This window comes from Synergistaceae bacterium, assembly GCA_031267575.1.
Taxonomy (GTDB): Bacteria; Synergistota; Synergistia; order Synergistales; family Aminobacteriaceae; genus JAIRYN01.
This window is the reverse complement of the sequence record JAIRYN010000042.1, coordinates 1-57,671: the sequence shown is the minus strand read 5'-3', so window position 1 is coordinate 57,671 and position 57,671 is coordinate 1. Positions and strand designations below refer to the sequence as shown.

The window sequence follows — 57,671 nt, the reverse complement described above, 5'->3', positions numbered from 1 at the left end:
CTCCGTGACACCGTGGGTGGAAGTGTACTGAGACGGGTCCGTAATGACGATTCCATCCACCAAAAATTGCGTGCTGCCGAAAGGCACCTCCCGCGTCTCCAGGTCGTATACTCCCTCCGCCATGTTGATGGCCCCCACGTCCCGGATTTGGGTTTTCTCTTGCTCAGAGTATTCGATGCCATTCGTCAGGCTCTTCGTGCCGTTGATCGCGTAAAAGATGTTGGACTTCAAAATCTCCGCCTCTCCGGCCTTGGCGCTGACGGTGATGCGGTAGTTTCCCGATACGTTGGCCTCTGCCCCCGATAGCGTTAACGTGGACTGAACGAGCGACACGAGGGAGTCCGAACTGCTCCCTAGAAAATTAAGGGTACCATCCAGCAACTTCTTTTTATTGAACTGCGTCGTGTTCGCGACACGGTCTACCGCCTCTTTGAGTTGATCAATTTCCAGTTGGATGTAGGAACGGTCTTGTGCAGTCAGTGTGTCGTTGGAGGCTTGAACAGCCAGTTCGCGCATACGCTGGAGCATGGAGTGAATTTCTCCCAAGGCTCCCTCCGCCGTCTGGATCATGGAAATTCCATCCTGCGAGTTGCGAAGGGCCTGCGTCGTCCCGTAAATCTGCGCGCGCATCTTCTCGGAGATAGCAAGCCCAGCCGCGTCGTCAGACGCGCTGTTGATCCGCAGACCTGTGGAGAGCCGCTTGATGGCCTTTTGCATAGCTTCTGTGTTCGATGTCAGGGAATTATACGCTCCGAGGGCAGAAATATTGTGATTGATCATCATTGCCATTCACCGAAAAAACTAGCGAAAGGCCACAAAAAAAGAAAGAAAAGAAAGAAAATAAAGAAAGAAAAAAGAAAGGAAAGAATCTGCTCTGCTCTGCTCTGCTCTGCTCTGCTCTGCTCTGCTCTGCTCTGCTCTGCTCTGCTCTGCTCTGCTCTGCTCTGCTCTGCGGGATTGTATTCCACTTTCTCAAAAACACAAGCGTCAGATCCATGATATTTCACCCGATCCTTTTAGCGTATTCATACCTACTGATACTCTAGCAGATACGTTTCGCATAGTATTTTTCGGCTACGTAGTGCGGTCTAATTATATCGATAATACTGTGACGAAACAACATAGAATTAAAAATAAAGAAGAAATTAGAAGAATTAGAAGAATTGGTAGGCGTTTTGTTATTATCTCCGGCTATTCAGTGTATTGGTTATAGACGCGCTCGCAAAATCTTTTTGTAGGATATTATTGATCGACCATAACAATATCAACAAACTGGCCGCTTGCGAGTATATTGACAAATTTATCACAAAGTCGATCAATGTCAACAAAGTTTATGTTATCTCTGCGATATTATCGCCCTTTTGAGATATGATATCCGCGGTTGATCAACGGTTGACCAACTACAGAGCGAGGGCGGAAAGCAGAGGGTGGAAAGCAGAGGGTGGAAAGATGGGCGTTTCGACAAGAGCGATGGACGCGGACGACTGGCGGGCGGTGGCCGAGATTTACCGACAGGGCATACAAACAGGAAATGCCACTTTGGAGACGGAGGTTCCGACTTTCGAAAAGTGGGACGCGGCGCATAGGCAAAATTGTCGGATCGTTGCCGTTCTGAACGGCGTGGTCGTAGGGTGGGCCGCGTTGTCGCCCGTGAGTGGCCGTTGTGTTTACGCCGGCGTGGCAGAGATCAGTATCTACGTCTCGGAGAAACACCGCGGGCAACGCGTTGGGCAAACGTTGCTGAACGTTCTGATCGAGGAATCGGAGAACGAAGGATATTGGACGCTCCAATCCAGCATCGCCGAGGAAAATACCCCCAGTGTCGGTCTCCATCACAAATGCGGCTTTAGAACGGTGGGAGTTCGTGAACGTCTCGGACGCGACGCCCGTGGAAAGTGGCGTAATATTTTGCTATTGGAGCGCCGGAGCGACAAAGGGGGAGATGAGTGATCGGGTATTCCATGTTATATTCCATGTTAGTCTGGGTTAGGCTAGTTGGGCTGTTGATGTATTTTCCGATCAGTTGATTCGCCGCGGCATGGGCAGGTTCGCCAGGTCCTCAGCTGGGGAGATCCAAATGTCGAGAATGCGCCACTCCACGCCTATATATCGCAATGTAAACTCCACGTAGGCAACGTGATCGGAACGCCCAACCCCCACAAGGTCGACGACGCCTCTTATCTCATATATGCCGTCGCCGTCCACATCGACAGGTTGTAACACCGAATACCGGTCTTTCCAGACCGTCACAGGGCTTCGCAGGGTACCGAAATCCTTGATATAAATCAGCCTCGTCTCGTAGACCTCTTTTCTGGACGACAGGTCGATTAACGCTCTGTCGCCGGTTTCCCTCACGAAGATCTCGGCGCGAAAACCATCAGAAAATCTCCCCATAATCGTGGGAATGTTGGTGAGTTTGGAATCGAAAAGGATCTTGCCCTCTTTCCCTTGGAGTTCAATGATTAACAAGCGCCGCATCTCGTCGTTGACATCCTTGACGAACAAGAGAATCTCCGACTTGTAAGCGGATACGAAATTTTTCATCTCGAAAGTGGATTTAAACCCCTTGAGGTCCTCGGGGAGAGGGATCAAGAAAGGCTCCTCATCAGGCGCGGAAACCTCAAGCACAAGCGACCGATCGTAAAGCCCATCGTTTTTTCGGAGCGCTATTAATCGGACGCGGCAAATTTTGCCACCCGCTTCGATGTTGCCGCTTTCCTCTCTCAGGACGACGTAGTTGCCCTCCAATCCGTGGGACGCGCTATCGAAAAAGTTCGGGCTTGCTCGCAATACGGACCGCACAAGTCCATCAATGGGATTCTCTTTATCGAAGCTCCAGTCCTCATCGAAGCTCCAGTCCTTAGAGATGACCTCGAACGCTATGTCTTTGGAGCTTAACTTTGGTTCAAAATCTGTAGGCTCTGGGTCAAAGATCGAGTTTTCAGGAATCGCCTCGGAGGACAGGAGTAAAGAAAAGTCTTCAGCTGCCCTTGCTGTGCTTATAGCTTCGAATGGGACAAAAAACAACACCGCTTCACACACTAAAAAAGCAATCTTTTTTTTCGCCATGCGACACACCCCGAAAACAAAACGGCTGCCGAAAAAACGATATATATCCTCTTAATGTATCCTCTTACGGCAACCGATTTTCCAACCGATTTTCCAACTTTTCTCTGATCGTGAGCCTAATCTTATCGCTCTCCACAAGGGATTTGCATTCTTCGAAAGGTATGGGCCTGGGGTCTCGCCGGTCCAGTACCTCGTAAAGCATATGGCCTGTGGGAACCTGGATCGGCCCCATGATCTTGTGAAGCGGGGCGTGCCGCAATTCCTCGGCCAAGGTGGGAATGAGTTTATCGTAGAAAATCCAGCCCACGGCAATAGAACCTCGCAATCGAGCGAGGGATGTTCCGCGAAGACGTTCTTTGATGCTCGATGCCATTTTTTCCCGCTCTGGCGGGTAGGTGATCTGACGATAACGCACCGCTCCACTGTCGAAATACCTCTGGCGGTTGGCCTCATAAAAGGCGTAAAGAGCTGTCTCCGAGCAATCTATCTCATCGGTGACTTTTTTCTCCCATACTTCGGCCAACAGAGAACGAGTTCCCCATCGAACGGCAAGCTCCACGTCGGGAGAGGCGAGAAACCCGTCTCTCTCCGCCGCTTGAGCCATTGAGGCAACAAGCGCGGCTTGATCACGTAGCGTCTGTTTCTCGGAGGGATTCATATTCGACCAAGCCGCGAAAGCCACGTCTTTTCCTCCGAGTCCCAGAGCCAGAAAAGCCATCACATCCTCGTCCTCCAGATAAGGAGTCGTCCAAGGAATCTCCTCCGCCGCGGCCCAACTCGGTAAGAAACTCGCGACAAACGACCCTAGAGAAACACAAATAAAAGACACTACACCCCAAAAACGCACGGTGCGCAGGCTATTTCGTATATAGGGCAAAATCATCGGTGTCGAAGGCAATTTCATTGTCCGTAACCTTAATCGTAACGGTGTTGCCTTTGCCAATTCTACCGGCGAGCACGGAATCGGCCAGTTTGTCCTCGATCATGGATTGGATGGCCCGCCTCAAAGGCCGTGCCCCAAACTTGGGCTGGAAGCCCTTGTCCAAAATCATCGCTTTGGCCTCGTGTTCGATGTCGATGCCGATTCCCCGCTCTCCCAGACGCAACCGAACGTCCGAAAGCATGATCTCCACGATACGCATCAGGTGGTCGCGCGACAAGGGCCGGAACACCACCATTTCGTCGATACGGTTCAGAAATTCGGGCCTGAAAAGTTTCTGCGCCTCGTCCATAATGATTTTTTTCATCCGGTCCCAGTCCAAAACGTCCACTGACTCCACGCCGAAGCCCAAGGGGTTTCCTCGCGTGGCCTCCTTGGCTCCCACGTTGCTGGTCATGATCACCACAGTATTACGGAAGTCCACCTTACGCCCCTGCCCGTCTGTCAGATGCCCGTCCTCCAAAATTTGGAGCAGGATATTGTACACCTCATGGTGGGCTTTCTCGATTTCGTCAAAGAGAATGACGGAATAGGGACGTCTGCGGACCATTTCGGTCAGCTTTCCGCCGTTGTCGTGGCCGATGTAGCCGGGAGGGGCGCCCAACAGCTTGGATATCTCATGTTTTTCCATGAACTCGCTCATGTCCAGGCGGATCATGGCGTCCTCGCTGCCAAACAAGAAGCGGGCTAAACAACGGGCCAGTTCCGTTTTCCCCACACCGGTCGGTCCCGTGAAGAGGAAACTGCCTATGGGGCGTTTGGGGTCGCGGAGTCCGCTGCGCGCCCTGCGTATGGCGCGAGACACAGCGCTGATAGCCTCGTCCTGCCCCACCAGCCGGGTGGAGATCTCCTCTTCCATTCGGAGCAAGCGGGCGGATTCCTCCTCCGTCAGTTGAACGACGGGAACTCCCGTGAGTTCGGAAACCACCACCGCGATATCCTCCGCCGTCACCACCACCTTTTGGGTGCTCGAACTGTTGTGCCAAATGTTGCGCACGTTCTCCAGCTCGTCGGCCAGGGAGTGCTCTTCATCTCGGAGTTTCGCGGCCAGCTCGAAATTTTGGGCGTTCACAGCGCCCTCTTTTTCTCTACGCGTGAGATCCAACCGTCGTTCCAATTCCCGGACCGAGTCGGGCGGATCGAGAGTCCTCAACCGAGCCCTAGCCCCAGCCTCGTCGATCAGGTCAATGCCCTTGTCGGGAAGGAAACGATCTTTAACGTAGCGGGCGGAAAGTTGGGCCGCGGCTATCAAAGCCTCGTCTTCTATCGCGGCCTGGTGGTGTAGCTCGTAACGATCCCTTAGGCCCTCCAGAATACGCACGGAATCGGCGACGCTCGGCTCTTCCACCTTTACGGGCTGGAAGCGCCTTTCCAGCGCGGCGTCTCGTTCCACATACTTGCGGTATTCTTCTTGCGTTGTGGCGCCGATGAGCTGAAAGACACCTCTGGAAAGACTGGGCTTCAGGATATTGGCGGCATCCACCGTGCCCTCGGCGCTGCCGGCTCCCACAATAGTGTGCACCTCGTCCACGAAGAGAATGACCTCCTTGGAGTCGGTAAGTTCCTTAACGATCCTGCGTAACCGCTCCTCGAACTCGCCTCGGTACTTCGTGCCGGCCACCAGGTTGCCGGTGTTGAGCTGAATGACGCGCTTGTCGCGCAGGGGTTCCGGGACGTTGCCGTCGGCGATCTGCTGGGCCAGTCCCTCCACTACGGCGGTTTTGCCTACTCCGGGGTCGCCGATAAGGACGGGGTTACACTTGGTCCGGCGGCAAAGCACCTGCATCAACCGTTTGATCTCCTTGCTCCTTCCAATAACGGGGTCCAGTTCCCCGTCGCGCCCCTTCTGGGTCAGGTCTATTCCCAGTTGATCCAAGGTCGGGGTCTTTGTGCGGCCTTTTTTCTTCAGCCTCTCGGTAAACGGCTCCACCCCTTGCGGAGAGGCAACTGCGCCGTTCTCCGGCATGATCGCGAGGATCTGCTTCTGCACCGCCGAGGCATCGATCCCCATCGCCAGAAAATACTGAGAAACCATGCTGTTGGTGTCGGAGAGTATCCCTAGGAGAATGTGCTCGGTGCCCACGTAGTTGATGCCCATACCGCGGGCCTCGTGTATTGCCAGTTCCAAGGCCTTTTTCACGCGGGGGCTGAGGGGTAGGTCAATGGCCTTTAACGTAGGTTGGGATCTCCCCATAGCCTCTTCGATCTGTATTCGGATTTCGTCCAAATTCAGTCCCAAGACCACCAATGCCTGATATCCCAAACCACCGCCCTCGTAAATAATCCCTAGGAGAATGTGCTCCGGCTCTATAACATTGTGCCCCATCTTCAGAGCCTCGCGGTGAGCCAATTGGATAACTTTTTTCCCTCGTTCGGTAAAAAATTGCCACATGAGTCCATATACCTTTCTGTTTGCGAACTTGATTTGTTAAGTCAGCAGCAAACCTCGCAACGTCCGTTTCAACACGTCGGCCTGGAGAACGCTGCGCTTGTAAGGCGACAGATCGAACTCGGACCGTCCCAAACCGTCCACGTACCTCAACGCCACCTCAATTATCAGACGTTCCCGGACATTTATCAAGCCTCTCTCTTGAAGATTGGTCAGGAGTCTTTTACAATCTTGTTCGGAAAGAGCATCGCCCACGATCTCCTCCATGTGTCTTATCTTATCCTCCGGTTTCGAGTAGGAGACGCGCACGATACGGATGTAGCCGTGTTCCCCCCTTTGGCTTTCCACCAAATAGCCCCTTTCAGGAGTGAAACATTTGCGCAGAACATAGTTGATCTGGCTGGGGACGCATCCGAAAGACTCCGCCAGCTCCTTTCGCCGTAACGAGACGCTAGATTCCTCGCTTCCGTCACCGAAAAGTTTGTTGATATATTGTTCGATCACACGCGTCAAAGTCAAATTAGGCATTCCTCCAAAACCTCCCTGAAACTCGGCGCCCATCCTAAAGACAAACTCCAACGTTGACATACTCCCACGACTAAAGTTGTGGAATTCTAAGATCGACAAAGACAGCCGACTGAAACCGGTCTTACGTCTTTTCCTTTAAGAGTGGATGCCCCCACTCTGAGAATATTTACAGCCGCATCAATATCCCGATTGATATCCCGGTCGTGTTCCGCCCCGTATCTCGCGTTGATAAGCCATAAAAGGAGTTTAACATGAAAGTAGACATATGGCAAGAAACCAAATACAAAACAAACGCCGCTAACGACGGCGTTGCGATTCTCATCCAATTTTATCCAACTCTTATCCAATCTTACCCAATCTTATCCAACAGCTGAAGTCGTTGGCTTTCTCATCGCTTTATCGTAAGATAACGTTAAATTTAATATTGTTTTCATTTGTCTATTTTAACGTAAAGGTCAATATTCATCAATAATCAAATTTGCTTAAAGAAACCTGCAAAGACTTTCACAGCTAAAAGAAATTTAAGAAAATTAAAGCGCCTGAAAAGTTTAAAATTAATTAAGACCAAAGGCGTTTTCTTCTGGTTTAAAGAGGAAAACGCCTTTGGCAAGGGGAGAAGAACAGGCATTAGTAGCTTATTTAAGGCGATGAATCCATAATATGTGGATTATGTTGCTCATTATAAGAGAAACCTTCTTCCAGCCATTTCCAGCTATGAATACGTTTTCTCGCCTGAAGTTCATCGAATATAGCCGTTATTTGTAACATAGCAGACTCTTTCACTCTGGCGATAACCTCTACCTCCGAGCCGTAATTCCACCTTGGAACGCCGGTCAGTCCATAAACTTCTAATAAATACGTTATATCTTTTATTATAGCGTATGGGAGGCAAATCGCCAACTTTCGTGAGCGAACCCGTCTCACCCGCTCGGCCCGCTCTAACGCATTCGAAGCAGCCTGCCCATAAGCCTCGATTAATCCTCGAACACCCAGCTTGATCCCTCCGAAGTAACGCGTTACCACTATCAGCAAGTTGACCATGCCGCATCGCTCTATGGCCGAAAGAATTGGTTTTCCAGCAGTCCCCGCGGGTTCTCCGTCGTCGGAGAAATATTTTGTTTTGCCCCGGGAATCCAAGAGATACGCCCAACAATGATGCGCCGCGTTCTTGTGCTCGGTTTCCGTACACGTCAAGAACGTTCGAACATCCTCGACGCTTCTGCAAGGAAAAAGACGCCCGATAAAAAGAGATCTTTTGATCTTGACTTCCGCCGTCGTAACTCTTGCCGGTTCCCAAAAAACATCTCTGTCTTCTCTTTGCGCTTGAGGTTCCGTCGACAAAACTGATCCTACTGTTCCCAAGACTCTTTCAGTTTCTGATAGGTCCTGTTCAAAGCCTCCGGAACCACTCTTGTGTCCGCTGTTACCGCCATAAAGTTGTTGTCTCCATCCCATCGGGGAACCACGTGCAGGTGTAGGTGGCCCACCATTCCCGCGCCTGCCGTTTTTCCCAAATTCATTCCTATATTAAACCCCTCCGGAAGCATAACTCGCTTCAACACCTGAACGGCACGGGCAGTCAAACGGTTCATGTCGTCGTGTTCGTTGTCCATTAAAGATTCGTAAAGGTTCGTATGACGATAGGGCACCACCATCAAGTGCCCTGGGTTATAAGGATAGAGATTTAAAATGACAAAACACGCCGCGCCTCGATGGAGAATATAGCGCTCCTCGTCACGGTGCTCGGCTGGGAAATCACAAAAAATACACCCCTCATGCTTCGGCGCCATAATATAATCCATTCGCCAGGTCGCAAAAAGATGATTCATAAAGAAACCACCACCCACGTTGTTATATACTAAATAGAATAACACAAATATAGGCCATCGCGCTCTGGGAGGTGGCACGGTATCGCGGAACAGAATTTTACTGTTTTGAAACAAAGTTGGCTGAGAAACGCAAGAGGCACAGCATAGAGCTTCGAGCTGCTGACCGGTTTTTTCCCTCATTTTTTTTCCTTCATCTTTTTTCCTTGCTGTTGTAGAAAAAAGACTTTCTACTCCACAGATGTTGACTCCAAAATAAAAAACATGCTAAAAGCTATCTGACTAAAAGCTATCTGATTGGAAGCCGAAGGTTTTAGACCTGACCTTTAAAAATAAACTTTATTTTAATATTGACTTATTAAAGAAACTAAAATATAATTCCTCTCGTCTTTTGTGATTTTAAAATTTATCCTGTAAAAAAGAAGGAGAGCGAAGAGTCAGTCATGAAATGGGTAACGGAATGGTTAGGTAAAAGCGTATTAGTGGGGGTCATTTTTGGGGTAGCGGCAAGTTGCGCGTTTGCCGCCGAACCGATCAAGATTGGTTATCTCGCGACTTTGACGGGGGAGGGGGCAACCTGGGGGCAACATGAACGCGACGCCGCGACCCTGGCGGTCAAGGAACTCAACGAAAAGGGCGGGCTTTTGGGACAACCGGTAGCGCTGGTCTGTTATGACATCAAGGGCAAGCCTGAGGACGCGGTGAACGCCATTCGTAGGTTAATTTTCGACGATAAAGTCGTCGCCATCGGGGGTAGTAACTACAGCGGGATTCAACTTGCCGTGGCGCCCATCGCCGACAAGGAACAGATTCCTGTGATTTCCAGTTCCGCAACGAACCCTACAGTGACGGTGAACCCGGATACGGGGAAGGTACGACCTTATATGTTCCGCATCACCTACACCGACCCCTATCAGGGGATGATTATCGCCGATTATTTGATCAAGAAATGCGGCGCGAAAAAGCTAGCTATCATTGGGGATATCGGAGACGCCTACTCAGAGGGACTGACGGAGTTTGTCAAAGCCCGGGCGGACGAGTTGCAGGTGGAAAATAGGTTCTGGGCCTACAGAGGCGGAGACGTAGATTTCCGGGCGCAGTTGACTGAGGCCAAGGCATGGGGAGCGGAAGCAGTGGCTTTGACGATGCTCTACAAAGAGATGGGGCTCGTGATCAAGCAGGCCGCCGAGCTAGACTGGAAGCCTTTCTTTATGGGAGGAGACGGTTACAGCCCCAATATCTTTGAAATCGCGGGGAACGCTATGGAAGGGACCTTCTGGGTCTACCCAATGAGCGAAAACGATCCCAAACTCGCGGGGTTGATCGAGAAATTCGAAAAAGAATACAGAAGAAAACCCACGGAGATTCTGAATACAACTTTCGGATACGACATTCTGCAAATGATTTTCCACGCCATCGAGACGGCGGGTAAGGCCGAGGGCCCGGCTATCCGGGATGCTATCGAAAACACGCAGAACTTTGACGTAACTCACTTTTCTTGGACGGTGGACAAAGAGACCCACAATCCACTGAACAAGCCGGGCGCCATTCTTCAGGTCAAAGACGGCGTGTTGCTCTACCTTGAAACCTGGGATCCTCAGGCGGCATTTTAGGGAAGCGTAAAACAAACGAAAAAAAGGGGAGGCCGCTCGGCTAACGGACGGCCTCCTTCTCGTTTTCTTTTTAGTATTGGTACCTGTTATAGGGTACGGGCGCTCTTCCCCGACCGTAATTGTACTCGGATACGATTTCCTCGAATCTTCGAAGATAATCGGAGTCCGTCCTCGGATACCCATACCTTTGTGGAGGTGGCGAGTAAGCGCCATAGCCTCGCGGGTCCCTCGAAGGATAGCCACCGTCCCCATAAGCCCCATAAGCGTTGGGCGAATTTTGCTGGGGATATTCCCCTCGGGCATAGACGCTCAACGGGTCCTCTCGATAACCGCGCTGGGGATATTCCCTGGGATCTTGTCTAGGGTTCTGTGGATAAGTCGATTTTCCTGAAGGAGTCGGATATGTTGACCCCGAATACCCTCTCGGCGGGTTTTGCGGATTTTGTGGGTAAGCTCCCCCCACGTCCGAGTAACCTCTTGGGGGGTTTTGAGATGGGTAGAGCGGATTTTGCGTTTGCGGATATCTCACTTGAGGGTAATCTTTGGGAGCGTTTCCTTGAGGATAAGGGCTGGAATTCCCTGGATGGGGTTGCTGGTAAGGTTGATAGGGATTTCCTTGATAGGGATTTCCTTGGCCCTGGGTATACCCTCGAGAGTCCTGTTGTGGCTGTGGATAACCATATTCCCTGGGGTAGGTGCCCGAGGTCCCTCGGTCGTAGCCTTCTTCCCTCGGAAAGCTCTCCGGATATCTCCCCATCTGTTCATAGGGGTAGAAAACGTCCACGCCGTTGCTTTCCCATCTTTCCCATCTTTCTCCTCCATACGCTATCGTACTGAAAAACGCCCCAAATAAAATCGTCAGCGCCACTTTTTTCTTCATCTGCAACCCCCGCTTTCATTATGAACCGAAACCAACCAGCATGAACCGAAACCAGCCAACTATCCACCATTTGCGCACCTCGATTTTCACATAAAGTATTTTCACATAAAGAAAGCGTTTTGAATAGGTCTTTTAAATATTCTCATCAACTTTGACTTTCACAACCCCAAAAGGGCCAACTCAGAAAAAAGTAGGAAATACCAACGGTCGATTGTCTGTCAAAAACTAAATCCTTCTGACTGGAATCTTTGCCGGTTTGACGTTATAATGACTCAGTGATTATTTCGTGTTTTCGCTCATAGTCTGAAGCCTCGCTTTCAGTAAAATCACTTAATTAAAATCACTTAATTGAGAACAACTTTAAAAAACTTTGAGAGGGTAAAGCATGTTTAAGAACTTGAATTTGAAAAATCAAATATTTTCCTTGGTCACTGCTGTCGTCGTTGTCTCTTTTTTAGCGGTTACCTTGATCGTCTCCGATAGAAGCGTCAAATTGGCGAAAAAAGACGCCTTCAGCTTGGCTGAGGAAATGGCGAAAAAATACAAAAACGAGATCAAGGCGGAACTGCAAGGCGCGCGAGTGACTTCGGAGACCTTGGCGACCGTGTTCGAGACTATGAAAGACCACAACCTCACCGACCGGGATATGATGAACGATATCCTGAGAAATGCCCTTGCCCAAAAGGAGTACATCACTGCCTTTTGCATCGCTTACGACCCAAATATGTTGGATGGGCGGGACGAACGGTACGCCGGGCAAAAACCGGCATACGACGAGACGGGAAGATACTCACCCTACTGGAACAAACTTGGAGGCAACATTGAGGTCGAGCCCTTATACGACATTGATATCGCCGATTGGTACATCGTTCCCAAAGAAACGAAACGAGAATACATCACCGATCCTTACCCGTATCAGATACAGGGCCACTTTGTCATGCTGGCCAGCTTGATTTTCCCTATCCTTCATAAAGGTGATTTTATCGGCATCATCGCCTCCGACATCGTTCTCGACAAGCTCCAGGAGATGGTGTCGAAGGTGAATACCTACGAAGGAGGCGAATTTACGCAGATTTTTTCGAACGCCGGTGTCATCGTGGCGCACCCCAACACGCAATATCTCGCCCAGGATCTAACGAAAACGCTGCTGTACGATATGCTAACGTACAACGCTTATAACAGTACTCCCAATAACGCTCCCAAGGTCGTCGAAACAATACGTCACGCGAAAGCCTACGTGGAAAAAACCCCCGCTCCAGACCCGATGGATGAGGCCAAGACCGAGGAATACGGCAATCTTCTCAAATTCATTGACAATCTGGAGGTCTACGCGGCGAATCCCGGTCAAACCGAGCTGGATATGTCGCTCCTTTCGCCCCAAATGGCCGGAGAAATGCTTCAGGTGGATCCAAGCAGACAGCAATACGCGATGGAAGCGAAAAACGCCATCAAAAACGGCGAAATGTACATATCGAGCAGCAAGGATTTTTATACAATATACATGCCGATTCAGTTCAGCGAAATCACGAAGCCTTGGTCGGTCGTGGTGAGTATCCCCATGGTCGATGTCCTTAAAGCCGCCAATGGCGTCCGAAATTACACTTTAGGCGTATCTGCCGTTTCGATCTGCCTGATCGCTTTCCTTTTATACTTGATCGCGAGAAGTGTCACGAAGCCGATCCTGGTGCTGGCCAATACCGCCAAAACTATAGGAGAGGGAAATTTCGACGTCGAAGTGCCATCGGGCCAGGGTAGTGATGAAATCGACGTTTTATCCAGAGCGTTCAAGGTCATGGCCGAAAAGATCGACGACCTCGTCAAAAAATTGCAGAACTACGCCAGAGAACTGGAGGAAAAGAACGACAAACTGAACCGTTTAAACGAACAGCTCGTCATCGCGAAGGACCAGGCGGAGGAGTCGAGTCGGGCTAAGAGCGAGTTCTTATCCAATATGAGCCATGAAATACGCACACCCCTCAACGCCATCATCGGTATGATGTCTATCGGCAAATCGGCATCCGACGCGGAAAAAAAGGACTACTCTTTTGAGAAAATCGAAAACGCCTCCCACCATCTGCTAGGTGTCGTCAACGACATTTTGGACATGTCGAAGATCGAGGCCAACAAACTGGAACTCTCGGTTGTGGACTTCGACTTTGAAAAAATGCTTCAGAGGATTGTCAACGTCATCAACTTCCGGGTGGATGAAAAACATCAAACTCTCCGCGTGAACATCGGCAAAGACATCCCCAACAGGCTGCTGGGAGACGATCAGCGGCTGACGCAGGTCATCACAAACCTTCTTTCCAACGCCGTGAAGTTCACACCGGAAAACGGCTCTATCCGTTTAGACGCGCGTTTTCTTGGAGAGGAAGGCGGTCTGTGCGCCATTCAATTTGATGTGACCGACACTGGAATAGGCATTAGCGAGGAACAACAGGCACGGCTGTTCAACGCCTTCCAGCAGGCAGACAGCGGTACCTCCCGCAAATTCGGTGGGACAGGACTCGGCCTGACCATATCAAAAAGGATTGTCGAGTTGATGGGAGGGCAGATCCAGATCAAGTCAGAGCTGGGGAAGGGCGCGACTTTCACCTTCACGATACAGGCCGCGCGGGGCAAAGCGGCGCGTCAGGCTTTGCTGACCGGGGGCGTAAATTGGAACAACGTCCGTATACTGGTGGTGGATGACGATTCCGAGGTTCGCGAGTACTTTAAAGAGATGGAACAGAGGCTTGGGATTATTTGCGATGTGGCTTCCAGCGGAGAAGCCGCCGCTGTGCTGCTCGAACAAAATAACTTTCACGATATCTATTTCATCGATTGGAAAATGCCTGGAATGAACGGCATTGAGCTGACAAAGAAAATCAAGGAGCGGCAGGCCGGTTATTCGGTCGTCACGATGATTTCTTCCACAGAATGGAGTTTGATCGCCGATGAAGCGAAGTCAGCCGGCGTCGACCGGTTTTTGACGAAGCCGTTGTTTTCGTCCGACATTGTCGATTGTGTCAACGAGTGTCTCGGTAGCGGTGATATCTTCTCCGAGGACGCGCGGTCCGAGGCGACGGACAAGTCGATGGACGTATTCACGGGGCGTCACGTGCTGCTCGCCGAGGACGTGGAGATCAATCGAGAGATCGTGTTGGCTCTGCTGGAGCCGACGGAAGTGGAAATCGACTGCGCGGAGAATGGCGTGGACGCTCTACGTATGTTCAGCGAAAACCCGGAGCGCTACGATATTATTTTCATGGATCTGCAAATGCCGGAGATGGACGGGCTGGAAGCGACTCGCCGCATCCGGGAGTCGGATCGTCCAAAAGCGAAAACGATCCCTATCATCGCTATGACCGCCAACGTCTTCCGGGAGGACATCGAAAAATGTATCGAGGCGGGGATGAACGACCATGTGGGCAAACCTCTGGACTTGGACGATGTGCTGGAGAAGCTGTCTACCTATTTGGCGGTAGGCGTCGCGGCGCAGTAGTGAATCGAGGTAGTGAATCAAGAAAAAACACATCTGTATAGCTCATTTTACCTGTCCGAGGATACCGCGATATATTGATTTTTTCTTTGGCGAAATCCGATTTGACGAAATTTAAAGAAGCGAGTATAATTTCATATATTAAAAACTTAATAGAAAATCCAGCAAGCGGAATCCGGTGTGAATCCGGAACGGTACCGCCACTGTAATCGGGACGAAAGCGCAAAATGTCACTGGTTTTTACTTTCAAGTAAAGGCTGGGAAGGCGCGTGAGTAGGATGAACGAGAGTCAGGAGACCGGCTGGTGGATGTGCGGAGGTCACAAGTTTTTTTTATCGCGTCTATAGTGTGTCGCGTAAAAAAAGCTCAAGGATGTTACTAGGGGAGACCTTCGTGTATGACGGCGGGGGTCTCCTTTTTCTTTTTTCCTTTTGCGGGGCAATGAGCCCCAACCCCCAAAAAAGATAAAAAAAGATACAACAATAAAAACGAGCAGCTATCCGCTACGCGAGGGTGGTGCTGTTGTCTTGTGCCTTATGCCGCAATTCAGTGACGGAGAGATGATAAAGAGGCGATGCCCTCAGTCAGCAAGGAAGATTAGTGTGCGGATATCAATGAGGTTGCCGAGTGGACATCGAAAGTGGTGGGGGGCGGTTGCGGGTGAGTGTCGGATAAATCCGGTTTTTTGCCGGTTATCCATGGGGAGCTTTGCGGATGGTCCGCATAGCATTCTGACGAGGCTGAAACACTTTGCGCCGGAGAGGTAGGTGAGCGCCGATGGCAGATGATAGAGAAGGTTCCCGATGTCCGTTGCGCCGTCGGGCGGGCGTCGGAGTTTGACTGAGACGGTGCGCGAAGGTGTTGTCCGTAGACATATCCCTGAGAAACTGAATAGGGTAGAAGATTTACAAGCAGCCCGAAAAGTCTGAATAAAATTTTAGGAAGGTGAAAAAAGTGGCAGGCAAGGAAATAATCGTAACAAACGGGTATTTTAACAACTTGCGGCTGTTCGGCGCAAATACCACGTTCCCGGCGGCGGCAAAGGCGGCACAGGCGACAAGAGACGTGACTTATGGTTTAAAGCTGTATTTTGAGCAATGGGATGAGGTCGGTTCTCCGATTGGTGAGGATATAGGTATTTATAGCGGCACGAGTCCTACGGCGATTCCGCAAGTACTAGGCAGGTTCGCCGCAGTTCCTGTTGTTTTTACTCCGGCGGAAATATCCTCGAAGGGCACACTTTTGCGGGTAATAAGCGAATTACTCCCTGGGAAGGCCGGGGGGGATATTACAGAGCCCGAATTTCAAGGGTACGACCCTGGTGGGAATCCTCCAAATCCTGTTGATTCGCCATATCTGATGAACTTAACACTCGGAACTACGGACCCGGCAGGTTCAAATAACCCAAATGATCCAAATCAAAAGGTGCGGTATACGGGGCATGAGAGTACCGATTATGAATTTGGGGAGGATGGCAGTATCGTCATACACTGGAAAGGGGAAAGCTGGATGTATTTTGTAGGGTCGCCGAACCCCAATTTGACGCCGGGTTCTCCGCCCCCACAAGAGCCGGATGTTCCCCATTATCCCAATTATCCGGAATATCTAATTTACCAGTTTGTATTTGACGGACCGAACGGCACAAACGAGTATATCACCCCCGGCAAGATAGTCGATGGTTACCTCGTAATGACACTGAGTTGGGAACGACTCTCGTTTGATTATATCTATGGAGTGAGAGAAGTCGATGGCGTAAAGCGGCAGGCCGGTATCATCAAAAATCTCAAGAGACTCGGCAAGTAAGAAAAACTGAACTTAAATGCGCGGTCAAGGCTGAGGTGCTTCATACCTCAGCTTTTAGGTATGGAGAAAAAATGAGGGGGCATGTATGCAATGCGGATTAGAAATGGCAAGGCGTTGGCGCTGCTGGCCATCGTTCTTCTGTTACTGTCGCCGTTCGCGGCGAATACCGTTTACGCCAGCGACGCGGTTGAGGTTATCGGCGGTCTTAAATGGACGGTGGACGACAATAACGTTCTTACAAAAGTCGAAGCGGATACACAGCAAATCGAAGGTGAAATTACCATTCCATCGGTTGTGAGCGGCCGTCCAATCTACTACCTCGGTACGCCGGGCGCGGATAATAAGTTGTTCTACAAAAACACAGAGATTACAAAGGTTACTATTTCCGAAGGTATTAAAGAAATATCTGATGGAGACAGCTTATGGCCCTACGGAGGTACTTTCTTTGGCTGCACGGCGCTGACTGAAGTAACGTTTCCGAACAGCCTTGAGACAATTGGGAGCTATGCCTTTCGCGGCTGCGCTGCCCTGACCGAAGCTATATTTGATGAAGGCGGCTTGAAAACGATCGGAGGTTATGCCTTTTATGATTGTGGCGAATTGACCAAAGTAATTCTTCCAGAAGGTTTTATTTCTTTTGGTGGGAACCACGTGTTTTATAATTGTAAAAAATTGGAAACAATCAATATTCCCACGGGCACCACTTCGATTCCAGAGCGCACTTTTTATGATTGTGCCGCCTTGGAGGACATCGTTCTGCCAGATGGCATAACAAAAATTGGGCCATACGCTTTTTCCGGTTGCATAAGTTTAAAAAACATCAATTTTCCCGAATCTCTTTCATACCAGGGAAGGGATGATATCTACGACTATTCAATTGCTCAAAACGCATTTCAAAACACCGGTCTTGTCAAGGTCGAATTTCCAAACGTGCCGTTGAATATTGGCCCAAGCGCTTTCGCAGATTGTACAAATTTGATATCCGTCATGCTTTCAGGCGAAGGCTCCTTTTACGCCAATAATGGCACCCTCTACAGCAATAACATATTCAGAGGCTGCGTCAATCTGAAAACCGTCACTTTGCAGGAAGGAAGCACGGAAATATTCGGCAGCGCGTTCGCTATGACAGCAATTGAAAGCATAGTTATTCCCAAAACGGTTAAGAAAATAGGGAAATGCGCATTTTACGACGCAACTTCGTTAACGTCTGTGACGTTGCACGATGATATCGAATCAATAGACTCGAACGCTTTTTACGGAACAGCGATTAATAGCATCGTTGTTCCAGCTAAAGTTACGGAGATACTCCCCAGCGCGTTCCAGAATGCGCGAAATTTAACATCCGTGACGCTGCACGACGGCATCGAATCGATAGGTGCAAATGCTTTCTACGATACCGCGCTGCCAAGTTTCACTTTCCCCAACAACGAGAAGATCGTCACGATTCCAAACGACATGTTATCGGGCACCAAGATTACCGAAATAGCGATTCCCGAAAGGATAACCGAGATCGGAACCGGAGCTTTTGCCAATACGCAACTGACAAAAATCACAATCCCGGCAACTGTGAAAAAAATCGGCGGCGGTTTCGTATACGGCTGCGCGGAACTTGAAGAAATAATCTGGCTGGGAGATACGGTGGAAATTACCGGTGATATCCGTTTCGACGGCTGCGCTAAACTGAACAAGGTAGAATTTCCGAACCCCACCGGAGCGCCGACGATTTACGGCGGTGGTTCGTCATACAATGCTTTTAAAGGATGTACCAGTCTCAAGGAACTTACAATTCCGGCTTGTGTCACAAATGTGAAGTCTTACGCTTTCGTAAGTTCCAGCCTTGAAAAAATCACATTTTTATCGAAAGATATCACAGTCGCCACAATCGCCTCTGGAACCAATGTCGCGCCCCTGAAAGATACCGTAACGTTCTACATCCCCATCGGTAGCAGCGGAACAAGCAGTCTTCAAAACAGGATTGTCAACGGCGGGTATAATTACAAATACACGGATACCGTCGTAAGCGGGACCGCCCAAGAGGGTTCCGCGGTCGTCTTCACCAAGGATGGACTGAACGTAACCTTTAACTCCGCGTCAAAATATGGTTTCGTAAAATCAGCGTACATAGGCGAAATCACCGCACTGGACGCACTCGTCGCCGCACACGCAGCGAAGTACGAATGGATGGACACGCGGGGAGGTCAGCTCGTGATCGACAACACGGGCGCGGTAACCAAAGCCTTCGGTACCGATGTCAGCGGTTACGGTTTTTTGGTCAACGGCGAGGAAAAACCCATTGCCGAACTTGGTGATACCATCCTGGGCGAGGGCGACAGAGTGCATTTCTTCCCCAAGTCCGAGGGCAGCAAATATTTCAAACTTTCGGTAAAAGGCGAAAACTACCAACAGGAGATTGCCCTGATCCCCGGCTCCAGCCACACGCTGGTGCTGACCGATGGAGAAGGCAACCCAGTCGCCGAACCCATTCCGATTTACACGCTGGATCTGGACACGGGCAAGCTGTCGGAAACACCGCTGGGTTTCACTGAAAACGGCGAAGCGACCGTGCCGTTCCCCGAAAACGGGAGATATGCGCTGGTTGTGTGGGATATGAACAACCCATCCTTCGTTTTCAACTTCTTCATCGTCAACGTGAATGCGCCGAACAATAAAATCAAGGTCACGGGCGTGACGGGCAACCCCTCGTTCATGGACACTCCTCTTTCCTCCGGCTACTCCGCAGGGACATTCGTACAAATCGGCGCGGACGGATTTGGGGACGAGGGATTTGACCCCGATCACACGCAATATAACCTCTATGCTAATCGGGACACGACAGAGGTAACGTTCGCGATCACCGCCGAGGACAGCAACACAAATCCTCTGTTGACGGTTCTCGTGGACGGAACGGCAACCGTAACCGACGTCGCCGCCACGGGGGACTCGTGGACACAGGCCGTCACGCTGGCCAACGACGTGACAAAAGTCGTTTTGAGCGTGAAGACCGAGGACAACGGCACCTCATTCGAGCACTCTTATGAGATCAACGTCATCAAAGAAGGCAGCACACCTTCTGCCGAAATTATCGAGGCAGCGGGCCACGACAAGACCTACTACTTCGACGGCAAATACAAAAAGGGTGCTTCTTTCCTGACAGCGCTGGTCCATAAAGGTCAGACCCAGGCGGAACTCGAAATCACGGTGATGCCCGGCACGGAAGTCTACGTGGGCGAGGCAAGAACGACGGAGAATAAGCAAGAAATATTATCGGAATTGTCAACGGGTGGCAGAAGCGTTTATCTAGCTAAATTTGATGTCAATGGCCTGACATACGACAATCAGCACTCGACAACGGACACGCGCAAACTGATCACCTACCGTAAGGACGGAGACGAGGAAACCGAGAATGAATTTACGGTCAATTTCAGGCTGCGCTCGCCGGAGGACGGTGTATCTACCCCCGACCGGTTTATCGAGTACCACCCCGCAGTTGGTAAATTCCCAGGTGTAGGCGAGGGAGCGCTTGTTGGGTATACCTATTTTGCCCACTACATTTCCCTCGGTGGAATCGGCGGTTACGTCACCTATTACTACGACGACCCCATCAAGAACGACCCGAACAACCCTTGGGGCGTGGACTTTATCGTCTATGGAAACTCGTTCGAGGGTGGAAAGCCCAACGAACCGGCGGGAGTCCAGGTATCGTATGACGGCGTAACATGGTACCACCTGGCCGGACAGCGACATTATGAACTCGAAGCGCTTTATGTGTCCGACATTATGCTGCGGGATGGAACCACAAAGACCGACAGCCTGCGTATTTTGAAGAAGGACGAAATCTCCGAAAGCTATGGATACCCTGTTCAGGTCGATTGGGGCTACGCCGACGTCGCCAACTGTTCTCCTGAGAGGAACGCAGAAGCACGTTGGAGCGTCGATGCCAAGCCGAACAACCCGTATCGGCAGGGCGCGATCACCAGTTTCGTAAATGGCGGCAACGTGGGCGACATGTTCGACCTCTCATGGGCGGTGGACCGCGACGGCAAGCCGGTGAACCTCGACGAAGTTCTGCCCGACGGCATCTGCTATATCAAGCTGCAAAACGTCATCGACGTGGCGGACAACCCACCCTTTGGAGAGATCTCGACGGAGCTGGGCACGATTACCCGTGTGAACCCGGCGGACGTCAAGGAAAGCTCTGTGGGCATAACCGCCGCGCCAACGGTCTTCACCGTTAACGGAGTCAACGTATTGGATGACGAACGACTGGAAGAAATAGGGCGTAACGTGCACTATCTCGCCAGCTTCGACCTCAGTGGAATGGACGTGAGGGTGAATGTCGTCGCTTCGGAAGACTACAATATTTACGTGAATAAGGAAGCGTACTACGGCGGTTCCGCTGAATACACCGGAACAAGCGCCAGCGACGACGCAACGGACGACCTGAACGGCATTCGTGAGCGCAAAGTCCGTGTCGTGGTTCAGAACGGCGAAAGCGAGCCGCGTATCTATGTTATCCAATGCGTGAACGGCGGCGACCCGGAGAAAAATGCGGATCTGGACTCGATAAACATGAATCCCGGTGGCGTGAAACTCGCGCTAAACGGCGATGGCTCCGCCTATGTTGGAACGCTGCTCAACGAAGTGACGACCATCGCGTTGAACGTCAAGGCCCTCAACCCCGATTCCACGATAACCCTGAGCGGTGAAGCCTTGAGCGAAAGCGTCGAACTGACGTATGACGAGTACAGCAACGTCATCCCCGTCGAGGTAGGCTCGAATGATTTCACGGTGAAGATAACATCCTCGAACGGCGAGAATACCAAAACGTACTCCGTGGTCATCGCACGGGAAGCAGAAGTCGTAGACCCAGGCACCGATCCGGGCACTGACCCCGGTACTGACCCAGGAACTGATCCTGGTACCGACCCAGGGACTGACCCAGGAACCGATCCGGGCACTGATCCCGACCCAGGCACTGACCCCGATCCCGGTACGGTCGGCGGAGGCAAATTCGAGGAGCTGGCGACGGCCATCACAGAAGCCGGCAACGCGCCAACATCAGAGAGCGTCGTTCTGACGGCGGCGGAGGTCATAACGTTAGACCAGCTATCCACCCCGACGCTCGACAAAATGCTCGACAAAATGGAGGAATATGAAGCCGTAACGATGGACGACGACGGTAACATCGTGGCCAACCGCGAGACTTTGTGGGAGCACATGACCGACGAACAGGCAGCGGTGTACGCGCCCTCCTCGGAGGACCTGGTCGCACTGCCGGCCTTTACAGCAACGGTGGAAACCGCCGGGTACACCGCGGTCGTGGTCTACCGTAATGCACTCGAAACCTTCGCAGATACACCGGTCGGCATCCTGGCTCTATTCAAGCTCACAACCGAGGGAGAGGCATACCAGTTTACCCCCGCCGAGTCCCTGGCGGAGATAGTTCATGGCCAGTTCATCATCACCAACGCTAAGGGCGGCAAGCTGGACACCAACATCATCAACGGCGACGAGCTGCTGATCATCGCGATCGAGGACAACAGCGTTCTGGATTGGAACGATTACGAGAAAGAAATAGCCGATCCGCCCGTGATCGCGAAGGCGAGAGACATCAACCCCGACGACCCCAACAACGAGAACGTTTCCGATGACGTCTTCTCCGATAGGCCCAGCGCTGGCGGCGGATGCGACACCGGCCTCGGAATAGGTATGGCGGCGGCGCTTGTGGCCTGTGCGCTCCACATCCGCAGAAAACGGTAAGAGAATTAAGAGAATAAGAAAAGGTAAGCGTTCAAGCCCTTTTTATCCGATTCTCACCTGGTAAGGATTTTCGTTAGGGGGGTCTCGGGGGGGCCAGTGAGGTCGCTTTTGGCCGAACGGGCTCCGCCCCCCTGAGCTTGAACAATTACCTTTGGGGCTCATTGCTCCAAAAATCAGCAGGGGAGCGTGCTCCCCTGCGCCTATATTTAGGAGGTGCTTGCAAAGTGCGGGATTTTAATAAAAATAATCAAAATTTCAGGCGCGTATTTTCAGCTCTGGCGGTGTTTGTCATCCTGCTGTCCGTGCTGGGAACCGAGGTGTACGCCGATATTTTTTACGCGGCGTCGAACTACAACGCGGGTTCAGTTGGGGTAATACAAGGAAACAGCAGAGGCGGCTATACGATAAACGCCAAGCTGGTCTCGAACTTCAATGGCGACACGGCGGGTTTTTCCTTCCACGACCACAACAACGAGCTGCGCGCCCTCGTCCGAGAACGCGCGTCCGGGGTCGGCGACGCCGTAGGGATCTACGCCCCATCGACCTTCAGCAGCCCCATACTGAACAGAAGCGGCTTCGGATCGAACATACACGCGATAACCTCCAATGGAGACGACTTGTACCTCGTCACCTACGAGAGCTACCCAGTGGGGCCGGAGGACACGGGCGAGGTCATACGCGTCGACATGAGAAACAACTACACGGTCAAAAACAGATACCATAACCCTAAAATTTTCTACCCTGGCTTCGCTGATTACGCCTGGCCCCACGGCGAGGGCGTTATGGTCTACAGAGACAAGGTCTACGTCATGTTCGGCATGTCGGACCCAAGCAAAATACTGGACTACGCCCCAAGCGAAGTCGTGGAGTTCGACAGAGCGCTCACCCCGACCGGGCGCAAGGCGGTTCTCGAAGATTCCGGGGTACAAATAGGCAAAAACGCCCTCACTATGGCACTGTACGGTGACAAACTCTACATCGGCTGCATAGGAGGACGCCAGGGAACGGGAGTATACGGCGACGTTTGGGAGATCGACATGAACAACTTCGGTGCTCCCCCACGCCAAGTTCTCGACTTCGAGCAAGTCACGGGGGTTCTCGCTGGTGCCGGATGGGGCGCTTACGGGGTGGACTTCACGGACGACGGAACGGCCTTTATACTGGCCGGAGGCTACGACAGCGGCATGGATTTCAAGGGCAGACTCTTCAAGATACCCGCTTCCGACCTGACGGCGGGCGGCCAAAGGGCCATAGACGGGCTCGTCGTCGCGCACAATTTCACTAACGCCGGCGGCCACTCCTGGTGGGACGGAGTGACGTGGGACGCCAAATCCGACACCGTCTGGTGCATGTCCGGCACGCACCTTATTGCCTTCGACAAGAACGGGAACGTGATACGCGACTTCACCCCGCTGGAACTTGGTGAGGACATCTATTCTGTCGCGCTCTTCAACGAAGCGCCGCCGGACGCCCCTGGAGGCGAGGAAACCGATCCCCCCGTCAGCGAGAGCACAATAGACGATCCGAACGTGGAGAGCGTGGCGCTGGAGAATCTAGAAATCGTGAGCGTCCCCTCCGATAGCACGGTGCGCGACGTACTGGATAGCCTGCCCGGCCTGCCCACCGACATTGGCGCCCTCAATCCGAAGTTCGATGTCAATTCATCGGGCCAACTGATGGCGAACTCCGGGACCGTGTGGCAGGGCCTGACCGTGGCAGAATCCGCCGTCATCAGACAGAGCAGCCTTACGCCCATCCCCGTGTTTAGGGCGACCGTTTCCTCGGACAAAACGGCATTGGTGAGCGTGAAGATGAATTTCTCCGGCACGAAACTCGCCGGCAACGACTTCGACGATCTGAGGCTGCTGAAGCTGAAGCGCGACGGCAGGACCACGGAGAAGCTCAGGAAGGTAAACGCTTGGGCCGACATCACTCACGGGACTTTTATACTCACCGATACGTCGGGGGACCCACAGCACGGCGTGATAGGGTCACGGGAATACCTGTTGAACGTAGCCATCAAGGACAACAGTGATTATGACTGGAGCGCGGATGCCGAAACCGTTATCGACCCCCTCGTTGCGGCGATCGAGGGAGAGGAAGAAAATCCCGACGGCACAAGTCCCGACGGAACAGACCTCGGAGGCGGAACGTCAAGCGGCGGAATGCCAGGCGGCTGTATCGTCACTTCGAGCAGAGCCGTTGCTCTGACGTTGGCGGTACTGCTTTATAAAAGAAAAAATAGATAATAAAACATAGATAATAAAACGTAAGCGTTCGAGCTGGAGGGTATCCAATGAGGATGAAATTTTCAGCGATTTTGTTTACTTTTTGTATTTTTTTATTAGCCTCGATTGCGCTTACTGTGCTTCCAACATTTTCGGTAGTTCCGGCGTGGGCGGCGGTGGAATTGCCGAAGGAGGTCGTGACGGGTTCGGTGATCTACGACGCCGCGGAGGATAAATACCTGTCGCCTGGGATGGTGACGGTGATCAGGCCGGAGGAGAAGGCCGGGGAGCAGCGGAACCTGCCCGATCTGCTGGAGGACGTGCCGGGGCTGCGGGTTATACGCCTTCAGGGGCGTAACGGCTACGCGGTGGCGTCGGTGCGGGGCAGCACCTCGTCCCAGGTGGCGGTCTACGTCGATGGAGTCCTCATGAACCTTCAGAGCGAGGCGGCAGTCGACCTATCTGCCATACCGGCGGATAACGTGGAGCGCATAGAGGTCTACAGGGGATACGTGCCCGCGCGGTTCGGGGCCCAGGCGATGGGAGGCGTCATAAGCGTCGTGACCAAGTCGCCGGAGAAACCCAGCTCGATCCTCTCCCTGGGCATGGGGTCCTTCGGCAGGTACAAGGGGACCATTACGCATTCGAATGCGCTTGGAGACGGAAAGTTCTTCGGCTCCTTCGGTTACGAGACGTATAAGGGCGATTTCGAGTATTGGAACGACGACGGCACGCCCTACAACGACACGGACGATTACACCGGTAAGCGACGTTACAACGGATTCGAGAACACCGATGTCATGCTCAAGTGGGAGGACGCGCACTGGCGGGCGCGGGCATCGTGGGTGAGGCGCGACCGGGACCTACCGCCTCAGGCTCCGGGCCGGGACAAGCCGGGGGTCCCGGACAACCTGCCGGGTGCCCTGCTGGACACGGCCCGATGGGATATTTCCCTGGGGCGGGAGCAGAGCGCAGGGGACGTCAACTGGGGCTGGGAGTTCACTTACACGGGACAGAACAAGAAATACGACAGCAGGAGCGGAAACGCGAACAGCATCGTCGGCTCTTATGATGTGGAAAAAAGCGAGTACCGTGTTTCGCGCCTCGGTGTGGCCCTCGACGCCAGCATGCCGTTGGGCGAGCGCCACTTCCTGGAGATGCTGGCCGAATATTCCGACGAGCGGCTCGACGTGGACGGAGACATGGTGTTCAGCAAACTCGGCGGCGTGGACAGATACAACCGCAACGATGTCAGCGTCACCCTTCAGGATACCATCTCTCTCGTGGCCGACGGGTCGTTTCTCGCTACCCCGTCCCTGCGCTGGCACGGACAGGACGAGGAGTCCCACGCCACGTGGCAGATAGCGTTTACCAAGGAGTTCTCCAACGCCTGGATGGTGAAGGGGACCCTCGGCACCTACGCGCGGGCGCCGAACATGTACGAGCGCTACGGAGACGGGGCCTTTATACTGCCGGCGGAGGAAGATATGAAATGGGAGACTGGACGGCAGTTCGACCTAGGGCTCATCTGGAACGGAGTATACGAGCCCTGGAACGCGCGGGTCAACGCGTCGGTTTCGGGTTTTTGGCGCGATACGGACGACCTTATCGAGTTTTTGATGGACAGCCCACAGTACGGACGATACGCGAACATAGCCCATGCGGAGGTCAAAGGCGTAGAGGTGGGAGCGGATCTCGATTGGGAGAAATGGAACCTGGCGCTGTCGGCGACGTGGATGGACGCGAAGAACCATACGCCCGACTCCGGCTCGTCGCGCTACTATGGGATGTGGCTTCCGAACCGTCCTAGGTGGGCAGGTTCGGCCAGGATTACGAGAAAGTTCGCCAAAGGCTCGACGTTCGCCGAGTACCGGTACGCGGGGGCGAACTTCGCGGACCGCTCGGAGAACATACTCTTTGATGTGAGGGGCGTGGTGAACATAGGCGTCAAGTACAATTTGAGCCCAACGACCACATTGAGCGCGGGCGTGGACGACCTCTTCAACGAGGCGGACTCCTGGAGGATGTACCCCGCCGGTGGACTCAACGGGCCGACCCGAATGCTCTGGTATCCAGTGGAGGGGCGCGCGTTCTATATAACCTTGGATCTCGAACTTTAAGCAGACGAGCCCCCTGCGGGGCGTGGAGCGGAGTCCCGCAGTTTTACTCAAGTCGATGTAAATGTGCGCGTATTTTTGATATACTCGATAAAAACTCCGGCGTGTTTGCGCTGAGCGCGGACCGCGTCGGAAAATTCAATACAAGCGAGGTTTTCGCGATGAAAGCGATCGGAGTCGATTTGGGCGGACACAAGGTGATGGCGGGTCGGGTAGGAGAGGGCGCTGTCGAGGCTAGGCTTGAAGAACCCACGGAACACTCACGGAAAGCCCAGCCGGTAATTGCCCAGATTGCCCGAATGGCGCGGGAGCTGGGAGCCGGCGAAAATATTCCCGTGGGGGTCTGTATTCCGGGAGGATTGGATGCCACCCGAGAGCGGGCTTTGATGATCACGAACTTCACGGACTGGAATGGACTTCCCATACGCCGGATGTTAGAAGACGCGACAGGCGTTTGCACCGCTATCGAGAACGACGCCAACGCTTATGCCTTGGGCGAGGGGTTCGCCGGTGCGGCTAAGGGCATGACCGATTACGTGGTGCTGACTCTGGGGACGGGGATTGGAGGAGGGGTTGTGACAGGAGGACGTCTCCTGATCGGCGCTCACGGTATGGCCGGAGAACTGGGACACATGGTGTTGGGATACGAGGAGCCCTGTGGTCCCGGATGCGGAGGATTAGGTCATTTCGAGGCCTTATGCGGAGCTGACGCCCTCGAACGCAGAGCCAAAAAGATGGGCCTCAGCGACGCGCCCGTCCTCAAGGATCTTTGGCTGAGGAAGGATGAGCCCGCTGTGGCTTCCTTTTGGGATTTCGCGCTGAACAACATCGCTCGAGGTATCGCCAGCCTGATCCACGTGTTCGATCCTCAAGCGGTGATCCTCGGCGGCGGGTTGCGCAAAGGACAGGGGTTCATGGAGCTTCTCGAGGCACGTATTCCCCGCTATATGGGAGAACCCTTCAAGAAAACGTTGAACCTTCTTTCGTCTGTCCTGGATACGGACGCTCCGGTTTTTGGAGCGGCTCTGTCCGCGCTAAATCGACGCGACCGCGCATGACGCAGTGTTTACCCTTTCGCTACCCCTATACTGTGAAACGCAGCCTCCGGGCTCGCTCTGTGCGTTTGACCGTCTCGGCGGAAGGGCTGCTTATCGTCGTGCCGCAGCGTTTTTGCGTGTCCCGTGATCTTCCCCTGATTTTGGAGACGAAAAAGGAATGGATTACCCAGGCCCTGGAGAAGATGCTGAAAAACGCTCAATTAAAGGACGCTACTCAGGGATTGCCGAAAACCATCGAACTTCGCGCCTTGGAGGAAGTATGGCGCGTGGTGTTCGCTTCGCTAACGCGGGACCGGATAGTGGCGAAAGACGGGATTATCACCTTGACGTCGGATTTCAGTGACAGCGAGGCTATTGTATGCCTCAAACGATGGGTGCATCTGAAAGCTCGTGAATGTTTGCCGCGTCTGCTGGACGAAACAGCGAAACGGCATCGTTTTTCCTATGTTAACGTCGCCGTCAAAGAACAAAAAACCCGATGGGGAAGCTGTTCCTCCAAGGGCAACATCAACTTGAACAGTTACCTGCTGTTTCTACCTCCTTCTCTGGTAAGGCATGTCGTGATCCATGAACTCTGTCATCTGAAGGAAATGAACCACTCGGAAGCCTTCCATACTCTCATCGCCCGTCTCGATCCTGACGCCGCCAATAACGCCATCGAACTCAAGCAAGCCTGGCATTTCGTGCCGGGATGGGCGCTATAATCGAAGGCGCTATAATCGAATATGAAGGATGGCAAATATGAAGGATGGCAAAACCTTTCGCCGAAAACGAGATCAATGTTAAAAGGGGCTTTGAGACTGAGGCTTTAAAGCTGAAGCTTTGAAGCCTCTTTCGACGTTTCTCTCTCGGTGTTTTAGCCCGCCGCAAATTGTCGTCGCATGGCGCCTAAGACTGGAGCGCCGGCTGCGAATCTATCTTAAAATGAGAAAGGAGTTCTTTCAACTCCTCGACTGACTGGAACATCTTATCGGCGGCGGCAGAAACGGAACCACCTATTGTGGAAGCTTGGTTGCTTAGGCCATTCAGTTCGGACATCTTATGAGATATTTCTCCAGTACTCTTGTTGATGGCGTTAATGGCGTTCGTGATATTGGAGCTGGCTGCGGCCTGTACCTGCGCTACAGCCGCTATGGACTGGATCGCCACATTGGTACTGGTTATTTCATTCATGCCGGTGTTCAATCCGTCAACCGCCACGTTTGCCATTGACATGATCTGCTTGACGATTTCAACGGAGTCCTCTGTCGCGGCTATCGCGTCCTCAGCGCTTTTCCTCAAGGTCTTGACCAAGGTTCCCACGCTGTTTGAGGCATTTCGCGATTCCTCAGCGAGCTTTCGCACCTCCTCCGCGACTACGGCGAAACCCCTTCCGGCGCTTCCTGCCCTGGCTGCCTCGATCGCCGCGTTCAGGGCCAAGAGGTTCGTCTGGTCCGCTATGGACGTTATGACGTCCATGAAGTTCGATATCTCCGATACGGAATCGTGCAGTTCCCTCATCTTGATTTGGTTGTCCATCGTCTTTTTGTCCACGGTGTGGATGCTTTCGACCAAGTTATTCACCGATTCCGCGGCTTTCGTCGAAATTTTGGTGGTCTTGGCGAGCGATTCCGCGCTGTCGGCGGACATTTTCGCCACGGAGGCGGCTCCCTGGGCCATTTCAGATATGCCCATGCTCCCTTTCTCCAACGCGTCGGCGTTCGTGTCGCATAAGACCGAAACTTCATCGATCAGCGACTTAGTGTGAAGCATGGCGTCGTTGTTCTCCTGGGAAAGGGACTCCAGAACTCTCGTGTCATTCGTGACCGACTCCGACGTGGAGACCACTTTCGAGAGAAGGGCCCTTTGGGACGCGATCATGGCGGAAAGCGACCCGACGAGTGTCCCTAATTCATCCCGTCCGCGGTACTCGAAGTCCTTCTCAGAGATGGTGAGGTCGCCGTCTTTCCCTCTTGCCGAAAGCAGCGCCGCCCTTTTCAGCGGCTTCGATATTTTCCGGGCGAGCAGGAAAGATATGATGGACGCCACGATCAACACCGCCAGCGACAACACTCCCACCGTGATCATCGACTTTTTTATCTCCGAGTACATGCCTTCCAAGTTTTTTCCGGTGAAGAGCATTCCGAGAATCTTGGCGGAAGCTGGGTCTTTGAGCGGAACATAGTGCGTCAGATAGAGGTTGCCAAATAACTCCAGTTCGCCGTAATAATCCTCCTCTCTTTGCAGAACCCGCTCGACCACATCTTGGGGCGCGTCCGTCCCCACAATTCTGCGTCCGTTCTCTTGTAATGTGCTATTGATCCTCGTCTTGTCCGCAAAAACGGTAACTTCCACTCCGAAGAGCGCCTTTATCGTGTCCACCAAATCGGGGTTCTCCAGAGAAAACGCCGTCCTGAGCATTCCGACTATCCTGCCGTTATACTTGATAGGCGCGCCGCAGTAATAGCCCAGCTTTGTCGACGGGTTCGCCATGAATGTTTCGTAAGAATTACCCCGGAGCGCATTTTGCACATCAGCGCCGCTTCCGATGTTATCGCCGAGCCTGGACGGGTCATGCGGACGCGCCAGGACTTCGCCGTCGGATGCCGCTATCACCAGTATGTCTATGCCGGCCGCATCTAGAAGAGGCTTCGCCAAATTGTATATTCTCTCCCTGTCCTTTTCGTTCACAAGCTGGGCAAGCTGTGTAGACTCTGTCAGCTTGTCTCTGAACGCACGTGTCTTCTCCATCACCGCGCGTAGATTTTCCTGAAAACTGATGATGGAATATCTGGCCTCATCTGTGGCGCTCCTCTTCGCGTAAGATGTGAAATGGAGCATAGCGGTGATCGAGGTGCATGTGACGGACAGCAGGACCAAAAGAAAAGAAACGGCAATGATTTGGGACCTTATTTTCATATTCTTGAACAACTCTGAGTCCTCCCTCAGTTATAATAATCTATTTCAGTTATAATAATATATTAAATGAATTAATTGTACTATAATCTTTGCATAGAGAAAACAAAATGAGTCTGTTGCTTTTTCCATTAAAGCAACGGGAAAGTTGGATGGAGATGAAAGAGCCAATGAAAACGTTGTTTGACGCGACGAAAATCGGGAACATGGTTTTGAAGAACCGTTTTGTTCGGGCCGCTGTCGCGGATAAAACCGCTGATGGTTCCATCAGCGAAGAAATGATCGAACTCTATCGGAAACTGGCGAAGGGCGGAGTGGGGTCGATCATTACGGGCTACACTCTGGTGGATGTCGCAGAAAGGGCGTTGCCTGTGGTCGCTCTTTACAACGATGTTTTTATCGATAGGCATCGAAAGCTGACAAAGGCCGCCCACGAAGGAGGCGCTAATATTCTGGCGCAACTGGTGTACATCGGCTCCTACACCTCCAGCCACACCGGTGGGCTGGTCGCTCTTGCCCCCAGCGCTGTGGCGAACTTGATGACTGGAACCGTCGCCCGAGAGGCCAATGCCGAGGAGCTGAAGGAGATTCAGAAGAAATTCGCTCAAGCCGCCTTGCGCGCTCGAGAAGCGGGATACGACGGAGTGGAGCTTCACGCCGCTCACGGGTTCTTGCTCAGTCAATTCATGACGCCTCACTACAATCAGCGGACCGATGCCTACGGTGGCTCGGACGCAAACAGGAGCCGTATGACCTTGGAAACCTACGAATCCGTTCGAGGCGCGGTAGAGGAGAGGTTCCCCATCTGGGTCAAAATCAACAGTACCGACGGTATCGAGAACGGCCTGACGCAAAAAGATTGTCTTTATCTCTGCAAGAAGTTGACGGAGCGGGGAGTGGACGCCATCGAAGTGAGCGGCAAGTGGTTCGGAAGGCCTACTGACGCGGGCGCCTACTTCGAGGACGCGGCGGCGGCTATCGCCAAGGAAAACTCTGTGCCGGTGGTCTTAACCGGAGGCAACAGAGATCCCCTGGAGATGACCCGCGTTCTGAACAAAACGGATATTGGCTACTTCGGAATTGCGCGACCCCTTGTCAGCGAACCGAACCTGATCGAGCGATTTCAAAAAGATACACTTCAAGCAAAGGGAGGCGCGGGCGCGTGCTAACCGTTCAGAGCGCGCACAGATAGACATTCCTCGATAAGATAACTTGATAAGATAACTTGATAAGATAACCTGATAAGATAACCTGATAAGATAACCTGAAGACCAATTAGATCCCAACCGCAAGCAGGCAAGGGAACATAAGTTTTACTTGCGGCTTGGGAATTGTTGTTAATGTGCCAACGCCTGGATTTTCTCTACAGACAATCCGGCGCTTCTAGCGACAAGATCAAGAGAGACGCCATTCGCCAAAAGATTTCTTGCCATTTCTTCCTTACCTTTTTCTATACCTTCTTTTCTTCCTTCTTCCCTCCCTTCCTCTTTCCAAACTTGCACAGCTTCTTCCATTTTGAACTCCAGCGTCAGCATATTGATCACCTCCGAGACATGGGACCGCAAAAATTCAGCCAGAATATCTTTCTCCACACAATCTTTCACAGCTTGTTCGATGGCTTTTTCTAATTCGTAGCCAACTTCCACATACCAACGTACCGCATACCAACGTACCGCGGCAATGAAAAGGACATAATCCGAGAGTGTCTTGCTTCTCTTAACAAGCTCTTCATTGAATCCCTTATTGATATTGTAGACCAGCATGGTCAATTCCAGAAATCCCCCCAGCCATTCTGGAGAGTCCACTTCCTGAAACGCGTCCGAAAGTTTCAGGTCCTTTCGTTCGGGAAATTCGCCCTTGCCATTGTACAGGACGTAAAAGTCGGGCTTCGGGATTTTGAGGAGTTTCGTTCCGTAGATTGCTTGTTTGAGTTTCAGATTTTTGAGTTTCAGATTGAGGTTAAACAACTTTTCGAATACTCCCGCGATGTAAATTAAATATCGAGCAACCGTTTCTTGTCTCCGCACAACTTAGTGAAAACGCTGTCTTTGTATTCTCTGTTGGCTTTGTATTCTCTGTTGGCTCTGTTGTCCGTCATACCCAACCTCTGGTGTAATGAAGTTCCTCCGAGTTCAGTCTACAGTAAAAGAAGATACTCGGCAATATTGGAAAAAACGAGATGCCGCAGGTCCTCCATGAATTTTTCGAGGGCGGATTGTCGTTGGTCCGGAGCAAGAGTTTCCCATTCGTCGATGCGGGAGAAAAGAGGCGCGGCACACATCAAAAGGGGGAGGGGCAAGCGTTTTTTGTCATACTCCAGCAACAACCCCCGCGTACGGGGGTTGATTTCTACCTTACATACGCCGCTAATTTTCAGGAGTTCTTCTTTGAGACGCTCCGCAAAAGCCGGATCCGCCAGCAAAGAGGAGCGTAGTCGCACCCGTCCCTCCACAAAACTCTCAATCACGATTCAACCACCGATTCAATCATAGCCTCGACAGCTTCAACAGCTACCTCGCGTTCCTCTTCTCGTTCTATTTCCAGTGTTTTTTTCAAGACCGGCGTCAGGCTGTAAACACTCGAAGCGATTGTCGCTAGATTGTGCAACAACGCGGAAACGGCGGGCGTAATAGCTCCGCCAAGCCCCAAAGCCAACAACAGAGAGTTCACGCCTACGATAAACGCGTAGTTGCGGTAGATCTTGCTCATCGCTCTGGTGCTCAGTTTACGTACGTCCACAATACCCTGGAGGCGATTCTCGGACAACACCACGTCCGCCACCTCCTGAGCGATGTCCGCGCCGCTACACATGGCGATGCCCACGTCCGCCGCGGCCAAAGCCGGCGAGTCGTTAATGCCATCGCCGACCATGACCACCTTTCCCAGTTTTTTCAATTGATTGATGGCCTTCGTTTTATCCGCCGGGAGGAGCTGCGCGTGAACTTCGTCGATACCGATCATCTCCGCGACGTTTTCAGCCACTTGGCGATTGTCGCCCGTCAGCATGACGACACGGACAATCCCGACCTCGTGGAGTTGCTTGACAATTTGACGGGCGTCCTCTCGCAGAGGGTCTTCGATGCACAAAACGCCCGCGAGCTTGCCGCCCACGGCCAAATAAAGCAGAGAATATTTGTCGGATTTCCGGCCGATCAACTCTTTCTGTTCGGGTGTGCAGATCACGGCCTCATCTTCGAATATGAAATGCGAGCTGCCGATCAAAACCTTCTCTCCCTGGATACGGGACGCTATGCCGTGAGCCACCGCGTATTCCACCGTGGAGTGTTCCTCTCGGTGAGACAGCTTCTCTTTTTCGGCCTGCTTCACCACAGCCTGAGCGATGGAGTGAGGGAAATGCTCCTCCAGACAGGCGGCAGTCCTCAGAACCATCTCCCGAGAATATCCCTCGAAAGGTAGCACTTCCGCCACACTGGGAGAAGAAACGGTAAGGGTCCCCGTTTTATCGAAAACGACGACCTCTGCGGCGGCCAGAGCCTCCAAAAACTTGCCACCCTTCACCAACATTCCCCTCTTTGCCCCTTCGCGCATGGCGGAGAGAATGGAGAGGGGCGTAGATAACTTGATCGCGCAGGAGTAATCCACCAACAGGGCGGAAGTGGCTCGCACGGCATCCTTAGTCCAGAGGTAAATTCCCCCTGCCAACAAAAAGCTATAGGGAACGATGGCGTCCGCCATTTTTTCCGCCCGGTTTTGGATGTCAGCCTTCAATTCTTCCGACGCCGCGATCATCTCGGCGATCTTGCGAAGGCGCGTTTCGCTGTCGAAGGCGGTGACGCGGACGACCAGCTCGCCCTCCTCCACCACGGTTCCCGCGTAGACGGATAACCCCGGCACACGGTGAACGGGTTCTGACTCTCCCGTCATGGCGGCCTGATTCACCATGGCGTCACCCTCGCAAACCACGCCATCCACTGGGATGACGCTGCCAGCCCGAATCACGACCCAGTCCCCGATCTGTAGCTCTCCCATGGGAATCTGTGACTCCTGTCCTTCCCTTCGCACCCATAACTTGTCGATGTTGAGGGCCAAACTATCGGTCAGGCTTTCCCTGGACTTCTTGTGCGTCCAACTCTCCAGCAGATCCCCCAGAGCCAATAGGGTCGTAATAACGGTAGCCGTGCGAAAGTCGTGGCGCAACAAAGACACTCCCACTGCGGAGGCGTCCAAAACAGAAACGTTGAGGCCCTTTCTATGCCACAAACTGACTATCCCCCTGCCAAGGAAGGGAAGGGAGCGAAAAAAGGTAAAACCATAGCGCAACAAGCGAGGCAAAAAAGCTCGTCCTACCACGCCGCTCAAAAGGGAAACCACAGATCCAGCCAATCCAGATTCATGAGGGATCAGGGCTCGTCCATCGATCTCCCCATAAAATTTTTTATCTATCAGCCGAGCTGCCGACAAAATCAACTCTCGTATGTTTTCTTTATAGACGTTTTCTTCATAACGAATCAACAAACTCCCCGTTCTGTAGGAGGCGACAGCAACCGTCACGCCGGGCTGCGTTTCTAACAAGGCGGCGATAACACACCCTTCCTCTCGCGTAAACGCCCCTTTAGGGCAGCGAAGACGCAAACGGCCGGGCAACTCGTGCTCTATCGAAAATTCCATCCTTCAGTTAATTCCATCCTTCAGTTAGTCGGTTTTCAGTTTGTGTTCGCCTTCTGCTCGTTGACGTATTTCGCCTCGGCGACCATGTCTTCGACCGCTTCTTTGACCCGTTCGGCCGTGGAAGCGACGCGATCTTTGAGTTCCAATCCCTTGCTAACGATGGCAACAGCGGTTTTCTTTCCCGCTTTACTTTTGGCAAAACAAACGACTCCCGCTCCCACAGTCATGCCGATTATAAAAAAAAGCGCTCTTTCGTATTTCATCTCTCAAATACCTCCTGTCGATATGTTGGCCTGGACAAACATTGTCGAAGCCACATTATACATTATATTTGTCCAGGCTCTTTCAAAGATGCATTACCCCAAGTCCACAACGATCGTGATGGGCAATGACGTGGGCGGCGCAGTCCCCAAAAATGGCAACGGCCAACCACCGTTCGTTGCGAACGATAGCGATTTTCGCTCCGATGCTGAGCTCGATCAGCCCCCTATTGATGAAACTATCTCCTGCCTCAATTGCCGCGTGAATTAGCGCGTGCATTTCACGGCTATTTTTTTCGATGATCCCCGCGTTTAAAGAAGCACCGACCAAAGCGCGAACCATTTTTTGAGGCAAATCACTCAACAACCCCCCGACCTCCGTGGCGACAACACGCCAACCTTGCTCTTCAATATGGCGCCTGCAATCCGCTTCCATATCGGCGTCTTTCGTGATTGCCAAGAGAATGGCCGCTCTCGCCACATCGTCTGCGCCCAAGGTAAAATTAGATAAGTACTTGCGTCCACTCTCTTTGGAATATATCTCCGACGCTTCACCCACATTGCCTGCCTCCGATTTTTCCAGAAGTTCGTCTAATTATTATAAGTTATCGTAAACGGCTCTTTCTTTTTTCTTTCTTCTTTCTTTTGTCAAAAGCGATGCGGTGAAAGTACTTCAGCATCCAAAACTTCAATATTGTCTGATTTTTTAATAAGCGAAAATACTTAGTCGATTCTGAAAGATTAGCTTTCAGTAATAGCTTACTTTTCAGCCCTATACCCTAATATTTGAAACGTAAGGTTCGAGTTTACGTTTTCCGAAGTCGTCCAAGGCTTCTTTGATATAGACCTTACCCTCCTTGCGAATTTTCAGGATTTCAAAGGGGATAACGCGCCGTCCCCGTTCATCGAGGCAAAGCAGAACCCGGGGGCAAAGCAAGTCACGCTCTTTCGTCTCTAGAACAATCCCCACCCGCTGATCGGACAACAAGACCACCGTTCCTGGTGGATAGAGACCGATGGCGGAGAGCAGAGCGCGTACAACCCGGCTATCGAAATCGGAGTTTGTGAGGCCAATCACTCTGGATATAGCCTGGTCGCCGCGGCAGGAGTATCCCTCCAGCAATTCACTCGTCAGGTTTTCAAAAGCGTCGGCCACGGCTACAATGCGGCCCGACATGGGGATTGCCTCTTCCTCCAAACGATCGGGGATACCTCTTCCGCTCCATTTCTCGTGATGAGACCTGATGGCACCCAAGATGTGAAGATCCTGAATCCCCATATCTTTCATGAGAGTTTCCCCCAATAGAGGATGACAGTTGAAAATTTTAGACGCGCCAGGAAAGACTTTTCCCTCGTGTTTTTCGCTCCCTTCTCTGTCCCAGAGGAGCTGAGGAAAAAATGCCTTGCCCACGTCGTGAAAAAGGCCACCCACGACGCAAGCCTCTACGAAGGAAGGCCACAGGGGGAAAAGCCTTTGCGCGATATACCCCGTCAAAAGGGCCACGTTGATAGAATGAATATGTGGACGCTCCCTTTTTCGCTCTTCCGTATCCACCAGAGAGAGGGTGATTTGCGGTGTGCGCCGAATCTCCCGAGGCAGGCAGGAGGCAATGGTCATCATGGTCCGAGCGCCCCGTTCGCGTAAGGCGCGGTCCTCGATATTTCGGTAGATCACCCCAAACTGGTGAATGGCGACCCGGGTCAAAAGTGGATTTAATTCCGCGACAGAGGGGACGAGAGAGCCCAAGGCCGTCCGAAATTCCCCCGCTGTGATCGTGGGGACGCTTTTCACCTTCACATGTGTGATACCATGTTTCAGTAGGCACGACACGATCTCCGGGTTCGTTTCCCTTAGCGCTGCCACACTCACGCCCGTTGGCAGGATCACGGACTGGGATTTCGATAGAACATCTTCGGCGACAACGCCTTCCACATCCAATAATTCCCCAATAGTCACATTCCAAACCTTTTTTTTCATCATTTCCCCCGTTCGCTTAACGTATCACAAAATCGGTACTCTTCCCTTTTACGCTGTGCAAAAATATTATATAAAATAAAAAGTGATTCAAAATATCTATTACGATTCGTGTATACTATTTAACAGGTTAAAGAAAGAGACGAGAGTTCAAAAACACTGTAAAGCAAAAAAGATGGGTTGCAATCCCTTAATCGGCGTAGATTCAGAAATTTTGCCCAGGGATGTTGAGAAAAAGGGTAAGCAATTCCAAAAGATGATGAGGTCAGCAACGGTGCTTGTGGAATATTTTCGAACGTTTTTACGAGTTTTGCGAGATTCAGCTTTTTCTTTGACTTCATAGTCGAAGAAATACTATGCGAAACGTATCTACTAGGTTATAAGTAGGTATTAGTACGCTGAAAGGATCGGAAGAGAGGTGACTCGTTATGGCAGAAAAATGGAAAGATGCGCTGACGGACAAACTGTGTGATGCTTTTTTAGTGTTGGAGAGCCGAGAGGAAATGTACAACTTCCTTGAGGATGTGGCGACTATTGGAGAGGTCAAAGCCCTGGCTCAACGGCTGGAAGTCGCTAGACTTCTCAGCGAGAGCAAAACTTATCCTCAGATCGCGCAACTGACGGGAGCAAGCACTGCGACCATCAGCCGCGTCAAAAAGTTTTTGGACTACGGGGCCAACGGCTATAAAATCGTTTTGGAACGCATCGAAGAAGAAGAGGAAGAAGCATAGGGTAAAAATTAGGAAGAGTAGGTATTCGGGTATGAGACAAAAGCGAAGGCCGAAAGCGTGGATGTATGTGGATGTATTCGGCTTTCGCTTTTGTGGATAGCGATTGTGGATAGTGGTATTGACGGCAGTGGAGCAAGGTTAAAGGTGAGTATCGAACCAGTCAGAGATCTCCCGCAGACGCGCCAGACGGTTGCGGGGCTTGCCAGAACGGCTGAGTTCGTGATTTTCCCCCTTGAACACGCAAAGGCGGCTCTTCACCCCCAGGGCTTTCAAAGCCGTGAACATCTGAAAGGCTTGATTCAACTCACAGCGAAAATCTTCTGTAGAGTGAATGAATAGGAGTGGAGTTTTCGCTTTGCCGACGTATTTCAACGGGGAATCGTTCCAGGGATTTTCCGGGGTTTTCCAGGGGGTTCCCAGGTGTTGGTCCTCCACATAATAATAGCCGATGTCGCACCCTCCGAACTTGGAAACCCAGTTGCTGATACCGCGTTGGCTTACGGCGGCCTTGAAACGGTTGGTCTGGGTGATGATCCAGTTGGTCATGTAGCCGCCATAAGATCCACCCGTGACCCCCAGTCGGGAACCGTCCACAAAGTCCAAGTTTGCGACGCACCAATCCGTAAAAGCCATCAGGTCGTGGTAGTCGAGATCGCCGTAACGGCCGCGTATATCCTGAAAGGCGCTTCCCCGCCCGTCTCCACCCCGGGGGTTGCAGTAGATCACCGCGTACCCTTTGGCGGACCAACACTGCATTTCATGATGGTAAATGTCTCCGAAAGCTGCTTTGGGGCCTCCATGTATGTGGAGCAAGGTGGGGTATTTTTCGCCCTCTCTAAAATTTGTCGGCTTCATATACCAACCGTCCAGCTTCCAGCCCTGACCGTTGTCCACGGTGACGTGAATTGGCTGCGACAGACACAACTCCTCGAACAAAGGGCGGTTGAAGCCGGTGAGGCGTTTTTCTCTACCTGATTCATGATCTGAATCCAAAAGGTAAAGTTCAGGTGGATAGAGTCCTTCGTAGGCGACGAAGGCCACGCGCCCCGACTCCTCCGCACAATAATCAACCACGGCGGACGTGGTGAAAGTAAGCGGTTCCGCCCGTCCATTTTTGCTCAACTCGTACAGCCGGCTCTTTATAACGTCCGTCGCGCAGAACACGGGTCCTTTGAAGCGCGCGCTTTCCTGACGAGTGTTTTCTTTGGCCAAGGGGAGGGCGCGTGGGGAAAACGCTCCGCTCAGTTCTGAACATCCGTAATGGCTGTCCGCCACGACAGCGTGTCCCAAGCTACTATCGAGGTCGGGTGTCAAGCAGATCAGCTTTTCCTCTTCGAGAGCGTAAAACTTTAGGTTTTCATTGACCCCCATTTTCTCGTGGTTCGTCCCTGTGACTAGAACGGTACCTCCCAACCAAGCGGCGTGAGCAAAGGTAAAAGATAATCCCGGACTGAGGCAGCGCATTGAGCCTGTGAAAAGATTCAACTTGTAGACGGCGTTCGTTGATGGTTTGACATCCTGATAATCCACCCCCACTACAAGGGCCTCGGTTTTGTTTCCGTTCAATGTATAGCGGGCTACATCCATGAAGGGAGGGGTCAGGCGATCAAGTTTCCCGGTTTGAGCGTCGTAGATCGCCAAGGCCGTCCGTTGTTGGCCGATGTATCCCTTACCATTGGCCATGAAAGGAATTTGATCAAAAATCATGATATCGGCGTCCTCTGGATTCTCGTACTCTGGTTCGTAAACTGCCGTCAAGAGATAACGGCTCTCGTCCAAGGCGCGGATGGCACTGACGGCACGGGGCACGTTGAAAAGAAACGTCGTCTCTCCCCCCTGGAGGTCGATGAAATAAAAGGACGAGGAAGGGGGGGTTTTTTCATTGCTCTTTTCATTGCTCTTTGCATTGCTCTTTTCGTTTCTTTTAGACGCGAAAACCAGAGAAGTACTGTCATGACCCCAGCAAAAAAACTTTTCAGTTCCCGAACTCGTCATTTTTCGATTGACGCCGCTTTCGATACTATGGACCCAGATATCTGAATCATATCCGTTTTTTTCCGCGTTCGGCCGTGAGACGCGAAAGGCGATATGGCCACCGTCAGAAGAGAAGCTCGGATTGGATAAAAAATGAAAATTCAGAAGATCCTGTTGCCGCACATTACGTTTCATCGTAATTCCTCCATAATATAAAAACATCAATATAAAAATATCATCGTAAATCTTCATAAAAATATCATCGTAAATCTTTGTGAATCTCGATAAAATTATATAATGACGCCCGGAAACGCCGGAAACGATAGAAATATCGCCCGAAACAAAACGCGGCTGTTTTATCAAACATTGACGAGGTTTTTGCTTTTTATCTCTAATCTCTAATCTCTAACTCTATCTCTATTTGCTATTATCGTTTTTTCCCGATAAAATCTAATAGTGTGCTTCTGTATGCTTTATAGTTCGACAAAAGAGTGGTGTTTCATGATGGACGCTGTCGCTTTGGCGAAACTAAAAGCGCGAGCTTTGGATGTCCGGCGTGATGTGGTTCGGATGATAGGTGTCGCCCGAAGCGGGCATATGACCTCTTCGCTTTCCGCCGCCGACATCTTGGTGTGGCTTTATGGTGTTGTACTTTCAATCCGGCCCAAAGAACCCTTGTGGGGAGAGCGGGATCGTTTCGTCCTCAGCAAGGGGTCGGCAAGTCCTGCCTTGTACGCGACGCTAGCGGAGCATGATTTTTTCGATCATGAGGACCTTTGGGAATACCGTCGGTTAGGTAGTACGCTTCAAGCTTTCGCGGATCATCGCCGGACTCCGGGTATTGACGTTTCTTGTTGTCCTTTGGGTATGGGGCCGGGGATCGCTTTGGGGTTGGCTTTGGCTCTCAATGTTCAGGTGCCGGCGGCCCGAGTTTTTTGCTTGGCGGGGGATGGTGAACTACAAGAGGGCTCGGTGTGGGAGGCGCTAATGGTCGCCGCGCACCATCGATTAGGAAACCTAACCCTCATTATCGACAGAAACGGCTTTCAATTGGAAGGGGAAACGGAGAAGGTCGTGGCCCTGGAGCCCTTGGCGGAAAAATTTAAGTCCTTCGGCTGGGTCACTGTCAATGCGGACGGACACGACATGCAATCGCTGGACGAAGCTCTCGCGTCATTGCCCCAAGACCGAGCGCGGGTGGTGATCGCTAAGACAGTGCGGGGCAAGGGTATTCCATCCCTCGAACGAGGAACTTCAAACGGCAAGGTCGTGCTCGACCACCAGACCACAGACAGCCTCTTGAAAGAATTGGAGGGAGGGCGTCAATGACGGAAACGCTGAAGAAAAGCCTGAGAGACGCCTATAGGGACGCCCTTCTCTCTTTGGCAGATTCCTATCCCGATTTATTCGTGCTAGACGCGGATGTAGGCTCCTCCACGAAAGGGGTCGCCTTTGGACAACGATACCCGGACCGTTACCTGAATCTCGGCGTATCGGAGCAAAATTTGGTGCTGACGGCGGCAGGCATGGCTATGGCGGGACGTTGTGTGTACGCTGGAGCGTATGCCTCATTTCTCGTTGGGCGCGCTTACGAGCAAATCCGCTCGGCTGTGGCACTGCCTGGCCTGAGAGTCCATCTGGTGGGCAGCCACGCGGGCGTGACGGTGGGAGAGGATGGCGCGATGTACCAGATGCTGGAGGATATCGCCTTGATGAGAGCTCTTCCCAACGTGGTTCTTTTGGTTCCCTCCGACTACGTGTCCGCCCGGGCGTTACTGCGCGAGACTGCCGCCCTTAGAGGTCCCTCCTACACCCGCCTCGGTCGGCCGGAACAACCGCTGGTCTACAAACTGGAAGACTCGGATTTTCGTGTCGGAGGCGGTCGGATACTGAAGGAAGGTTCCCAGGTAACGATCTGTGCTTGTGGTATCATGGTGTACGAGGCTTTGAAAGCGGCGAAGGTTTTGTGCCAGCAAGAAATTGATGTAGAAGTGGTAGACTGTTATTGTCTTCATCCTTTCCCAGCGCGTTTAGTTTTATCTTCCCTACAACGCACAGGGTGTTGTGTGACGGCGGAGGAACATTTTTTGCCGGGCGGCCTCTTCGAAATCGTGGCGGGGTTGGCCGCGCGAGAATATCCTGTTTCCGTGCATCCGGTGGGCGTAAAAATCGGTTTTGGCCAAAGCGGGTCGGCGGAAGAACTGAAGGAGTATTATGGACTCACAGCAGACCATATTGTCAGTGCCGCCGTGTTAGCGTGGACGATGCGCCGCAGATAGCAGATAAATGCATAAAGCAAGAGCGAGAAGGGGAAAGCGTTACTGATGAAGATAAAATTTTCGGGTGTGACCAAACAATTCAAGCCCGATATTACCGCTTTGAAAGATGTGTATTTGGAAATCGACAAAGGGGAGTTTGTCTACGTGGTGGGGGCTACGGGGTCGGGAAAATCCACCCTGTTGCGCATGATCACACGGGAGGTTTTGCCTACCAAGGGATCCGTCTCGGTGGGGGATGTGAATCTACGCAAGATGCGCCAGTGCGATATTCCCTATTATCGACGGGACGTGGGTTTGGTCGCGCAGGACTTCAAACTCATTCCTCACCTTACAGTGCTGGAAAACGTCTCCTTCGTGATGGAAGCCATGTCCGTTCCTCCAAAGATGGTGGAGTATCGCGCCAACAAGGTGATTGAGCAGGTGGGACTCTGGCGCCGACGTTTTATGAAGCCTCCTCAACTGTCGGGAGGCGAGCAGCAGCGAGTGGCCATTGCCCGCGCTCTGGCCAATTCCCCTTCGCTTTTCGTGGCGGACGAACCTACAGGAAACTTGGATTTTCGTACCTCCGCGGAGGTCATGAAGATTCTTTTGGCGATCAACGCGGCGGGTGTGACAATCGTCATGACCACCCACAATCAATATATTGTGGATTCCTACCGGCAACGGGTCATTGAGCTGGACGCGGGGAAGGTCGTGCGGGACGAGCACGCGGGAAGGTACGCTCTGGATGACGGTCTTTAGTTACGTTCTGCGGGATACGGGTCGGCTCTTAGTGAGACATTGCTTCCTAAGCCTCCTAACGCTGATCACTGCGGCCGCGATGATGTGGATTCTGGGTCTTACAACGCTTTTTTCCATGAATGTTCAGAACTTGCTTCAAAGACTGGAAAGCGAACTGGTGGTTCAAGCCTACATCAGAAAGGGCAGTGAGGTTGGAAATTTGGCGGAGCGGATCCGCGCCATGGAATCCGTCGCCTCTTTAACCGCTCTTTCACCGGAGGAGACTCTGAAGAAACTCCAGTCTAAAATGGGAAGCCAATCTCACGCCCTGGATTTAATCGGCGAAAACCCCCTACCGTGGAACTTCGAGATTCGCGTAAACAGCGCCGCAGAGGTTTCGCATTTGGTGCGGACGTTGATGGCGATGCCTGAGATCGAGGACGTGGTTTATGCTGGACTGGTGGTGGAGCGAGTCGTCGCTATCTCCAGGATAGCGTCCAAGGCCGCTATGGCAATGTTCGTCTTGTCGATCATAATCACGTCTTTGGTGGTTTACAATACTATCCATATTTCTCTCTACTCCAGGCGAGAGGAGATCGCCATCATGTTTTTGGTGGGAGCGACCCGTAGCTATATCGCCACACCTTTCGTTTTGGAGGGGACGTTTTTGGCCCTTTTGGGATCCATCGTCGCGGTGGGGGGCATCACGTCGGCTTATTTGCCGGGCATCCGTCTTTTGCAGGAGAGCCTGCCTTTCCTCAGTTTGGTGGGGGACGTGCGCACGATCGGAAAGTTTGGGGTGCTGCTAACGGCGTTTGGCGCTACCTTGGGTTGGGTGTGCAGCGGTATTGTGGTGACGCGTTTCATGAATTCGACGACGAAGCCGCTATAAACGATGGCGCTCGTGGAATCTTTCTACGAGCTTTGCGAGATTCAGTTTTTTCTTTGGCTTTATAGTCAAAGAGATACTATGCGAAATATATCTATTCGTTATAAGTAGGTATTAGTACGCTGAAAGGATCGGTTTGCCGGTAGTGCGGAAAGGAAAAACGACGGACAAGGTTCTGAAAATGAGTTGTTGGGTGTTAATCATCCTGACGCTGATAGTGGCTTGTGACCTACGAATCGCGTGGGGAGCGGCGGCATCGGATATCGACGTGAAAATAGCAGCGGAGGAACGCCGGAGGAAAGAATTGGACCAGAAGCTGCAATCTTACCGAAATTCGATTCGACAGATGAAGGTCAAGGAAAACGACTTGCTGGTGCGCATCGACCAATCGCAGCAGGCTACGGAAAAAGCTAGGCAGGAAATGACCATTCTGGAATACCAGATCAATAAACTTCAAAAAGACATTGCTATCTTAAATGAGGTTATGGATGAGACAAAGAATCGGATTGACGACTTGGTATTCGGTCTCAAGCAGCGCATGGTCGATATCGCCAAGTACGGAATTTCCGAAGAACTTCTCTTAATCTTTTCAGCCGAGACTACTCATGCGGTTCTCGACTCCATTTACCTTCTGGACAGGCTGAACCAACACGATCAGTTTCTAATCAGTCAACTTTTGGCTAAGAAACAGGAAATCACGCTGTCCCAACAGACTCTGGAGGAACATCGCAACCGGCTGAAACAGCGAACTCAGTCTCTCGAACAGGAACGGCAAAAATATAGTTCCACAATCAAGCAGACGAACACCTACTTAGATGATATTCGACGTCAGAAGGCATTGGCCGAGAGAGCGGCCAAGGAAATGGAAGATGCCCAGAAGGCGGTTGGGCAGACTATCTTGACACTGATGCGCCAAAAAAAAGAACGGGAAGCGGTGGCGAAGAAAGCCGGGGGAAAGGGGAGCGTCGATTATTTGGCCGGAAGAATCACGCAGGGAAGAGGGTCTATGTTCGATTGGCCTCTACGTGGTCCTATGAGCAGCTCTTTTGGGTCCCGCGTACATCCGGTTTTCAAGACGAAGACTTTCCACTCGGGCATGGACATTTCCTCTCCTCGAGGAACACCTGTCAAGGCTGCGGCTCCCGGCGAGGTTCTTTTTGAGGGCTGGATGAGGGGGTATGGCCAGGTGGTCATCATCGATCACGGGCGCGATTACTCCACCGTTTACGCACACATGTCCTCCACACGCGTTAAAGAAGGGACGGTGGTCAACGCGGGGACCGTTATCGGGACGGTGGGCAACACAGGAACGACGACGGGTTATCACCTTCACTTCGAGGTACGCGTCGGCAGCACCGCGAAAAATCCTCTAGACTATCTCAAACGCTGAGAACGCATGGATTTTGAAAGGAGTGAGGATTCGGTGAAGAAAATCCTGAGAATCTTTTTCGTATCGGCGTTGTTTTTCTATTGCCCATGGATGGGCTGGAGCGCGCCGGTCGTGGACCTGGAGAACGAGATCAGGATACAAGAAAAAGCACGCGATGACTTGAATAAAAAAATACAGCGGTACAACGAAATGGCCAAGAAAAAATCTCAGGAGGCTCAGACTCTCCTGGGGCGGCTTACCAGTTTGCAGCAAAACTCTAAAGTGGCGCAGCAACAGATCAAACTCCTGGAACTCCAGTCGAACAAACTTCAAAAATCCATGGCCGAGTTGAACAAGGAAATCGCGGTGACGTCTCTCAAGGTGGACGAGTTGGTGAGAGAACTACGGTTTCGGTTAGTTAGCATGTACAAGTACGGCTCCAGGGAGGGACTGAACCTACTGCTTTCCGCGGAAAATACCCACGAAGCCGTGGCTTCGGCCTATCTTTTGGAGCGGCTTTCTCGGTACGACCAGGTAGTGATTGACGCGCTGCTGGCTAAAATGGAGGAGTTGGAACAAGGCAAACGGGCTATGGAAAAGAATAACGCGCAATTGTCGGCGCGGACTCAGGAACTGAACCTCCAGCGCAAAAAGTACAGCTCTTCTATTGATGAAACCAACACGATTTTGTCCGGAGTCCAACGGGAACGCTACAAGGCCGAGGCCGCCGCGAAGGAAATAGAACGAGCCCAACAAGAGATTGGGCGTACTATCCTCGCTTTGATGCGCAAGAAAAAAGATCGTGAGATTAAAGACCGCGAGATAGAGGAAGTACCTAACAAAGCTCCAGGCAACAGTTTAGGCAATAATCAAGTTAATAGTCAATTTAATAATCAAGGCAACAATCAAGGCAAGAACAGGGTAGAAAGCTCTCCGGTTCGAAACTATCCCAGCCTTGACCGAGATTCTATGCTGGAGTGGCCGGTCCGTGGCCCGATTGCCGCTCCTTACGGCTCACGAGTGCACCCGGTTTTCAAAACAAAGTCTTTTAACTCAGGGATCGATATCCGCGCGGTGTCGGGCGCTGCTGTCAAAGCGGCGGGGCCGGGTGAGGTGTTGTTCGAGGGATGGCTTCGGGGTTTCGGCCAGGTCATCATCGTCGACCACGGACGGAACATTTCCACGGTGTACGCCCACTTAGCCTCAACTCGGGTAAAGGAAAGAGACGCTGTGGAGGAAGGCATGGTCATCGGTACGGTAGGTAATACGGGAACCTCAGAGGGTTATAACCTGCACTTTGAAGTTCGAGTAGGGGAATCTGCCAAAAACCCTTTGGATTATCTGAAAAAAACATAATTTTCGGTAAGAGGCGACTTGTGTGTTGAAATTACGCAAGCGTATAATGTGCTCTATGCACGCGTCGACGATGGGCACATGGACACGACCACAACGACCATAGTCGAAGAGAAACGGCGTTGTGATTATGGGGAGAAGGTGTTTTTCCGCAATGAATGGCAACAGTAGTGGAAACAACGGAAGCAATCGTTTCAAGAAACTCCAGATATTATTGGGCGGGTTATTGGTAATATTCACCATATGGATGGTGTTGAAATCTGATGATTTCGCGATCGGTTCCGCGGGGGCCGCAGACATCTCCGATTTGGAAAGAATATCGCCTTTCAGCGCGAAATCTTTATGGTTGGTGCGTCAAGCGAGAGCGATCATTGAAACCTATCAGGTGGACGCGGAGTTGACGCCTATAGGAGAGGACCAACTGGTCCAGGGCGCAATCAAAGGCATGGTGGAGTCCTGGAAGGATCCCTACACGCGTTTTGTGTCCCCCGAACAATTGAAGGATGAAGAACTAGAGATGGAAGGCCAGTATGGCGGGTTGGGGATGTATATTGGAGACCGAGACGGTAAGATATTGGTCATCAGCCCCATTGAAGACACTCCCGCCGAAAAAGCTGGACTGAAACCGATGGATCAAATCGTCAAGGTAGGCGACGAGGTGGCTCTAGGATGGGATTCTCAGGAGGTCGTGAAACGTCTGCGCGGTAAACCCAACACCTCGGTGACCGTATGGATACGCCGCGACGGCGAGGAAGAACTACTGAAGTTCGATCTCATGCGCGAAATCATTAAAATTAAATCGGTCAGGCATGAGATATTGTCGGACGATATCGGTTATTTGAGGTTGACTCAATTCAAGCAGAAAACGGATGAGGAAGCCGAGGAAGCGATACGAAGTTTGATCGATCAAGGCGCCAGAGCGGTGATTCTGGACCTGCGCAACAACGGTGGTGGGTTGCTCAACGTTTGCGTTAACGTCAGCAGTTTATTCCTGGATGGTGGCCTTGTCGTGGGAACACGGGGGCGGGTCGAGAAGTCCAACGAGGAATATTACGCAAATTCCGCTCTCCATCTGACCGACATGCCCATGGCCGTTCTGATCAACGAGGGTAGTGCCAGCGCGTCGGAGATCGTGGCGGGGGCACTAGCGGACAGAGAGCGGGCGGTAACGGTCGGCAAAAAGAGCTTTGGAAAAGGCTCGGTGCAGACGCTGTTCAATTTGACGGATGGATCGGGCATATACGTGACCATCGCCCGCTATCACACGCCCTCTGGTAAGGTGATCGACCATGTTGGCCTGACGCCGTCCATCGAAGTGGAGGGGCAGTTGAATAGAGATCATGTGAAGGACGCGCAGTTGCAACGAGCGATCTCGGAACTGAGAAAGAAAACATTGAAACCGACGGCTACGGCTTCTCATAAAAGTTAAATAAAAGTTAGATAAAAGTTAGATAAGAATTAAATAAGAACTAGAAGAGCAAGAGCGAGAAAGGGCGGATGATTTTGAAGGGCAAGGTGGATATTCTTATCGGAGCCCAATGGGGAGACGAAGGCAAGGGGAAAGTCGTAGACGTAATGGGAGGAGACGTAGATGTCTTCGTCCGATATCAAGGAGGGGCCAACGCGGGGCATACCGTGATCGTGGATGGGAAGAAGATCGTTTTCCATCTTTTGCCTTCAGGGATGCTTTATCCGGGGAAACTTTGTGTCATTGGCAACGGGGTCGTCTTCGAGCCCCAACAGTTTTTGAAAGAACTGGATGAACTGCGGGAGCAGAGGCAAGATCGTGCGCGTTTGGTCGTGAGCTCTCGCGCCCATGTGGTGATGCCCTATCACAAAATCCTCGACAAAGCTCAGGAGACTTTTCGGGGGAAAGGGCATAAAATTGGCACCACCGGCCGTGGGATCGGCCCTTGCTATGTGGATAAATACGCCCGCAGCGGCCTTCGCGTGGAGGACCTACTGGATAAGGATCACTTGCGGGAAAAACTGACTTTAATTTTGGAGGAAAAAAATCGGATTTTAACGAAACTTTACAACGAAAATCCGTTGCCTTTGAACGAGACTTTTACGCCGGCGTTGGAATGGGGCAAAGCTCTGGCGCCCTATGTCGGAGACGCCACAAGCCTTCTGCAAGAATCTGTCCGTAAGGGAAAACACGTCTTGTTGGAGGGAGCCCAGGCGACTTTACTGGACATTGATCATGGGACATATCCCTATGTCACGAGTTCCTCGACTTCCGCCGCTGGAGGGTTGACGGGAACGGGACTGCCGGTGTCGTGTATCGACCGGGTGGTTGCCGTCGTCAAGGCCTATACCACGCGAGTAGGGGAGGGCCCCATGCCCACGGAAGATAAAGGTGAGGTGGGGGAATCTTTGCGCGCTAAGGGCGGAGAATTTGGAGCTACCACGGGAAGACCGCGTCGCTGTGGTTGGCTGGACTTGGTGGGGGTACGTTATTCCATGTTACTGAACGGCGTCGACGCGATTGCCCTGACGAAACTGGATGTCTTGACCGGTCTGGACGAAATAAAAATCTGTACAGCCTATGATCTGAACGGAACAAGGACAGATGCCTTCAATGGTAGCGCTCATGTTCTGGAGGAATGTCGCCCGGTGTTTGAAACCCTACCGAGCTGGAGCGAGGATATCTCAGAGTGCGTCACCTTCGAGGCCTTGCCCGAAGCCGCGCGAAATTACGTCCTTTATATTGAAGAACGAGTGGGCGTGCCTATCAAATTGATCGGGGTCGGTCCAGACAGGAACCAGACGATCGATCGAGGACTTTAGTTTTGTGCTTCTGACGGATATCCGTTTTTGCACGAAAAACGATCTAACACAAGTTTTGGAAATTGACCGAACTTCTCCTTATCCTTGGCCGGAGCGTCTTGTCAAACAAGATCTTCTTGTGGGAGACGCTCGATTCTCCTACTTGGGGGCTTTCGCTCCGGCTGTAAATGATAAATTGTTGGGATACGCCGTTTGGGGTGATGATAAAGGAAAAGCCTTGCTGATGAATCTGGTGGTTTTGCCAGAGTACCAGCGACGTGGTATTGGCGCTCAATTGGTGGTCGCTGTGGCCGAGTGCGGGATCAATTTGGGTTTTTCAACGCTTATACTGAGGGCGCGCGCTTCCAATTTTGCGGCATTATCGCTTTATTATGGTTTGGGGTTCAAAATTGACGAAACCCAAAACAACTTTTATAGCAACGGCGATGTCGCCCAACACATGAGTGTGAAATTGCCTCTTAAATTCTGAGAACCGGGCGCGAGAGAGGAGGACGGATGAGAGTCTATATTCCTTTCAATGATGGTTCTGTTGTTTCTTACGATGGGAAAAAATTTACAATCCATAAGCGTCCTGTGGATATTGATGCTGATTTGAGCGCTTTATCCGAGGGTATGGCGGCACTAATGTGGCGTGAACAGCGTAAGGAACTTGTCAAAGCCTTGGAGAGCGCCTGGTGGAAAGAGCATACGCGACGCAGGGAAAAAGAAATGAAAAAGCTTTACTCAAAAGAACTTAATAAATAACCCATCAGAATTATAATCCTATGTATTTATATTCCGAATTAGTAATTAAAGTAGGAGGTCTATGTAGATGCGGTTTGACATCATTCATGGTCGAGTGGAGAAACTCCGGGTTTTAATGCGAGAAAGAGAAATGGACGCGTTTGTTTTGCTTGTTCTCGAACATCAGAATACCGAAAGCTGTCATTATATTTCGGGCTTTCGGGGCAGTAGCGCCGCGTTGATCATTGACGGCGTTGGTGAGAGGTTGGTCACAGATGGACGCTATCAAACTCAAGCGGCTCTTCAGTCTCCTTTCGCTTTGACCATTCAAACGGGACGTCCTCTGGTGGAGTTTATTGCCAAGGTGGTCTCCGAAAACGGCTACAAATCCGTGGGGTTCGAGGGAGAAAAACTCTCCTACAATATCGTGGAGGGGGTTTTGAAAAAGGTTTCGACGAACTGGGAAGACGCGTCGATTTTCATTCCCGTTCTGCGACGCGCCAAAGACGTTTTTGAGGTAGAGGCTATCAAAAAAGCCAGCCTCATTGCCCGTCAAGCTTATGACAAGATGTTGACTCAGGCGCGTGTCGGTATGACAGAGGTGGAGTTTGGAAGCCACCTGCTTCACGAAATAAAAATAGCAGGAGCGGAAACAGGGTGGGCGCATGACAGTTTTATCGTGGCATCAGGTGAACGCGGAGCTATGTGTCATGGCCGCGCGACCCAAAGAGCTTTTGGGGTGGGGGATACTGTAACCCTCGACTATGGCGCTATGGTGGATGGCTACATGTGCGATATTACGCGCAACTTTGCCGTTGAGAAAGCTCAAAAGCAGGCGATCAAGATCGATCAAATCCTGGTGAAAGCCCATCGCGACGCGGCAAGTGTCCTCCGTCCAGGAGTCTCTGGCAAGGAAGTAGATGCCGTCGCGCGTAAGGTCATTGATGACGCTGGCTATGGGAAAAACTTCATTCACGGGCTCGGACATGGCCTGGGCCTTGAAGTTCATGAAACGCCGCGTTTGTCGCCGTTCTCGAAAGACGTCCTGAAACCGGGAGACGTGGTCACGATAGAACCGGGAATCTACATCGAAGGTTGGGGTGGTTTGCGTGTCGAGGACGATTATCTCATCACCGAAACCGGGGCGGAATGTCTTACACAATCCGACGATCAACATTTAAAAATAGCCGCGAACTCTAAAAAATAAACACTGGGTTTTCACCAGGATAGAACATTCTTCGCGGACAACAGTCTCCCGAACTTCCTTTTATCCTAGAAGTTCGAGAGACCGTTAGTTTTCTACTCTTATTTAGTTTTCTATAATCTTACGATGATTTTATCTTGTCTCTTTAGGTTTCTTTAACGTCGTTTTCCGAAGATGCGCAGAAGATAAATGAACAAGTTGACGAAGTCAAGGTAAAGACGTAGAGCCCCCATGATTGCCAGTTTCCGTCCGGTCTCGTCCTGGCCCTCCAGGTCTAATTGTCCGCCTAAATCCCGGAGGTACTGCGTGTCGTAAGCGGTCAAGCCGAGAAAGACAAACACACCTATGAAGCTAATGACGAGATCGGCGACTCCATTACGCAGAAACATATTGACAACCAGCGCGATGAGAAGCCCCCAGAGCCCCATGACCAGAAGACTGCGCCAAGTGGAAAGATCGCGTTTCGTGTAGAGTCCATAGACGCTCATGGCCCCGAACATGCCCGCCGCCGTCAGGAAGGCACTGAATACCGACTCCCCTGTGTAGGCTAGAAGCACGGCGGATAGCGTCACCCCATTCAAAATGCTGTAAACCACGAAGATCCCCATAGCGGTCGTCGCGCTGATACGATTGATCAACCCACTCAGCGCGAATACCAACGCCAACTCTACCACTACAAGAATTAACCAAACACTTGACCCATAGATTGCCCGAATCATCGAAGGGCTTGCCGCGATCCAATGAGCCGTGACGGCCGTTAAAATCAACCCCGCCGCCATCCATTGATGGACTCTGCGTAAAAAAGCGTTCATAGCTTCGATACGAGCGGCGTAGACAGAAATCGTGGGATTCATATTTGTCATTACGCATACACCTCCATATTTATTTTTCTATATTTTACTATATTCCTTAGACTTCGTCCGAATCTTTATCTTCGTACTTATCTACGTCCATACCACCCGTCAGTTCCTTGCGTAATTTGGCGTTATCTTCCAGCAGCTTTTTCAAACGGGCTTTCGCTCTGGCGTGCACGGAGTTCGAAGTGAACCCCTTCTTGTTGGGTTTCCCCGCTTTCACTCCTGTTAGGATTTCGATCCCTTCGTCGATGGTACTCACAGCCCAGATGGAGAACTTCCCCTCCTTTACGGTCTCGACGACCTCGTGATCCAGCATGAGATGCTTCACATTTTGCCGGGGAATCATCACACCTTGATCGCCCCGTGGTGAAAAGCCCTTGAGTTTGCAACACTCGAAAAAGCCCTCGATTTTCTCGTTGACGCCGCCGATGGGCTGCACGTTCCCAAATTGATCCACGGACCCCGTGACAGCAATGCCCTGTTTCAAGGGCAGGCCGGAAAGAGCCGAGAGCAGGCAGTACAACTCCGTAGATGAAGCGCTGTCGCCTTCGATGCCGCCATAATTTTGCTCGAAGGTCAGGCGAGCCGACAGGGAAAGAGGCATATCCTGCGCGTACATACGTCCCAGGTAGCTGGAGAGGATCATTAGGCCTTTGTTGTGAATGGGGCCGGTCATCTTCACCTCCCGCTCGATGTTGATCACGCCTTCTTGACCCATGTAAACATTGGCCGTGATGCGCGAAGGGTGCCCGAAACGGTAGTCCGTGAGGTCAATAACGGAGAGCCCATTGATCTGCCCCACGACCTCCCCTTCCGTGTCCACTCGCAGGACTCCGGTGGTGAAAGCGCGAACGAGCTTCTCTTGGTAGAGACTGGAGCGGTATTTTTTGTGCCGAATGGCTTTACGAACGTGATCTTCGCCAACTTGCCCCGCCTTTTCCGTTTTGGCCCAAGCGTGAGACTCTACAATCAGTTCCCGAATCCGTCCCACTTCGACCGACAAAAGCTCTTGGTCGTCGGCGGCACGGCTGGACCACTCCAAAATTTCGGAAACAGCAGAGGCATCGAAGGGCATCAATTTTTCCTCTCGGATCACGTTCACTACGAAGGAGGCCATTTCCCTCTCCGATTTCCTGTTGCGCGGCATATCGAAGTCAAAACTCGCTTTGATCTTGAAAATCTTCTGGAACTCGGGGTCATAGTGTTGCAATAACTCATAGATATAGGGGGTTCCCACCATGATGACCTTTAGGTCCATTTGGATTGGAGTGGGGCGCAAGGAAGAAACGGGAATGGCCCCGTATTGCTCACCCAAGTTCTCGATGCTGGCCTCTCCTGTCCGTAAAACGCGCTTGATGGCCTCCCATGACATGAAGTTCATCAAAACCTTTTCGGCGTCGAGAACCAGGAAACCGCCGTTCGCCTTGTGGAAGGCCCCGGCCACGATGCGCCGAAAGTCCGTGTAGAGATAGCCCTGCCGGCTCTCATACTCGACCTTTCCCGCCAGATTGTAATATGTGGGGTTCGTCTCCCAAACAACAGGCGCGCCAGCCTTCGGATCATTGCTGACAAACAAATTACCCGCGTAACGGCTGAAGTCCACCTCAGCCGACTCGTCCCGAACTGACGTGACGAAAGCCCCGAAGTTTTCGATAATGTCCTCCGCCAGTCGGTCGAACCACTTGGAGAGTTTTTCGTTATCCGCGTACTTCTCCCGGATATCCGAAAGGTAGGGTTCGATGGCGGATCTGCAGATCTCGGCTTCCAGCTTGCCGATCTCCTCTTTCAGTTCTTTTTCCATGTCTCTGATGCGTCGCAGGGACAACAGGGTCTTTTGGGAGACTTCTTCCGAGGTGGTCTGATAGGCCTTTTGCTTCTCGTCGCTCAGAGCCTCAAATTCTTCCTGTTGGATCTCGCGGACCACCGTCTTGCCTTCTTCGTCTTGGACCTCGATCAAGGGAATGTTGACAAACCCCTGAGGTGTTCGTTTCAAGGAAAATCCCTTTTCCGCCGACCAAGCTTTGAGTTCGTCCATAATCGTTCCGGCTTTTTCCTGAAATACCTTGACGAACTGGGCTTTGGCGTCCTCGTACTGGCTTTTCTCGAAGGCTTTGCTGATAGTGACCTTGAGTTCATTGACCAGCTCCTCCAACGATGTACAAAGGTCCTTGCCGCGTCCCGCTGAAAGCCGCATCGCCAGGGGTTCCCCCGGCTCGTCGAAGCTGTAGACGTAAACCCAATCGTCGGGCGCAGGAGTGGTTTTCGCGCGCGCTCCCAAACGCTCCAGCGCGTAACTGGTGCGACCGCTACCCGGGTAGCCCGTCACAAAAATGTTATAACCCCTGCTGGGAACATCAAGGCCGAAAGAAATAGATTCGACGGCACGTTCTTGGCCGATGAGACTTTTGGCTGATTTAAGTTCTTCGGTGGTTTTGAAATGCCAGCTTTTCGGGTCCGTTACCTTCCGCAATTTGTCGGGGGACAGTTTCCATTTGTCCGTCACATCCATCACGCCTTCGTTATCATATAGTAACTCTTGCGTTTTATCCTAACCCAAGTTTCGTAGCTAGGCAATCGAATGAGCACATTTAGAAGATAATCCGATATAATTTCAGTAGAACTCAAATGAATTTCTGGGGGGAGCGCCTTGTGGGATCGTTCATGGTCGCGTTTTTTAAAATATTTCTGGCCGTCTAATTTATTTATGGGCTTCAATTTTATTCTTATGGAATGGCATCGTGGCAACGCTAAAGATAGATCGCTCCTTCTGCTGATCTTCACGCCCATGTTTATCTGCATGTTGGGTTTGGTCTTGAGCTTTGCCGGTTTTGTTTTCGCGTTCATCTCCAGGCTTTTGGGGTGGTTTTTGTTGACCGCTCTTTTTGGCGGTGGAGGAATCATCTGCTACGAAAAACTACGCGAACATCAACTTTTTTCGCCCTCCCCCTCATCATCTTCTTCCTTTTCCAGCCAAACGGTCTTCTCGACGGACGCGACCACAACAGAAAACTCGAGCCAATCCAACAAGCGTTCAACGACGGATGAGGCTGGAGAAGGTTCCGGCGAAAAAACCAGGCGAAAAAAATGGTTCGAGGGAATACGCCGATGAAACAGAAAAGCCACCTGTGCCCGAAAATTATCGGGTGAGCCCTTGATCTTTTGAAATATGAAATATTGGTGCCTTATGGCCTTATGATGCCTCTGGCACCACCTTCGCGATGAAAACGTTTGAGAAGAAAGGATGAGGGACATGGCGAAAAAACTCGCGCGTTTCGGGGTAACCGTTCCAGAGGATGTCCTTGCGGAGTTCGATCTTCGGTTAGAACGTGTCGGAAAAGACAACCGTTCGGACGTCATACGCCAATTGATACGACGCTATATCAGCGAGGAACGCTGGCAGGAGGAAAAAGGCCAAGTTTATGGAACGGTGACTTTAATGTACAACCACCATGCTCCCTGCATTTCCAAGGATTTGACCGCTGTTCAACACGATCATGGAGAGAATGTCGTTTGTACGACCCACGTTCACGTAGACCACGATACCTGCTTGGAGTGTATCGTTCTGAAGGGCGACGCCTCCCACGTTAAAGCCTTTGTCGACTTGCTGAGCAAGGTCAAAGGTCTCAAAAGTGTTGATACCGTCATCACATCGGGGTTATAGCAATAGCGACATTCCAAATTTTTTACGTTATTTTCAGTTTCGACAGATTTATTCCACTGTCAAAATATCCGCAAAATGAACGCAATCAAGTTACATAGGGTCCAGAGCCGCGAGTGTACCACGAAAGCGTAGCAATACTCTACAAGAGGTGTGCCCAGATAGGGCAAGTTATCTTTGCCGCAGCTTTTCGCTGTTGACAAAACACTTTTATCAGATTAGGATGATAGCAATCTCAAATTATGATTAACGAGTTGTGTCGGGAGCCATATTAGAAGGAAATGAAGACTTCAAAGGAAGGAAATGAGGACTTCATCGGAAGTCGACAAACCGAAGAACGAAGTCCTTGATTTATCGTGTTCATCATGTTCATCGTGTTCCGGTATTCATTTGAGCGAAACTCTGAGCCAGATGTGGAATCATATTAGCGCCGTGTTCTTGGAGCCAACAAAGAGAGCGACATTTCAAATTAGGAGATTTATTTAGGAGATTTATTTAATTTAGGAGATTTATTGATGATAACTGCTCGCATCGAGGATTACTTAGAGGAAATTTTTCTTCTCGAAAGCACCGGTCGGGACGTCACCGTCACCGATCTTGCTGAACGCTTGGGAATCACCAAGGGTACGGTTACGGTTACAGTGCAAAAGCTGGTAGAGGCAAAAATGCTGAACCATGAGCGCTATGGTTCCCTTCACCTTACCGCGGAGGGACGTCAGAAGGGCCTTTTGGTTTACCGCCGGCACGAAGGGCTGCGCGCGTTTTTCCATGAACTTTTGGGAGTGGACAGGGATCGTTCTTCCGAGATGGCGTGTAGCATGGAACACTATATGGATATTGTGACGGACGACAGGCTCTATGCTATGTTGGAGTTCTTTAGGCGCGCCAGAGCCGATAAAGAACCCTGGGTTGATGAACTTTTTAACGCGATGGAAACACAGGTCTTGCTGCCTAATCCCCTTTCCGTGCTGAGAAAGGGACAGAAAGGCGTGGTGATCCGCCTGACCGCCGATGAAAAATTGCGTAAATACTTACAGGACAAGGGTTTTATGTCAGGAACGAGTATTGTCTGCCTCGACGCCTCCTCGACGGGTTCTTTGCGCGTTTCCGTGGACGGCAAGGAAATGGAGGTTCCCCGCAATGAAGCCGCGACAGTTTGGCTGCGAATGATATAGGTAGAATGAAATAGATAGAATGAAATACATTAGAAAATAAACTTCTGTGCGGGACGAGGCGGATTTGGCGGCATGAAAGAAACTACGAGAGGCGCGTGGGCGATACTCGCGACTTATGTTTTTTGGGGAGTGATGCCTGTTTATTGGAAGGCTTTGGGCTCGGTGAACTCTATGGAGATATTAGCGCATCGGGCAATTTGGTCGTGCGTGTTCTCATTTTTTCTGATAGCCGTAACCCGTAAAGGCTCGAAAATCGTTTCGCTGTTCCGGTCGAGTCGGCGCGCGCTTTCGATGTTGATGTTGTCGAGTGCGACCGTCACCGCCAACTGGGGTATTTATATATGGGCGGTCAATGACGGCAGAATACTGGAAAGCAGCCTCGGTTATTTCATAAACCCTCTAGTCAGCATCTTGTTTGGAGTCGTAATTTTTAAGGAACGACTTGGAAAAATCCAGTGGCTGGCAATCGCCATCGCGGCATCTGGAGTCTGTTGCGAA

The 57,671-nt window shown here is 51.6% G+C and carries 45 protein-coding genes and 1 riboswitch (1 of these 46 running past the window's edge); of the genes, 26 read left to right on the top strand and 19 right to left on the bottom strand.

All coding sequences use genetic code 11. The features are described from left to right. Window positions 1-783, bottom strand: part of the annotated coding region (locus tag LBJ36_06275) for a hypothetical protein (GenBank protein MDR1378643.1) (this coding region is incomplete at its 3' end). Its footprint begins 1,663 nt before the window's first position; 783 of its 2,446 annotated nt are in view. Window positions 784-1,368: 585 nt separating this feature from the next. Between LBJ36_06275 and LBJ36_06270 the strand changes: the two genes are divergently transcribed. Next, window positions 1,369-1,950, top strand: coding sequence for a GNAT family N-acetyltransferase (locus LBJ36_06270; protein MDR1378642.1), 582 nt, complete (start codon window positions 1,369-1,371; stop codon window positions 1,948-1,950). Window positions 1,951-2,019: 69 nt separating this feature from the next. On the opposite strand, the gene LBJ36_06265 is transcribed toward LBJ36_06270, so the two are convergent. From LBJ36_06265 to LBJ36_06240, 6 genes are all read right to left on the bottom strand, one after another. Next, the gene (locus LBJ36_06265; GenBank protein MDR1378641.1) at window positions 2,020-3,069 is read right to left on the bottom strand and encodes a hypothetical protein; all 1,050 of its coding nucleotides are present in this window, start codon (window positions 3,067-3,069) and stop codon (window positions 2,020-2,022) included. 64 nt (window positions 3,070-3,133) lie between these two features. After that, entirely contained in the window at window positions 3,134-3,946 is an 813-nt protein-coding gene (locus LBJ36_06260) for a peptidyl-prolyl cis-trans isomerase (GenBank protein MDR1378640.1), read from the bottom strand. Further along, window positions 3,927-6,401 (bottom strand): ATP-dependent Clp protease ATP-binding subunit, encoded by a 2,475-nt coding sequence (locus tag LBJ36_06255; GenBank protein ID MDR1378639.1) that lies wholly within the window; start codon window positions 6,399-6,401, stop codon window positions 3,927-3,929. Before LBJ36_06255 ends, LBJ36_06260 begins: the two co-directional genes overlap by 20 nt. A 36-nt stretch (window positions 6,402-6,437) precedes the next feature. After that, a complete protein-coding gene (locus LBJ36_06250) occupies window positions 6,438-6,926 on the bottom strand; it encodes a CtsR family transcriptional regulator (protein MDR1378638.1) in 489 nt (162 codons plus the stop codon). 639 nt (window positions 6,927-7,565) lie between these two features. After that, the gene (locus LBJ36_06245) at window positions 7,566-8,267 is read right to left on the bottom strand and encodes a YigZ family protein (GenBank protein ID MDR1378637.1); all 702 of its coding nucleotides are present in this window, start codon (window positions 8,265-8,267) and stop codon (window positions 7,566-7,568) included. Between the two features lie 8 nt (window positions 8,268-8,275). Continuing rightward, window positions 8,276-8,755, bottom strand: coding sequence for an HIT domain-containing protein (locus LBJ36_06240; protein MDR1378636.1), 480 nt, complete (start codon window positions 8,753-8,755; stop codon window positions 8,276-8,278). A 440-nt stretch (window positions 8,756-9,195) separates the two neighbouring features. Here LBJ36_06240 and LBJ36_06235 point away from each other — a divergent pair, with 440 nt between their 5' ends. After that, the gene (locus LBJ36_06235; protein ID MDR1378635.1) at window positions 9,196-10,365 is read left to right on the top strand and encodes an ABC transporter substrate-binding protein; all 1,170 of its coding nucleotides are present in this window, start codon (window positions 9,196-9,198) and stop codon (window positions 10,363-10,365) included. Between the two features lie 70 nt (window positions 10,366-10,435). Here LBJ36_06235 and LBJ36_06230 read toward each other — a convergent pair whose 3' ends face one another. Further along, the gene (locus LBJ36_06230) at window positions 10,436-11,245 is read right to left on the bottom strand and encodes a hypothetical protein (protein ID MDR1378634.1); all 810 of its coding nucleotides are present in this window, start codon (window positions 11,243-11,245) and stop codon (window positions 10,436-10,438) included. A gap of 385 nt (window positions 11,246-11,630) precedes the next feature. Between LBJ36_06230 and LBJ36_06225 the strand changes: the two genes are divergently transcribed. Then, window positions 11,631-14,729, top strand: coding sequence for a response regulator (locus LBJ36_06225; protein MDR1378633.1), 3,099 nt, complete (start codon window positions 11,631-11,633; stop codon window positions 14,727-14,729). Between the two features lie 104 nt (window positions 14,730-14,833). Further along, window positions 14,834-15,047, top strand: a riboswitch (cobalamin riboswitch). A gap of 371 nt (window positions 15,048-15,418) precedes the next feature. On the opposite strand, the gene LBJ36_06220 is transcribed toward LBJ36_06225, so the two are convergent. After that, on the bottom strand, window positions 15,419-15,601 hold the full coding sequence (locus LBJ36_06220) for a hypothetical protein (GenBank protein MDR1378632.1): 183 nt from the start codon (window positions 15,599-15,601) through the stop codon (window positions 15,419-15,421). A gap of 79 nt (window positions 15,602-15,680) precedes the next feature. Here LBJ36_06220 and LBJ36_06215 point away from each other — a divergent pair, with 79 nt between their 5' ends. The 6 genes from LBJ36_06215 (at window position 15,681) to LBJ36_06190 (ending at window position 28,396) form a co-directional block, all read left to right on the top strand. Then, complete coding sequence (locus LBJ36_06215; GenBank protein ID MDR1378631.1) at window positions 15,681-16,529, top strand: hypothetical protein; 849 nt, start codon at window positions 15,681-15,683, stop codon at window positions 16,527-16,529. A gap of 90 nt (window positions 16,530-16,619) precedes the next feature. Beyond that, window positions 16,620-22,289 carry a leucine-rich repeat protein gene (locus tag LBJ36_06210; GenBank protein MDR1378630.1) on the top strand — a complete coding sequence of 1,890 codons (5,670 nt, stop codon included), beginning with the start codon at window positions 16,620-16,622 and terminating at the stop codon, window positions 22,287-22,289. Window positions 22,290-22,513: 224 nt separating this feature from the next. Continuing rightward, window positions 22,514-24,538 carry a hypothetical protein gene (locus tag LBJ36_06205; GenBank protein MDR1378629.1) on the top strand — a complete coding sequence of 675 codons (2,025 nt, stop codon included), beginning with the start codon at window positions 22,514-22,516 and terminating at the stop codon, window positions 24,536-24,538. Window positions 24,539-24,585: 47 nt separating this feature from the next. After that, on the top strand, window positions 24,586-26,637 hold the full coding sequence (locus tag LBJ36_06200; GenBank protein ID MDR1378628.1) for a TonB-dependent receptor: 2,052 nt from the start codon (window positions 24,586-24,588) through the stop codon (window positions 26,635-26,637). Between the two features lie 101 nt (window positions 26,638-26,738). Then, window positions 26,739-27,692: an ROK family protein gene (locus LBJ36_06195; GenBank protein ID MDR1378627.1), complete on the top strand. Its 954-nt coding sequence runs from the start codon at window positions 26,739-26,741 to the stop codon at window positions 27,690-27,692. Then, the gene (locus LBJ36_06190) at window positions 27,689-28,396 is read left to right on the top strand and encodes a M48 family metallopeptidase (protein ID MDR1378626.1); all 708 of its coding nucleotides are present in this window, start codon (window positions 27,689-27,691) and stop codon (window positions 28,394-28,396) included. Before LBJ36_06195 ends, LBJ36_06190 begins: the two co-directional genes overlap by 4 nt. Window positions 28,397-28,580: 184 nt before the next feature. Here LBJ36_06190 and LBJ36_06185 read toward each other — a convergent pair whose 3' ends face one another. Continuing rightward, on the bottom strand, window positions 28,581-30,602 hold the full coding sequence (locus tag LBJ36_06185) for a methyl-accepting chemotaxis protein (GenBank protein MDR1378625.1): 2,022 nt from the start codon (window positions 30,600-30,602) through the stop codon (window positions 28,581-28,583). A gap of 155 nt (window positions 30,603-30,757) precedes the next feature. On the opposite strand from LBJ36_06185, the gene LBJ36_06180 reads away from it, so the two are divergent. Continuing rightward, window positions 30,758-31,756, top strand: a complete 999-nt coding sequence (locus LBJ36_06180) for an NADH:flavin oxidoreductase (GenBank protein MDR1378624.1) — start codon at window positions 30,758-30,760, stop codon at window positions 31,754-31,756. Between the two features lie 168 nt (window positions 31,757-31,924). Here the strand turns inward: LBJ36_06180 and LBJ36_06175 are convergent, their stop codons facing one another. The 6 genes from LBJ36_06175 to LBJ36_06150 form a co-directional block, all read right to left on the bottom strand. Beyond that, window positions 31,925-32,554, bottom strand: coding sequence for a hypothetical protein (locus tag LBJ36_06175; protein MDR1378623.1), 630 nt, complete (start codon window positions 32,552-32,554; stop codon window positions 31,925-31,927). A 170-nt stretch (window positions 32,555-32,724) separates the two neighbouring features. Continuing rightward, the gene (locus LBJ36_06170; protein MDR1378622.1) at window positions 32,725-33,054 is read right to left on the bottom strand and encodes a hypothetical protein; all 330 of its coding nucleotides are present in this window, start codon (window positions 33,052-33,054) and stop codon (window positions 32,725-32,727) included. Further along, window positions 33,051-35,216, bottom strand: a complete 2,166-nt coding sequence (locus LBJ36_06165) for a heavy metal translocating P-type ATPase (GenBank protein ID MDR1378621.1) — start codon at window positions 35,214-35,216, stop codon at window positions 33,051-33,053. Before LBJ36_06165 ends, LBJ36_06170 begins: the two co-directional genes overlap by 4 nt. A gap of 35 nt (window positions 35,217-35,251) precedes the next feature. Next, the gene (locus LBJ36_06160; GenBank protein MDR1378620.1) at window positions 35,252-35,479 is read right to left on the bottom strand and encodes a YtxH domain-containing protein; all 228 of its coding nucleotides are present in this window, start codon (window positions 35,477-35,479) and stop codon (window positions 35,252-35,254) included. An 82-nt stretch (window positions 35,480-35,561) separates the two neighbouring features. Continuing rightward, a complete protein-coding gene (locus LBJ36_06155; protein MDR1378619.1) occupies window positions 35,562-36,035 on the bottom strand; it encodes a HutP family protein in 474 nt (157 codons plus the stop codon). Window positions 36,036-36,248: 213 nt separating this feature from the next. After that, on the bottom strand, window positions 36,249-37,457 hold the full coding sequence (locus tag LBJ36_06150; GenBank protein MDR1378618.1) for an HD domain-containing protein: 1,209 nt from the start codon (window positions 37,455-37,457) through the stop codon (window positions 36,249-36,251). A 422-nt stretch (window positions 37,458-37,879) separates the two neighbouring features. Between LBJ36_06150 and LBJ36_06145 the strand changes: the two genes are divergently transcribed. Next, complete coding sequence (locus tag LBJ36_06145; GenBank protein MDR1378617.1) at window positions 37,880-38,182, top strand: DNA-binding transcriptional regulator; 303 nt, start codon at window positions 37,880-37,882, stop codon at window positions 38,180-38,182. Window positions 38,183-38,320: 138 nt separating this feature from the next. Here the strand turns inward: LBJ36_06145 and LBJ36_06140 are convergent, their stop codons facing one another. Further along, entirely contained in the window at window positions 38,321-40,351 is a 2,031-nt protein-coding gene (locus LBJ36_06140) for a S9 family peptidase (protein ID MDR1378616.1), read from the bottom strand. Between the two features lie 306 nt (window positions 40,352-40,657). Between LBJ36_06140 and LBJ36_06135 the strand changes: the two genes are divergently transcribed. The 11 genes from LBJ36_06135 (at window position 40,658) to LBJ36_06085 (ending at window position 51,486) form a co-directional block, all read left to right on the top strand. Further along, a complete protein-coding gene (locus LBJ36_06135; GenBank protein ID MDR1378615.1) occupies window positions 40,658-41,485 on the top strand; it encodes a transketolase in 828 nt (275 codons plus the stop codon). Further along, window positions 41,482-42,435, top strand: a complete 954-nt coding sequence (locus LBJ36_06130; GenBank protein MDR1378614.1) for a transketolase — start codon at window positions 41,482-41,484, stop codon at window positions 42,433-42,435. The genes LBJ36_06135 and LBJ36_06130 overlap by 4 nt, the downstream gene beginning before the upstream one ends. Before the next feature lie 45 nt (window positions 42,436-42,480). Continuing rightward, window positions 42,481-43,176, top strand: a complete 696-nt coding sequence (locus tag LBJ36_06125) for an ATP-binding cassette domain-containing protein (GenBank protein ID MDR1378613.1) — start codon at window positions 42,481-42,483, stop codon at window positions 43,174-43,176. Then, window positions 43,163-44,047 carry an ABC transporter permease gene (locus tag LBJ36_06120; GenBank protein ID MDR1378612.1) on the top strand — a complete coding sequence of 295 codons (885 nt, stop codon included), beginning with the start codon at window positions 43,163-43,165 and terminating at the stop codon, window positions 44,045-44,047. The genes LBJ36_06125 and LBJ36_06120 overlap by 14 nt, the downstream gene beginning before the upstream one ends. 142 nt (window positions 44,048-44,189) lie before the next feature. Then, complete coding sequence (locus LBJ36_06115; GenBank protein ID MDR1378611.1) at window positions 44,190-45,434, top strand: peptidoglycan DD-metalloendopeptidase family protein; 1,245 nt, start codon at window positions 44,190-44,192, stop codon at window positions 45,432-45,434. A gap of 33 nt (window positions 45,435-45,467) precedes the next feature. Then, complete coding sequence (locus tag LBJ36_06110; protein MDR1378610.1) at window positions 45,468-46,769, top strand: peptidoglycan DD-metalloendopeptidase family protein; 1,302 nt, start codon at window positions 45,468-45,470, stop codon at window positions 46,767-46,769. 151 nt (window positions 46,770-46,920) lie between these two features. Beyond that, entirely contained in the window at window positions 46,921-48,195 is a 1,275-nt protein-coding gene (locus LBJ36_06105) for a S41 family peptidase (GenBank protein MDR1378609.1), read from the top strand. A gap of 74 nt (window positions 48,196-48,269) precedes the next feature. After that, window positions 48,270-49,556, top strand: a complete 1,287-nt coding sequence (locus tag LBJ36_06100; GenBank protein MDR1378608.1) for an adenylosuccinate synthase — start codon at window positions 48,270-48,272, stop codon at window positions 49,554-49,556. Window positions 49,557-49,560: 4 nt separating this feature from the next. Next, the gene (locus tag LBJ36_06095; GenBank protein ID MDR1378607.1) at window positions 49,561-50,025 is read left to right on the top strand and encodes a GNAT family N-acetyltransferase; all 465 of its coding nucleotides are present in this window, start codon (window positions 49,561-49,563) and stop codon (window positions 50,023-50,025) included. A gap of 26 nt (window positions 50,026-50,051) precedes the next feature. After that, window positions 50,052-50,300 (top strand): hypothetical protein, encoded by a 249-nt coding sequence (locus LBJ36_06090; protein MDR1378606.1) that lies wholly within the window; start codon window positions 50,052-50,054, stop codon window positions 50,298-50,300. A gap of 67 nt (window positions 50,301-50,367) precedes the next feature. Further along, the gene (locus LBJ36_06085; protein ID MDR1378605.1) at window positions 50,368-51,486 is read left to right on the top strand and encodes an aminopeptidase P family protein; all 1,119 of its coding nucleotides are present in this window, start codon (window positions 50,368-50,370) and stop codon (window positions 51,484-51,486) included. A 152-nt stretch (window positions 51,487-51,638) separates the two neighbouring features. Here the strand turns inward: LBJ36_06085 and LBJ36_06080 are convergent, their stop codons facing one another. Together LBJ36_06080 and LBJ36_06075 are read right to left on the bottom strand one after the other, a co-directional pair. Continuing rightward, window positions 51,639-52,346 (bottom strand): Bax inhibitor-1/YccA family protein, encoded by a 708-nt coding sequence (locus LBJ36_06080; GenBank protein MDR1378604.1) that lies wholly within the window; start codon window positions 52,344-52,346, stop codon window positions 51,639-51,641. 46 nt (window positions 52,347-52,392) lie between these two features. Continuing rightward, window positions 52,393-54,849, bottom strand: a complete 2,457-nt coding sequence (locus LBJ36_06075) for an AAA family ATPase (GenBank protein MDR1378603.1) — start codon at window positions 54,847-54,849, stop codon at window positions 52,393-52,395. A gap of 195 nt (window positions 54,850-55,044) precedes the next feature. Here LBJ36_06075 and LBJ36_06070 point away from each other — a divergent pair, with 195 nt between their 5' ends. The 4 genes from LBJ36_06070 to LBJ36_06055 form a co-directional block, all read left to right on the top strand. Next, complete coding sequence (locus LBJ36_06070; protein ID MDR1378602.1) at window positions 55,045-55,449, top strand: hypothetical protein; 405 nt, start codon at window positions 55,045-55,047, stop codon at window positions 55,447-55,449. A gap of 141 nt (window positions 55,450-55,590) precedes the next feature. Next, entirely contained in the window at window positions 55,591-56,001 is a 411-nt protein-coding gene (gene nikR, locus LBJ36_06065) for a nickel-responsive transcriptional regulator NikR (GenBank protein MDR1378601.1), read from the top strand. 512 nt (window positions 56,002-56,513) lie between these two features. Next, on the top strand, window positions 56,514-57,173 hold the full coding sequence (locus LBJ36_06060) for a metal-dependent transcriptional regulator (GenBank protein MDR1378600.1): 660 nt from the start codon (window positions 56,514-56,516) through the stop codon (window positions 57,171-57,173). Between the two features lie 72 nt (window positions 57,174-57,245). Further along, the coding region (locus tag LBJ36_06055; GenBank protein ID MDR1378599.1) for an EamA family transporter at window positions 57,246-57,671 on the top strand (426 nt) is incomplete at its 3' end.

Bases quoted from the DNA above. Each gene is read 5' to 3' on its own strand.
- LBJ36_06270 (MDR1378642.1), top strand. From the start codon at position 1,369: ATGATATCCGCGGTTGATCAACGGTTGACCAACTACAGAGCGAGGGCG.
- LBJ36_06265 (MDR1378641.1), bottom strand. From the start codon at position 3,069: ATGGCGAAAAAAAAGATTGCTTTTTTAGTGTGTGAAGCGGTGTTGTTT.
- LBJ36_06255 (MDR1378639.1), bottom strand. From the start codon at position 6,401: ATGTGGCAATTTTTTACCGAACGAGGGAAAAAAGTTATCCAATTGGCT.
- LBJ36_06250 (MDR1378638.1), bottom strand. From the start codon at position 6,926: ATGCCTAATTTGACTTTGACGCGTGTGATCGAACAATATATCAACAAA.
- LBJ36_06240 (MDR1378636.1), bottom strand. From the start codon at position 8,755: ATGAATCATCTTTTTGCGACCTGGCGAATGGATTATATTATGGCGCCG.
- LBJ36_06235 (MDR1378635.1), top strand. From the start codon at position 9,196: ATGAAATGGGTAACGGAATGGTTAGGTAAAAGCGTATTAGTGGGGGTC.
- LBJ36_06230 (MDR1378634.1), bottom strand. From the start codon at position 11,245: ATGAAGAAAAAAGTGGCGCTGACGATTTTATTTGGGGCGTTTTTCAGT.
- LBJ36_06225 (MDR1378633.1), top strand. From the start codon at position 11,631: ATGTTTAAGAACTTGAATTTGAAAAATCAAATATTTTCCTTGGTCACT.
- LBJ36_06220 (MDR1378632.1), bottom strand. From the start codon at position 15,601: ATGTCTACGGACAACACCTTCGCGCACCGTCTCAGTCAAACTCCGACG.
- LBJ36_06210 (MDR1378630.1), top strand. From the start codon at position 16,620: ATGCGGATTAGAAATGGCAAGGCGTTGGCGCTGCTGGCCATCGTTCTT.
- LBJ36_06200 (MDR1378628.1), top strand. From the start codon at position 24,586: ATGAGGATGAAATTTTCAGCGATTTTGTTTACTTTTTGTATTTTTTTA.
- LBJ36_06190 (MDR1378626.1), top strand. From the start codon at position 27,689: ATGACGCAGTGTTTACCCTTTCGCTACCCCTATACTGTGAAACGCAGC.
- LBJ36_06180 (MDR1378624.1), top strand. From the start codon at position 30,758: ATGAAAACGTTGTTTGACGCGACGAAAATCGGGAACATGGTTTTGAAG.
- LBJ36_06165 (MDR1378621.1), bottom strand. From the start codon at position 35,216: ATGGAATTTTCGATAGAGCACGAGTTGCCCGGCCGTTTGCGTCTTCGC.
- LBJ36_06160 (MDR1378620.1), bottom strand. From the start codon at position 35,479: ATGAAATACGAAAGAGCGCTTTTTTTTATAATCGGCATGACTGTGGGA.
- LBJ36_06150 (MDR1378618.1), bottom strand. From the start codon at position 37,457: ATGATGAAAAAAAAGGTTTGGAATGTGACTATTGGGGAATTATTGGAT.
- LBJ36_06145 (MDR1378617.1), top strand. From the start codon at position 37,880: ATGGCAGAAAAATGGAAAGATGCGCTGACGGACAAACTGTGTGATGCT.
- LBJ36_06140 (MDR1378616.1), bottom strand. From the start codon at position 40,351: ATGAAACGTAATGTGCGGCAACAGGATCTTCTGAATTTTCATTTTTTA.
- LBJ36_06135 (MDR1378615.1), top strand. From the start codon at position 40,658: ATGATGGACGCTGTCGCTTTGGCGAAACTAAAAGCGCGAGCTTTGGAT.
- LBJ36_06130 (MDR1378614.1), top strand. From the start codon at position 41,482: ATGACGGAAACGCTGAAGAAAAGCCTGAGAGACGCCTATAGGGACGCC.
- LBJ36_06125 (MDR1378613.1), top strand. From the start codon at position 42,481: ATGAAGATAAAATTTTCGGGTGTGACCAAACAATTCAAGCCCGATATT.
- LBJ36_06120 (MDR1378612.1), top strand. From the start codon at position 43,163: ATGACGGTCTTTAGTTACGTTCTGCGGGATACGGGTCGGCTCTTAGTG.
- LBJ36_06105 (MDR1378609.1), top strand. From the start codon at position 46,921: ATGAATGGCAACAGTAGTGGAAACAACGGAAGCAATCGTTTCAAGAAA.
- LBJ36_06090 (MDR1378606.1), top strand. From the start codon at position 50,052: ATGAGAGTCTATATTCCTTTCAATGATGGTTCTGTTGTTTCTTACGAT.
- LBJ36_06085 (MDR1378605.1), top strand. From the start codon at position 50,368: ATGCGGTTTGACATCATTCATGGTCGAGTGGAGAAACTCCGGGTTTTA.
- LBJ36_06080 (MDR1378604.1), bottom strand. From the start codon at position 52,346: ATGACAAATATGAATCCCACGATTTCTGTCTACGCCGCTCGTATCGAA.
- LBJ36_06075 (MDR1378603.1), bottom strand. From the start codon at position 54,849: ATGGATGTGACGGACAAATGGAAACTGTCCCCCGACAAATTGCGGAAG.
- LBJ36_06070 (MDR1378602.1), top strand. From the start codon at position 55,045: ATGGGCTTCAATTTTATTCTTATGGAATGGCATCGTGGCAACGCTAAA.
- nikR (MDR1378601.1), top strand. From the start codon at position 55,591: ATGGCGAAAAAACTCGCGCGTTTCGGGGTAACCGTTCCAGAGGATGTC.
- LBJ36_06060 (MDR1378600.1), top strand. From the start codon at position 56,514: ATGATAACTGCTCGCATCGAGGATTACTTAGAGGAAATTTTTCTTCTC.